We start from the raw sequence: 56163 nt of genomic DNA, 5'->3' as shown, positions 1-56163 counted from the left end.
GCCGAACGTCTGGCCGCCGTAGGAGACCTGGAAATTCTGCGTGCCACCGCTGTTGACGGCGACCAGCACGATGGTGCCATCCGGGTTGCGGAACGCGACGTTCTGGACGCCGCCCTCGCCGTAGCCGGTCGAGTCGACGCGCACCGCGCCGGGTCGCACGAACTTGCTGAGGTGCCCCAGGACGTAGTACTCGGCGTTGTACGTGACGCTGCTGCCGTTCGTCGTCACCACACCCATGCAGTTCGTGCAGCTGCCGATCACCGGGCCGTGGTCGGCGTCGAGCGCCATGTTCCACGTCGTCACCGTCCTGGCCCAGTTGCGGGTGGTGCCGACCGCGAGGTTGATGCCCTGCCACCGCAACGTGTCCCGGAACGTCGCCGCGTCGCTGCCCGACGACGTGCCGGAGCACTCGGTGAAGAAGATGTCCTTGTCCGGCTGGGCGTTGTGCACCACCGACTGACCACTCGGGTTGCCGCCGTAGCAGTGCCACGCCGAGCCGGCCACGTTGCCGCCCGCGCTGGTGTTGACCTGCTGCGCGTAGCTGGTGTTGTCCCAGTTGTGGTCCCAGCCGAGCAGCCTGGTGCCCAGCCCGGCCGCGCGCAGCTTCGGCACCAGGTTGTTGATGACGGTCGACTGCTGGCTCGCCGGCATCAGCATGCCCGGGTAGCCGGGCGGGGAGAAGTTCGGCTCGTTCTGCACGCTCATGTAGTCGATCGGCGCGCCCGCCGCCCCGTACGCCTGGGCGAACTTGACGAGGTAGTCGGCGTACACCCCGATCTGGCTGTCGGACAGCGATCCGCCGATGAGGTTGTTGTTGGTCTTCATCCACGCGGGCGCGCTCCACGGCGAGGCCATGATGGTCAGCTCGGGGTTCAGCGACCGCGCCTGCCGGACCAGCGGCAGGATGTACGGGTCGTCGTGGGCGATGGAGAACCGCGACAGCGTCGGGTCGGGTGCGCCGTCGTCGTAGGTGTAGAAGTCGCGGGAGAAGTCCGTGGCGCCGATCGGCTGCCGCAGCCAGTTGAGGCCCACGCCGGTGCTGGGGCTGAACAGCGCGTGCATGATCTCGTCGCGGCGTGGTGAGTTGAACACGTTCCACGCGGCGGCGTCGGTGAACGAGGCGCCGAAGCCCACCATCGACTGGTACGTGGCGTTCGGGTTCACGGTGATCACCGGGCCGCTGCCGCCGGACCCGAACTCGACGCTCGCCTGCTGGCGCAACAGGTTCGCCCGGTCGCCGGTGGTGAGCCAGACGTTGACGGTCGGCGCCGCGACCGCCGGTGCGGCCGGAATGGCGAGCAGTGCTCCGACGGTGGCCGCCACTGCCGTCACGACGACGGCCCGCCGCCGTGTTCTCGATGTGGACATGACGCTCCTTGCAGGGTTGGGAGCAATCGCCGCACCTCCGTGTGCGGCGAAGTCAGTCGTAGAGGCGCAGGTCGGCGATGCTCCACCAGTTGCCCGCCGCGGCGGTGGCGGTGATGCGCAGGTACCGTGCGCTGGTGCGGCGGACGTCGACGTTCGTGAGCTGCCCGACGCCGGTGCCGGTCGCGAGGGTGCGCCAGGTCGTGCCGTCGCCGCTCGCGGACAGCTGCCAGCCACGCGCGTAGTCGCCCAGGTTGCCGCCACTGTCGATCGCGACCCGGCGGAAGTGCTTGCGGGCGCCCAGATCCACCTGGACGTACTGGCCGGGTGCCTGCCCTGTCTCACTGGACCAGCGGGTCGAGGCGTCGTCGTCCACAACGGAGTCCGCGCCGTTGCCGTGCGAGGCGGTGGCGCTCGCCCCTGCCAACGACACGAGGTCCAGCTTGCTGTCGTGGCCGCGGGGCCAGGTGAACGTGGCCAGCGCACCGCCCGGCAGTGTGTACTCGAAGGTCCGGTCCCCGACGGTGACCGCGAACGACCGAGGGTCGTCGTTCTCGTTGTGCACCACCAGCGCGATCGAGCCGTCCGGGTTGCGGAACGCCACGTCCATGATCTGGCCGTTCCAGCCCGTGGTGCCGAAGGACGTGCTGGCGATCCGGCGGGCACCCGGCCGCACGAACTTCGACAGGTGCCCGATCGTGTAGTACTCGGCGTCGGTCCGCACCGAGCCGTCCGGCAGGACCGTGACCAGCCCGGTGCACGTCCCGCAGCCGCCGTTGTGCGGCCCGCCGGTGCTGTCCAGCGCGATGTTCCAGGTGACCGCGCTGCGCGCCCAGTCGCGGGTGGTGCCGATGACGACGTTGCGGGCGTGCCAGGTCAGGGTGTCGCGGAAGACCTTCTCCGGCGGGTCGGTGGCGCCGCGCGAGCCGGAGCACTCGGTGAACCAGATCCCCTTACGGGGGAAGGCGTTGTGGAGCGCGGTCTGTGCGCTGGGGTCGCCGTAGTAGCAGTGGTAGGCGATGCCGGCGAGCCAGCGGGCCGCCGGGTCGCGCAGGAGCCGGTACGGGTAGTCGCTCTCCTGGTCGCCGTCGTTCGGGTGCGTCGCCCAGTTGTGGTCGTAGCCGAGGATCTTCGTGTGCGGGCTGGCGGCACGCAGCTTCGGGCCGAGGGCCGCGATCACCTTCACCTGCTGGGCGACCGGCATGTCGGTGCCCGGGTAGGCGTCCGGGGTGCGGTTCTGCGGCTCGTTCTGCACCGACAGGTAGTCGATCGGGATCCCCGCCCTCGTGTAGGCCTGGACGAACTTCACCAGGTAGCGGGCGTAGGCGTCGTAGATCGCCGGGTCGTCCTTCAGCCTGCCGCCGACGAGCGAGTCGCCGGTCTTCATCCACGCGGGCGGGCTCCACGGCGTCGCCATGACGCTCAGATGCGGGTTCAGCCGCTTCGCTTCACGCAACAGCGGCAGGATCCGCGCCTCGTCGTGGGCGATGCTGAAGTGCCGCAAGGCGAAGTCGGTCTCACCGGGCGGGACGTCGTCGTAGGTGTAGTGCTCGGCCGCCGCGGTGAAGTCGGACGAACCGACCGGCTGCCGCAGGAAGCTCACGCCGATGCCGCGTACCGGGTCGAACAGCGCACGCATGGTGTCGGCCCGGACGGCGGGGGAGAGCCCGGCGAGCACGGCGGCCGACGAGTCGGTGATCGACGCGCCGAACCCGTCGACGGTCTGGTAGGCGCGGTCGGGATCGACCACGATCGTCGGGTGGACCGAGGCGGTCGTGCCGAACGGGACGGGTGGTCGCTCGGTCATCACCTCCGCGCGGTCCGGCGTGGTCACCCACACCCGGGCCGGTGGCGCGTCCCGCCCGGCCTCGGCGGGCACGGCGACGAGGCCGAGGAGCAGGGTGGCGGTCGCGAGTCCACGAACGATCGTTCTCATCAGCATCCTGTAACAAGAATCGCATCACCATGAAACGGGCTTTTGCATGATGAAACACCCGGGCGTTCGGTATCGTCAAGAGCCATGCCAGACCACCCGCGGGCGACCCTCCGCGACATCGCCGCGGAGACCGGTGTCTCCGTCGCCACGGTCTCCCGTGTGCTCAACGACCACGTCAACGTGGCACCCCGAACCCGTGACCTGGTGTTGCGGGCCGTCGAGCGGCGCAGGCTGCCCGCCCCCGCACCCCTCAAGCAGCGCACCGTCTACGTCCGCTGCCCGTACGTGCTCACCGACTACTTCGGCCTGATCGTGTCCTCGATCGCGGAGACGCTGAAGCTCCACGGGCTGCGCCTGCTGCTGGACGCGGGCGAGTCCGGCCAGCGCAGCGACGCGCTCCCCGGCCTGCCCGGCCAGGACGACGTCGACGCGGCGATCCTCATCCTCCCGCCCGAGGACGGCGAGGCGCTGGTCGCCTTGTCCCGCACGGGTTTCCCGTTCGTCGTGGTCGACCCCCGCACCCCGCCACCGCCGGACATCGCCGCCGTCTCCGCCGCGCACTTCTCGGGTGCCCGGGCGGTGGCGAACCACCTCATCGGGCTCGGCCACCGCGACATCGGCGTCATCGCGGGTCCCGAGGAGTGGCTGGCGGGCGACGCCCGGCTCGCGGGCCACCGAGCCGCACTCGCCCAGGCAGGCGTCCTCCTGACCGGCGACCGGTTGCGGCACGTCGAACCCACCACCGCCGCCGGGCGACGGGCGGCCGAGGAACTGCTCGACCGGACCCCGCGGCCCACCGCGATCGTCTGCTTCAACGACAAGGTCGCCGTCGGCACGCTGCAGGCCGCCCGCGACCGCGGCCTGCGTGTCCCCGAGGACCTGTCCATCGCCGGGTTCGACGACATCGACCTCAGCCAGGCGACCGACCCGGCGCTGACCACGGTGCGGCAACCGCTGCAGGAACTGGGCCGCATCGCGGTCTCCCAGCTGATGCGCGTCCTCGACGGGCACCAGCCCGAGGCACTGCACATCGAACTGGCCACGACACTCGTCGTCCGCGACTCCACGGGCCCGGCGACGCGGCGCCGCTGACGCGCCGCCGCGGAAATTGGTTCGCGCGACCGGTCACACGCGCGTATCACTGCGGCATGGCCGACACGTCCCCCGGGGATGACCAGCTCACGATCCGCACCCTCACCGACGCGGACCTGCCCGTGTTCAGCGAAGTCCTGGCGACTGCCTTCCTGATCGACCACAGCGCGGAGTTCCTGGCCGCGGAACGGTCGGCGTTCGAGCCCGCACGCAGCCACGCCGTGTTCGACGGCGAGACCATGATCGGCACCGGTCAGCTCCTGAGCCGCCGCATCGTCGTGCCCGGCGCCGAACCCGTCCCGGTCGGGGCGGTGACGTCCATCGGGGTCGCGCCGGGACATCGCAGGCGGGGAGTGCTGAGCAGGATCATGCGCGGCCAGCTGGAGTTCCTGCACGAGGCCGGGGAGCCACTCGCGATCCTGTGGGCGTCGGAGGGCGGGATCTACGGCCGGTTCGGGTACGGACTCGGCACCCAGCACACGCAGATCACGGTGCCGCGCGGCACCGCCTTCCGCCGGGACGTGGCGGTCGATCCCGACCCGGTGCGCGAACTGCCCCGCGAACAGGCCGTGCCGATCATGCGCGATCTCTACGACAAGCTCTGGCCCAGCCGCACCGGCTACCTGGACCGCACCACCGACGGCACCTGGGAGTACCACCTGTTCGACGACGCCGGCCGCCGCGGCGGCCAGACCGCGATGCGGTTCGCGGTGCACCCGCAGGCCTACGCCGTGTACCGCGCGAAGGAGGACTGGCAGGCCCGCGGCCCCCGGGCGAGGGTGACCGTGCACGAGCTGACCGCCGCCACCCCGGCGGCGTACGCGGCGATGGTGCGCTACCTGCTGGACATGGACCTCGTGGGCGAGGTGGTTCTCCGGGCGGGCACCGACGAGCCACTGGTACACATGCTCGCCGACCCACGCGCGGCACTGCGCACGCTGTTCGACGCACTGTGGGTACGCGTCGTCGACGTGGACCGGGCCCTGACCGCGAGAAGGTACCCGGTCCCCGTGGACCTGGTGCTGGACGTCGACGACGCCGTGTGCCCGTGGAACGCGGGCCGGTGGCGCCTGGTGGCCGGTCCGGACGGCCGTGCCGAGGTCACCCGCACCGACGCCCCAGCCGACCTGGCACTGGACGTGGCGGCCCTGGGCACAGTGTTCTTCGGCGGCACCAGGCTCGCCACGCTGGCGGCTGCGGGCCGGGTCCGCGAGCACAGCCCAGGGGCGCTGGCGACGGCATCACTGGCCTTCCTGCACGACGACGAACCGCGCTGCCTCGAGGCGTTCTGAGCGCGCGGGAAGGTTCACCTGCCCAGCAGCCGGGACACGTCGTGCGGCCGCCGGTCGGCGGGCAGGCCCAGGCTCGTGAGCACGTCGGCGGCCTGTCGTGCCGGCAGGTGGTCGAACCAGCGGGCGGTGAGGTCGTGGACGGCCTGGTCGGTCGGTTCGCCGTACAGCCGGAACCGGCCGATGCCGCCGTCCGGGTGCATCTCCAGGCGGACCTGGGTGGCCGGGCGGTCCGTGCGGAGCCGGAAGCGGTGTGTCGTGTCGGGTTGCAGGGCGGTCTCGGGTAGCAGGGGGAACCACGTCCGGCCGTCGGCCGAGCCGGACAGCGTGATCCGGTCGGGGGAGTTGCCGCGGTAGTGCGTGGTCGCGATCTCGGCGACCTTCGGCACGGCGGGGCACGCCAGCGCCAGTTCCACCCAGTCGTGCCCGCCGTCGCGGCGGCGGGCGGTCTCCCAGCCGTCGGCCATGAAGCGCGACTCGCCCGGCTGGAGCATGTTGGCGGGCGGGGAGAAGAAGCTGTCGCTGCACCGCAGCACCCGGCCGCCGTTCGCGGTGGACACCAGGTCGAAGGGGAGGTCGAACAGGTCGCGGGGGTCGGGCACCGCCTCGCCGTGCACCCGCAACCGCGCGACCCCGCCGTCGGGCAGGATGTGCAGCCGGACGTGCGTCACCCGCAGCTCGGCGTCCACGGTGAACACGTTCGGCCCGCCGCCGGTCAGCTCGCTCTCCGGCACCAGTTCGAACCAGTCGGCGTCGGCCAGTTCGGCGACACCGGGGTACCCGGACACGCCCGTGCCCTCGAGCAGGCAGCGTTCCGGGTAGTTGCCGAGGAAGAACGCCGTGTCCACGTCGACCGTGCGCACGATGCCGGGCACGCCGAGACGGATCAACGCCCAGTCGTGGCCCGCGCCGCGGCGCCGCCGGGTCTCCCACCCGTCGTACTGCTGGCCCTTCGGTGTGAACGTGTGCGGGCGGAACGTCGGCGGCTCTGCGCGGACGAGGTTCTCCTTGTCGGCGAAGAACTCGTCGCTCGCGGCCATCACGGTGCCGCCCAGCGAGGCGACGGCGAGGTCTGGGTGGGTCATGCGTTCCTCTCCCTGCTCAACAGGTTTCCGGTCGGGTCCCCACCCCGCAGCCACGTCCGGCGGACGACACCGGACAGCCGGGCGCCGTCGTACGGGGTGACGGGGTGGCGGTGGCGGAGGCCGGTGGCGTCGACGACGTACTCGTCATCGGGCGCGAACGCGACCAGATCGGCGTCACAGCCCGGCGCGATCCGGCCCTTGCGCGCCAGGCCGACGAGGTCGGCGGGCGCGGACGCCATCCACCGCACCACCTCGGACAGTGCGTGCCCTCGGCGGCGTGCCTCGGTCCACACCGCGGGCAGGCCGAGCTGCAGCGAGGAGATCCCGCCCCACGCCTCGCCGAACCCGCCGCGCTTCAACTCCGGCGGCGACGGCGAGTGGTCGCTCACCACGCAGTCGACCACCCCGGCCGCCAGACCCGCCCACAACCCGTCCCGGTTCGCCTCGCCCCGGATGGGCGGGCAGCACTTGAACTCCGTGGCACCGGCGGGGATCCGCTCCGCCGCGAACGTGAGGTAGTGCGGGCACGTCTCGGCCGTGATCCGCACCCCGGCCGCCCGCGCCTCCGCGACCATCCCCAGCGTGGCCGCCGACGACAGGTGCAGGACGTGCGCCCGCGCGGACCGCGCCGCCACCCGTTCGACGAGCCCCGCCACCGCTCGCTGCTCGGCCGAGTCCGGCCGCGACCCCACGAACTCCGCATAGGACGGTCCAGGTTCGCGCAGCTCACCGGGGTCCTCCGCGTGCACGACGAGCAGCGCGTCCAGTTGGGCCAGCACGTCCAGCACGGCGTCGAGTTCCGCCCATGACAGCGGCGGGAACTCGTCCACCCCGGACGGCGACAGGAAGCACTTGAACCCGAACACCCCCGCCTCGTGCAGCCGTGCCAGCTCCGCCAGGTTTCCTGGCACGGCCCCACCCCAGAACCCGACGTCGACCACGCACTGCCCGGCCGCCGCCGCACGCTTCACGTCGAGCGCGGCCGCGGTCGTGGTCGGCGGCAGGCTGTTCAACGGCATGTCGACGATCGTGGTGACCCCACCGGCCGCCGCGGCCGCCGTCGCCGTGGCGAACCCCTCCCACTCGGTGCGGCCCGGCTCGTTCACGTGTACGTGGGTGTCCACCAGACCGGGCAGCAACGCGAGATCACCGAGGTCGACGTCCTCCCGGGCGATCACAGTGGCCGCACGGGAGACGACATCGGCGATCCGCCCGTCTCGCACGCACACCGCTGCCGGGCGCGGCCCGTCCGGTGTGTACACCGCGTCGGCGCGCAGCACGAGGTCCATCACGGCAGCCACTCCTCGGCGAGCTTCGCCGACACCGCGGTCAGCAACGGCCCGGCCTCGGCGACACAGCGCGCCGGGTCCGGCTCCACGTCGGTCAGCGCGTACACGGCCTCGATGCCCACCTCCCGCAACTGGGTCGTGGACAGCGCGCACTGGCCCGCGACCGCGACCACCGGCACGTCCACCCGCGCCGCCACCCCCGCGGGTGCCTTGCCACGCAACGTCTGCGCGTCCATCCGTCCCTCTCCCGTGACCACCAACCGGGCGCCACGCACGGCGTCGTCGAACCCCAGCAGCTCGGCGAGCACCTCGATCCCCGGCCGCATCGACGCGCCCAGCACGGTCAGCGCGGCGAACCCGACACCGCCCGCCGCACCCGCACCCGCTGCGGCGGGATCGCCCCCGGCGACCTCCGCCCACCGCCGCAGCCCGTCCGCCAGGATCCGCACCGCAGCGGGCCGGGCGCCCTTCTGCGGCCCGTACACCGCAGCCGCGCCCTGCGGCCCGAGCAGCGGGTTGTCCACGTCGGACGCCAGCACGACGGCCACCTCGGACAGGGCGGGATCGAGGCCGGACAGGTCCAGCCGTGCGAGGTCCCGCAACGCGGCACCGCCCGGCGGCAGCTCCGCACCCGACGCGTCGAGCAGCCGGGCGCCGAGCGCCGACAGCAGCCCCGCACCGCCGTCCGTGCAGGCGCTGCCGCCGAGCCCGAGCACCACCCGCCGCGCACCGGCCAGCACCGCCGCCGCGAGCACGTCACCGGTGCCCGCGCTCGACGCGGTCAACGGCGCGGTCACACCGCCGGGCAGGCGCCGCAGCCCCGACGCCTCGGCCAGCTCCACCACCGCGGTCGTCCCCGACAGCGCGAACGAGGCGGTGACCCGCTGCCCGGTCGGCCCGCGCGCGGGCACGTCCACCCGGCTGAACCCGGCCGCCACCGCCGCGGCCACGGTGCCCTCGCCGCCGTCGGCCATCGGCAGCACCCGCACCGGCACGTCCGGCCGGGCGATGCCGATGCCCGCGGCCACGGCGTCCGCGACCTTGGTGGCGGACAGCGACCCCTTGAACTTGTCCGGCGCCACGAGGACGTGCCCACTCACGGGAGCGGCTCGAATTCCCGCACCGCGTCGATCGCCGGGCCGTGCGGGGTGTTCGCCTCCCGCTCGATCATGATCTCGACGAGCACCGGCCGCGAGGTCGCCACGGCCTCCTTGCGCGCCCACTCCAGCGCGTCCTGGATCTCGCCCGGTTCGTGGACGCGCCTGCCCGCGCAGCCGTACGCCTCCATGATCTTGACGTTGTCCGTGCCGTACTCGTCGTAGTGGATGTCGACCTGGTAGTTCATGTCGTAGGGGAGCGAGGCCTGCCGGATCAGCCCGAGGTACTCGTTGTTGATCATGATCAGCACGAACGGCACGTCGTACTGCGCCCCGACCGCCAGCTCCTCCACCATGTACTGGAAGCCGTAGTCGCCGACGATGCCGACGACCTCCGCGTCCGGCTCGGTGTGCTTGAGCGCCTTCTTCACGCCGATCGCCGCCGGGATCTCCCAGCCGAGTGGCCCGGCCTGCCCGCACACCTGGTAGTGCCGCGGCCGGTACGACTTCTGGTGCTGGCCGCCCCAGATCTGGTACAGGCCGATCGCGGTGACGAAGTAGGTCTCCTGGCCGAAGACCTCGTTGATCTCCTTGTAGACCCGCGGCGCCTTGATCGGGACGGTGTCGAAGTCCTCCCGGCGGCCCAGGCTCCGCTTCAGCTCGCCGACCCGGTCGACCCACGCCTGCGGACCGCGCTCGCCGCGCCGCCGTGCCGTGTCGAGCAGCGCGCGCAGGAACAGCTTCGCGTCCGAGACGATGCCGAGGTCGGGCGGGAACACCTTGCCCAGCTGCGTCGGCTCGATGTCGACGTGGATGAACGTCCGGTCCCCGCGGTACACGTCGAGCGTGCCGGTGTGCCGGTCGCCGAACCGCGCACCGACCGCGAGGACGACGTCGGACTCCAGGAACGACGCGTTGCCGTACCGCTGCGAGGTCTGCACCCCGGTCATCCCGGCGAACAGCGGGCTGTCCTCGTCGACCGCGCCCTTGCCCATCAGCGTGACCTGCACCGGGACGTTCAGCACCGACGCCAGCTCGCGCAGTTCGTCGGCCGCGTCCGCGATGATCACGCCACCACCTGCCAGGATGAGCGGGCGTTCCCCGGCGAGCAGCAGGTCCAGTGCCCGTTCGACGCGGGGCTGGTGCGGGCGCACGTCCTCGACGGGCAGCGGCACGTCGATCGCCGGGTCGTACTCGATGATCTCCTTGGCGACGTCCACCGGGATGTCGACCAGCACCGGGCCTGGCCGGCCGGACCGGGCGACCCGGAACGCCTCGCGGAACACCCACGGCGCGGTCGCCGCCTCCTTGACCTGCACCGCCCACTTCGTGACCGGCTTGGCGATCTCGACGATGTCGACGGCCTGGAACGCCTCCTTGTGCAGTGCCGTCGACACGGCCTGGCCGGTGACGCACACGATCGGGATGGAGTCCGCCATCGCCGTGTACAGGCCGGTGATCATGTTCGTCCCGGCCGGGCCGGACGTGCCGATCGCGACGCCGACCTTGCCGCTGGTGCGGGACCAGCCGTCGGCCATGTGCGTCGCGCCCTCCTCGTGCCGCACGGTCAGGTGCTCGATGCCGCCGACCACTTCCATCGCTTTGTACAGCGGGAGGATCGCCGCGCCGGGGCAGCCGAACGCGGTGTCGACCCCCTCCGACCTGAGCACGTGGACGACCGCCTCCATCGCGGGCATGCGTGTCATGTCAGCGCTCCTCCCTGCCGGAGAACCGTTCCGCGACGGCGAGCAGCCCGGAGTGGTCGCGGTCGCCGAGACCCTGCGCCCGCGCCGCCTGCACGTGTGCCGCGACCTGGAACGCGAACGGCAGCGCCACCTCGGCCTGCCGGGCCGCGTCGAGCACGATGCCCATGTCCTTGTGGTGCAGGTCGATCCGGAACCCGGGCGTGTAGTCGCGGGCCAGCATCGACGCCCGCTTCAGCTCCAGGATCCTGCTGCCCGCGAGCCCGCCCGCCAGCACGTCGAGCCCGGCCTCGGCGTCCACACCGGACGCCTCCATCAGCAGGATGGCTTCGGCGACGAGCGCGTACGTGCCGCCGACGACCAGCTGGTTGGCGGCCTTGACGAACTGCCCGGCGCCTGCCGGGCCGACGAGCGCGGCGACCTTGCCGACCGCGTCGAACACCGGCTTCGCGGCGTCGAAGTCCGCCCGCGCGCCACCGACCATGATGGACAGGACGCCGTCGATCGCACCCTGCTGACCACCGGACACCGGCGCGTCCAATACACGGGTGCGGGCCTCGGCGATCTTCTGGGAGGTCTCCGGGCGGATCGTGCTGAAGTCGATCAGCAGCGCGCCCGGTTCGAGGTGCGCCAGCACGCCGTCGTCGCCGAGGACGACCGCCTCGACGTGCTGGTCAGCCGGGAGCATCGTGGCCACGATGTCGGCACCCCGTACGGCGTCGGCGATCGACGCGGCTGGTTTGCCGTCGTCGGCGGCCAGCGCGGCGACCGCGTCCGCGTTGAGGTCGTACCCGGTGACCGCGAACCCGGCCCGGACGAGGTTGCGGGCCATGGGCGCGCCCATGATGCCCAGGCCGATGAAACCGATGGAAGTCACGAGGTCTCCGTTTCCTTGCGCAGCCAGCCGAAGCTGTCCGCGCTCGCGCCGGACGGCGTGTACTCCAGGCCCACGTGGCCCCGGTAGCCGTTCGCGGCGAGCTTGCCGAGATGTGCGAAGAGGTCGAGCGACCCGGTGCCAGGTTCGTGGCGGCCGGGCGCGTCGGCGATCTGCACGTGGCCGATCCGGCCGGTGTGCTCCGCGATCACGGCGTCGAGGTCGTCGCCGTTCACGGTCAGGTGGTAGAGGTCGGCGAGGAGCCGCAGGTTGTCCGCGCCCACGCGGTCGAGCACCGCGAGCGCGTCGGCGGCCGTGCGCAGCGGGTAGCGCGGCGCGCCGCTGAGCGGTTCGACGAGGACCACCCCGTCGAACGCGGCGGCCGCCCCGGCCAGGTTCTCGACGGCCAGCGCGTCCTGTTCCGCGGGGTCGACCCCGTCGACCCGGTTGCCGTACAACGCGTTCAGCGCCGGGCATCCCAGCCGCTCCGCGATGTCCACCGCCACCGGGATGTTCGCCACGAACTCCGCCGACCGCGCGGGCAGGGACAGGACCCCGCGGTCCCCGCCGGGCATGTCCCCGGCGAAGAAGTTCAACCCCACCAGGCGTACCCCGGCGTCCTGGATCGCCGCGACGAACCGGTCGACGTCGGCATCGGCCGGGGTCGCGGTGTCGAACGGCCACCAGAACTCCACCGCGTCGAAACCGGCCTCGGCCGCGGCCGAGGGACGGTCCAGCAGCGGCAGCTCGGTGAACAGGATGGACAGGTTCACATCGAATCGGGTCACGACTTCTCCTTGTACGCACGCCAGTCGCCGAACTCGGTGATGTCGGTGAGCCGGGTGTGCGAGGTGTACGGGCGGCGCAGCAGCATGGCGAACGACGAACTCCCGTCCGCCAGCTCGATCACGCCCAGTTCCAGCTCGTGCGGCTCACCGGGCAGCACCTTGTCGCGCAGCACGTCGAGCGGCAGGTCGTACAGCTCCCCGGCCACCGCCGCGCCGCCGTGGGCGACCGGGTACAGCGCGGGGCACGCGTCGCCGACCGAGTAGAACCGGTACTTCGGCGCGGTGGTGGTCTCCTTCACGAGCGGGGCGCCGTCGAGCAGGTGGTGCAGCGGTTCGCCGCGCATGGCGCCGCCGTTGAGGAACATCAGTGCCACAGCGGTTCCTTTCAGGTGAGCAGGTGCTCGATGCCGGTGACGCCGAAGTAGACGGCGAAGACCGCGGCGAGCGAGGTCAGCAGCCAGCCGGGCCAGCTGCCCTTGCAGATCCGGATGAGCACGTAGGAGATGAGGCCCGCGCCGATCCCGTTGGTGATCGAGTAGGTGAACGGGATGACCGCGATCGTCAGGAACACCGGGATCACGAAGTCCGTGTCCTGCCACGGGATCTTGCGGCACTGGGCCATCATCATCCCGCCGATCACCACCAGCGCCGGTGCCGCGGCCTGGGCGGGGACGACCGCCGCCAGCGGCGTGAACAGCAGCGTGGCCGCGAACAACGCACCGGTCACCACGCTCGCGAGCCCGGTCCGCGCGCCCTCGCCGACACCTGCCGCCGACTCGAGGAACACGGTGTTGGGGGAGGAGCCGCTGACCCCGCCCATGACCGCGCCCGCACCGTCCACGACCAGGATGCGTCCCATTCCGGGCACCTTGCCGTTCCGCGACAGACCGGCCTCGTCCGAGACGCTGGTGATCGTGCCCATCGCGTCGAAGAACCCGGACAGCACCAGCGTGAACAGGAACACCGTCGCCGCGATCGGGCCCGCCGAGACGAACCCGCCGAACAGGTCCACGTCACCGAACAACGCGAAGTCGGGCGCCGCCACCAGGTTGTCGGGCACGGTCGGCTCCACCAGACCCCAGCCGGGCACCTCGAACAGCGCGTTGACCACGATCGCCAGCACGGTCGCCACGCCGATGCTGATCAGGACCGCACCGGGCACCTTCCGCGCGGTCAGCACGGTCATCAGCAGCAACCCGACGCAGAACACCACGACCGGCCAGCCCGACAGGTGCCCGTCCATGCCCAGCCGCATCGGGACGGTCGTGTTCGCCGCGTCCGGCATGCGGGTCACGAACCCGGCGCTCACCAGGCCGACCAGCGCGATGTAGAGGCCGATGCCGACGGTGATCGCGGTCTTGAGCGCCATCGGGATCGCGTTCATGATCCGCTCGCGCACCCCGCTGACCGCCATCAGCACGATGCACACGCCCTCGAGCACCACCAGCCCGAACGCCTGCGCCCACGTCATCGTCGGCGCCATCTGGAACGCGACGATGCCGTTGATGCCCAGCCCCGCCGCGAGCGCGAGCGGCACGTTGCCGACGACGCCCATGAGGACGGTCATGACCGCGGCCGCGAGCGCCGTCGCGGTGGTGATGGCCGCCGTGGACAGGCGAGCGCCGGTGATGTCCGCGGACGCGCCGAGGATCAACGGGTTGAGCAACACGATGTACGCCATCGCGACGAACGTCGTGACCCCGCCACGGACCTCCCGGCCCACGGTCGAGCCGCGGCGGCGGACGGCGAAGAAGCGGTCCACGGCCGAGATGCGCGGGACGGGTGGGAGAGGGGCTTCCGGTGGGGCTTCGGGTCGGGTCTGCGTCATTGCGTACTCCCTTGCCGGTGGGCGTGCGGCACCCGGCCCGCGACTCAGGCGGGCCCTTCTCGGGGTGGCACGGTCAGTGCTTTTGAGGTGCTCCGGTCAGCACCTGGTTGTCAGTACTCGACGCGGGTGGTGTTCTCCAGCCACGCCGTGAACGGGGCGAACCCGTCTACTGTGGACAGCTGGAGCACGGGTACGTGCCAGCTGTCCCTCGGCTTGTCGAAAAGCTCGTAGAAGGCGCGGTCGTCGAAACCGGCCTTGGCGGCGTCGTCGCGGTCGCTCGCGTACACCACCCGGTCCACGCGTGCCCACAGCGCCGACGACAGGCACATCGGGCACGGCTCGCACGACGACACCAGCACGCACCCCTCCAGGGAGAACGTGCCCAGCTCCTGGCAGGCCGCGCGGATCGCGGTCACCTCGGCGTGCGCGGTCGGGTCGAGGTTCGTGGTCACCCGGTTGATGCCGGTCGCCACGACCTCGCTGCCGCGAGCGATCAGCGCGCCGAACGGGCCGCCGCCGTTCGCCACGTTCTCGGTGGCGAGCCGGATGGTCCGGGTCAGCCAGTCGGCTTCGACGTCGGTGTTCACGAACACGGGTGATCTCCTCCGGTGATGTGTTCCGGCTTGACCGGGACGCGGGGCAGTTCGAGGCCGGTCGCCGCGCGGATCGCGTTGGCGATGGCCGGCGTGGCCGAGATGGTGGGTGGTTCGCCGACGCCGCGGACTCCGTACGGGGCGTGCGGGTCGGGTCGTTCGAGCACCTCGACGGTCATCGGCGGCACGTCGAGGATGGTCGGGATGAGGTAGTCGGTGAACGACGGGTTGCGCACCTTCCCGTCCGCCACCTGGATCTCCTCCATCACCGCGAGCCCCAGGCCCTGCGCGGACCCGCCCTGGATCTGGCCGACCACGGCGTCGGGGTTGACCGCCTTGCCGACGTCCTGCGCGCAGTCCAGCGCCACCACCCGGACCAGGCCGAGGTCGAGGTCCACGTCCACCACGGCCCGGTGCGCGGAGAAGCCGTACTGCACGTGCGCGTTGCCCTGTCCCGTTTCCGGGTCCAGCGGGTACGTCTTCCGGTGGTGGTACTCGCGGGTCTCCTCGATGACGTCGTCGCCGAGCAGCTCGACCAGGTCCGCGTGCACCACACCGTCGGCGTCCACGACCTTGCCGCCGTGTATCGACAACCCGGGCTTCCCGACCCGCTCGAACACCCGCTCCGCGACGGCCCGGCTCGCGTCGCGCACCGCACCACCGGTCACGTACGTCTGTCGCGACGCGGAGCTGGACCCGGCGTCACCGACGCTCGTGTCGTTCGGGTGCAGCACGACCCGCTCGACCCCCAGTTCCGTGCGGGCGATCTGCTGCTGCACGGTCACCAGGCCCTGACCGACCTCCGCCGCCGCGGTGTGCACCAGCGCGACCGGCTCGCCGCCGACCACCGCCAGGCGCACCCGCGCGGTCGAGTAGTCGTCGAGGCCCTCCGCGTAGGAGATGTTCTTGATCGTCACCCCGTACCCGACACCGCGGACGACCCCTTCGCCGTGCGTGGTGTTCCCCGCGCCACCGGGCAGTTGGAGAATGTCGCCGGTGTGCTCGCCGGGGAGCGGGAGGTCCCGGACCCTGGCGACCAGTTCGGCCACCGGCGCGGGGAAGTCGACGACCTGCCCGGTGACCGTGGTCGAGCCCTCGCTCATCGCGTTGCGGATCCGCAGCTCCGCCGGGTCCATGCCCAGCGCGGCGGCGAGCTTGTCCATCTGGGACTCGTAGGCGTAGGTCGGCTGCACCGCGCCCAGCCCGCGCATCGCGCCGCACGGCGGGTTGTTGCTGTACACGCCCCAGCCCTCGATGTGCGCGTTCGGCACGTCGTACGGGCCGACCGACAGCGTGGTGCCGTTGCCGACCACCACCGGGGTCTTCGACGCGTACGCGCCACCGTCGAAGTACAGGCGTGCCTTCACATAGACCAGGTCGCCGTCCTTCGTGGCGCCGTGCTCGTAGTACATCCGCGCCGGGTGCCGGTGCACGTGCCCGAAGAACGACTCCTCGCGGTGGTACGACATCTTCACCGGACGGCCCGTGTGCAGCGCCAGCATGCACGCGTGCACCTGCATCGACAGGTCCTCGCGGCCGCCGAACGCGCCGCCGACACCCGAGAGCGTCAACCGCACCTTGTCCAGCGGCAGCCCGAGCGCGTGCGCGGTCTGCTTCTGGTCCACGTGCAGCCACTGCGTCGCGACATACAGGTCCACGCCGCCGTCGCCGTCCGGCACCGCCATCCCGGCCTCCGGACCGAGGAACGCCTGGTCCTGCATGCCGATCTCGTACACCCCGGACACCACGACGTCCGCCGTCGCGTCCGGGTCGCCCTTGACGATCCGCTGGTGGCGCACCACGTTCCCGCCGGGGTGCAGCGCGGGCAGCGCGTCGTCGTGCGCGATCTCCTCCACGTCGAGCAGCGGGCTCAGCACCTCGTACTCCACCCGGATCGCCGTGAGCGCCCGCCGGGCGGTCTCCGGGTGGTCGGCCGCGACCAGCGCCACCGGCTCGCCCTGGTACCGCACCACGTCCTCGGCCAGCACCGGGGTGTCCTGGTGCTTGAGCCCGTAGACGTTCTCGCCGGGCACGTCCTCGTGCGTCAGCACCGCGTACACACCCGGCAGCGCCAGCGCGGGGCCGACGTCGATCGCGTGGATGCGGGCGTACGGGTGCGGGCTGCGCAACGTCGCGCCCCACAGCATGTCCTCGTGCCACAGGTCCGACGCGTACGCGAACTCGCCACGCACCTTCAGGTTGCCGTCCGGCCGGAGCGGACTGTCGCCGATGCCGCCGGAGATGACGTCGTCGAGCTTCGGGACGGTCATCGGGCGGCCCTCCCGCGCTGTGCCGCGAGCCGCACCGCGTCGAGGATCTTCTCGTAACCCGTGCAGCGGCACAGGTTCCCCGCGAGCGCCTCCCGGATCTCCGGATCGGTCGGCTCGTCGTTGCGGGCGATCAGGTCGTGTGCCTGGACGATCAGCCCGGGCGTGCAGAACCCACACTGGACCGCACCGGTCTCGACGAACGCCTCCTGGACCGGGTCGAGCCGGTCACCGTCGGCCAGACCCTCCACCGTGCGCACCTCGCGGCCCTCCGCCTGCCCGGCCGCGACGAGGCACGAGCACACCGGCGCACCGTCCAGGTAGACCGTGCACGACCCGCATTCCCCTTGCTCACAGGCGTTCTTCGACCCGGGGAGGCCGAGCCGCTCCCGCAGCACGTACAGCAGGCTCTCGCCCGGCCACACGTCGTCCGCGGTGCGCCGCTCGCCGTTCACCGTGAATGTCACGCGCATGCCCTGCCTCCGTTCACGTAGTCGGACCACGCCCAGCCGAGCGTGCGGCGCGCCAGCACGGACAACGCGTGCCCGCGGTAGGCGGCGGTGCCCCGGACGTCGTCGATCGGCGACGCGGCCTCGGCGACCAGCGCACCGAAACGGCGCAGCACCGAGTCGGCGATCGCCCGCGGCGAGTCCCAGTTCAGCTCACCGGCGATGAACTCCTCGGCGGCGGTCGCGCGGCGCGGCGTCGGCGCGGCCGACCCGAGTCCCGTGCCGACCCGGCGTTCCGCGGGGTGCAGCGCCAGCCCGAACGCGCACACCGCGATCACCATCGCGTTGCGGGTGCCGATCTTGCTGAACTGCTGCGGGCCAGCCGCCGGTGCCAGGTGCACGGCGGTGATCAGCTCGTCCGGTTCGAGCACGTTCCGCTTGACCCCGGTGTAGAAGTCCTGTGCCGCCACGAAACGCGTGCCGCGCACCGACGCGATCTCCACGTCCGCGCCCGCCGCCAGCAGCGCCGGATGCGAGTCACCGGCGGGAGACGCGGCACCGAGGTTGCCGCCGACGCTGCCCCGGTTGCGGATCTGCGGCGAGCCGACGGTCCGCGCGGCCATCGCGAGCCCGGGCAGGTCCGTGCCCAGTTCCGCGATGATCCGCGCGTACGGCACCGCGGCACCCAGCCGGATCCGGCCGTTCTCCCGGCCGTGCTCGTGCAGCTCGGCGATCCGGTTCAGGTCGAGCAGCGCGGACGGCCTGCGGTGGTCGAAGTTCAGCTCCACCATCACGTCCGTGCCGCCCGCGATGGGCACCGCGTCCGGGTGGGCGGCCTTGGCCTCGAGGGCTTCGGCGAGGGTGCCCGGTCGGATGAAGTCCACTGTGTACTCCTCAGTCCCACGCCGGACCGGCGGGCGGCGCGTCGTCCCGCAGCACGGTGCCCTCGATCAGCCCGTACGGGCGGTCCGCCGCGTAGAACACCTCACCCGGGTTGTCCATGCCGAACGGGGTGAGGTCGGACAGGAAGTGGTGCTTGTTCGGCAGGCTCAGGCGCACCTCGGCGATGCCCGGGTCGTTCGTCAGCACCCGCTCACCCATGGCGTACAGGGTCTGCTGGAGCGAGTAGCTGTAGGTGCCGGAGAACGCGTCGAGCAGGCTCTGCCGCGCGGTGTCGTACGACGTGTCCCAGTCCACCTCGGTCGTGCTGTGCCGCCAGGTCGCGTTCACCGCGGTGGCGAGGATGCGGTCCTTGGTCTCCTGCAACGTCGTGTACGGATCGCGCGGGTAGCCCCAGAACTCCGAATCGGTCGTGTTCAGCACGGTCAGGTCCGCGATCCCGGAGACCACCCACGCCTGCTCGCCGTCGTAGGTGACGACCGCGGTGCGGGTGCCGCCACCCGCGCCCGCGAACGAGTGCGGACCGAGCCGGGTCCACGTGAACCGCTCGATCCGCACGCGTGCCCGGTGGATGCTCGGCTGCGAGTCGACGAAGTGGCGGGCCAGCCGCAGCCCGAAGTCCTCGATGGCCCCGACACCGTCTCGGGCGAACGCGAACACCGTGTTCTTCTGCGTGTCGGTGGCGAGGACCTTGTCGTTCGCCCCGGTCAGGTGGGTGTCGGCCATGTCGCCGGACAGCGAGACGCTGACGTTGAGGTCGGTGATGCCGTGCTCGGCACCCCGGTCGACGCGCACGAGCCGCACCTCGGCCTTGCCGTACCGGTTGTCACCCAGGACGATCGCCATCTCGGGGTTCTCCTTTCTCAGCTGCCGCGGTAGGTCGTGTACGCGAAGGGACTCAGCAACAGCGGGACGTGGTGGTGGGCGTCGGTGTCGGTGATCCGGAAGGTCACCGTGACCTCGGGGAAGAAGGCGTTGCCGCCGGTGTCGAACACGAGCCGGTGCACACCCTCGGCGGGCGCCCAGCCGGTGATCCGGCCGTCTGCGTCCGTGCTGGCCTCGGCGAGGACCGTGCCGTCGGCCCGTTCGAGGCGGACCGGGACACCCCGCGCGGGTCGGCCGGTCGCCGCGTCGAGGACGTGCGTGGACAGGCTCATGACACGACCCGCGCCAGCCGCCGCCGCACGATCCCGCGCAGCTGCTCCCGGACCACCGCACGCTCGGTGTCCTCGTCGTTGCCGAGCCGGGCACGCAGCTCAGCCAGGATCTCGGCGGCGGACCGGCCGGTCGCGTCGACCAGGAACACCCGCCCGAACACCCGCTCGTACTCGGCGTTGGCCTGTGCCAGCGCGGCCGCGTCGCCGTCCGCGGCGGCGGACTGCTCCTGACGCGACCACTCCGCCTCCCGGCCCGTCGCGGCGCCGCGCTCCCCGATGCGGGGGTGCGCGGCGAGCGCCTTGTCGACCTCGGACCAGTCGAGCGCCGCGAGCGCCGCGTCGGCCGCCAGCAGAAGCGCGTCGGTGTCCAGGTACGGGCCGCCGTCGGCGACCGCCGCCGCCCACGTGGGCGACGCGCAGCAGGCGAGCAGCTCGGTGATGGCCGGTTCGTGCATGTGACCCAGTACACAGCCCAGGTCAGGACGTCCGACAGCGGCGGAACCACCGAAAGACCAAGCCCGCGACGCACCCGTTTTTGTGCTTTCCTACAAAGCCGGGAAGGAGACCTGATGCGACTGAGCGCACTGCTGGCGGCCGAACAGCTCGGGCTGACCGTGCTCGTCGGCGAGGACCAGCTCGACCGGAACTTCGAGCGCGTCTTCACCGCCACGCTCCGCGACCCCCGCCGGTACCTGACCGGCGGGGAGCTGGTGCTGAGCGGCATGGAGTGGTGGCCGACCGCGGCCGACTCCGAGGCGTTCGTCGCCGCACTCGCGGAGGCCGACGTCGTCGCGCTCTGTGCCGGTACCGCGGAACGCGGTGGCGGGCCGGTGCCGCAGCACGTCGTCGACGCGTGCAGCCGGCACGGTGTGCCGCTGCTGGGGGTCCCGGTGAACGTCTCGTTCGCGACGGTCAGCGAGCAGGCGGTCCTCTGGCTCGCCGCGGAACGCGCGCAACGCACACCCGGCGCCGGGCAGTTCCTCGACCGCTACCGCAGGCTCGTGACCGCTGTGGCGGAGGGCGGCGGGATCACCTCCCTGCTCGCCGCGGGCGCCCGCGAACTCGGCGCCGACAGCTGGGTGCTGAGCGCCACCGGCCGCGTGGTCGCCGGACCCGGCGAGCCGGAGCGGGCCCTCCTGGCGGGCGAGTTCCTCAAGGCCGACCGGCTGCCGAAGGTCGTCGCCACCGCACACGGGCCCGTCACGCTGCTGTCCGCGGCGGCACGCGCGAGCCACCGGATGGTCAGCTGGTTCCTCGCCGTGGCGGGCGATCACGAGGACTGGGACTCCGTGCGCCGGGAGCTGGCCGCGGAACTCGCGACGCTGGCCGGGCTCGAACGGGCCCGGCTGGACGACGAACGGCGGATCGCGAGCCGTGCGGCGGAACCCGTGCTGCGCCTGGCGCTGGCCGAACACACGACGTCCGCACAGATCGCCGCCCGTCTGTCCGAAGTGGACCTGGCGCCCGCGGACGCGGTCTGCGCGCTGTCCCTGAGCCTGTGCGGCGGCGGGCCCGGGCTCGCGCCCGTGCTGTTGACCGAACTCCTCGCCCCGCTCGGGGACCGCGCGGTGGTCGCGGAGATCGACGGCGAGACGGTCGGCGTCGCGCGGATCCCGCCGGAGACCGGGCTGGGCGCCGTCACCGCGCTCGTCGCGGGCATCCGGGACGCGGTGGACTCCGTGGCGCCCGCGCTCGGCTCGGCACAGCTCTCGGTCGGCGCGAGCCGTGCCTCCGACGCCGTGGCACTGCGGTCCGGTCTGCACGAGGCCCGGCACGCACGCAAGCTCGCCGAGCTGTCGTCCGGCCGCGCCGCGGTGGTGGCGGGCGACGACGTGGCGTCGCATCCGCTGTTGCTCGCCGCGGTGCCCGAGGAACTGCGCCAGTCGTTCCGCTCGCGCGTGCTCGGCCCCGTGCTGGACTACGACGCCGCGCACCGTTCGGAGCTGGTGCGCACTCTGGAGGTCTTCCTGCGCCACTCCGGCTCCTGGTCGCAGGCCGCGGCGGAGCTGCACGTCCACGTGAACACCCTGCGGTACCGCATCGGCCGCGTCGCCGAACTGACCGGCCGGGACCTCTCGTCCTTCCCTGACCGCGTCGACCTCCACCTCGCGTTGAGCCTCCTGCCGTGAGCCCGCCGCCCGTGCCGGTCAAGAACAATTGACTGCCGCATCCGGTCGGGTAATCTCCGTCTTCCGCATGGCGAGCCCCGGCGCCGAACCTTCGCCGGGTTCCCTCGCCGACCCCCGATCTCCCGCGGAGGACGCAGCGTGACGTCCCTGGTTCGACTGACCACCGATCCCGATCTCGCACGCCACTACCGGAGCAACGGTTGGTGGCGGGACACGACCTTCCTCGACGACCTGGCCGAGTCGGCCCGCCTCCGTCCTGACGCACCGGCGATGATCAACGGGCGGACCGCGGACGGCACGGTGCGGGTGGTGTCCTACCGCGACTTCGACCAGCAGGTCCGGCGCATGGCGGGCGGACTGGCCGACCTCGGCGTGCGCACCGGTGACGTGGTCGCCTTCCAGCTCCCCGACTGGTGGGAGACGGCGGCGTTGTTGCTGGCCTGCCTGCGGGTCGGTGCGATCGCGCAGCCGATCGTGCCGCAGCTGCGGGCGCGGGAGATCGAGCGGGTGCTGGCCAGGACGGGCGCGCGGGTGTGCGTCACCGTGGACAGCTGGGCCGGCCACGGGCACGCGCGTGCACTCGCCGAGATGGCGCCGCGGCTGCCGGAGCTGCGGCACCGGGTCGTGCACGGCGACGCCGAGGACACCGGCGCCGTGGACTTCCACGAGTGCTTCGTCGACCGGCCGGACCCCGACCTGTCGTCGTTGTCGCCCGTGGACCCGGACCAGCCGTCGGTCGTGCTGTTCACCTCCGGCAGCACCGGCGAACGCAAGGGCGTGCTGCACACCTGCAACACGATCTACGCGGGCACCAGCGGCTTCACGGCGGAGGCGGTGCGGGGGCCCGGTGCGGACCGGGCGGCCACCACGATGCGGGTGAGCCACATCGCGTGCCCGCTGTGGGCGGTCTTCGGGGTCCTGCTGACCGGCGGCGCCGGTGTGTTCCAGGACGGTACCGACCCCGGCGCGATGCTCGACCTGATGGCTCGGGCGGAGTCGACCCGACTCCTGACCTCCGCGCCCACCCTCGCCGCGCTCATCGCCGCACAGCGTGAGCGGCCCCGCGACCTGACGTCCCTGCGCGCGGTCATGGCGGGCGGCACGACCGTGCCACCCGGCATCGTGGGGCTCGCACGGGAGACGTTCGGTGTGCCGCTGCACGCGGTGTGGGGCATGACCGAGAACGTGGTGGGCACGGCGGTGCGGGCCGACGACCCGCACGACTGGTCGGCCCACAGCGACGGCCGCGCGCTGCCCGGCCTGGAGGTGCGCGTGGTCACCCCGGAGGGCGGCGGCACGACCGGGGCGCTGCAGGTGCGTGGCGCGTCGATGTGTGTCGGCACCATCACCGGCGACATCGCGGACATCCCGGCCACCGGCGCCGGGCACGGCGACTGGTTCGACACCGGCGACATCGCCCGGCCGGACGGGCGGGGCGGCATCCGCATCGAGGGCCGCGTCGCCGACCGCGTCTACGACCCGGAGAACGCGTTGATGATTCCGGTGCGGGACGTGGAGGAGGAACTGCAGCGGCACCCCGGCGTCAAGGACGTGGCGATCATCGGCTGCACGGACGGCCCGCGTGACCAGGTCTGTGCCGTGGTCGTGCCCGGCGGCGAGCCCCTGACCCTGGCTGACCTGCGCGACCACCTGCGCGGCGCGGGCATGACCGAGGCGTACCACCCCGACCGCCTGGAACTCGTCGACGAGCTGCCGCGCGACCCGATGGGCAAGCTCCGCAAGTACGAGCTGCGCGCCCTGTTCGACACCGCGCCGTAACCGCGCGCCGACGACCACGACCGGGTCGCCCGCCGGGAGGTCCTGTTTCACCGTGCGCTCGATCGGGTAGCGCAGTGAGGGGGACGCGACCCGAGAGGGGTTGATCATGATGGCTGTTCAGGTGCGCCGTGTCGTGGGCCGGACCCGCGGGGCGACCGTCGTCGAGGAGCGTGCGGTGCCGCTGCCGCCCGTGGTGGGGGCTGCCGCGTTGGCGGCCGGGGTCGGTGCCGCTGTCGAGTACGTGCTGGACCCCGACCGCGGCCGTGCCCGGCGGGCGAAGGTGCGCGACAAGGCGGTGCACGCCTCCTCGGTGATCGACAACGGCTGCCGCGTCCTGGCCAGGGACATGGCAGGCCGCGGCCGGGGCATGGTCGCGGGTGCCCGCTACCTGGTGGCGGGTCGCCGCGTCGAGGACGACGTGCTGCACGAGCGGGTGCGCGCCGAGCTGGGCAGGCACGTCAGCCACCCGCACGCGGTGCACGTCCACGTCACGGAGGGGGTCGTGACGCTCACCGGTGACGTGCTAGCCGCCGAGGACCAGCGGGCCCGGCGTGCGCTGCGGCGCGTACCGGGGGTCCGGCGGCTCGCCGGGGACTGGACCGCCCACACCGACACCACCGGGGTGTCCGCGCTGCAGGGCAACGGCCGCGCGCGGGTGCCCACCATGGAGCTGATGCAGGAGCAGTGGTCGCCGACCGCGCGTTTCCTGATGGGGACCGCCGCCGTCGGGTCGTGGCTGGTGTCGCGCCGCGCACCCGCGCCGGTGGCCTGGGCGCTGCGCGGCGCCGGGACGGCGGTCGCCGCACGCGTGGCGACCAACCTGCCGATGCGGCGGATCACCGGGCTCGGCGCGGGCCGCCGAGCGGTCCGGCTCCACGCCGCCGTGTGCGTGCCCGCGTCGCCTGGCCGGGTGTGGTCGGTCGTGAGCGACTACAGCGTGTTCCCGATGTTCATGCCGGACGTGCGGCTGGTCAACCGGTCGGAGGACGGCCGGATGTCCCGGTGGGAGATCAGCGGTCCGGGTGGGCTGCCGATCCGGTTCGACGCCGAGGAGACCGAACGGGAGGAGGGTCGCCGGATCTCGTGGCAGACCCGGGAGGGCGAGCTGGTCGCACACAGCGGGACGATGCGCCTCGACCCGCTCGACGACGGCCGCACCCGGGTGCAGGTGGAGCTCACCTACAACCCGGTCGCGGGCGCCATCGGCCACGCCGTCGCGGCGCTGCTCGGCGCGAACCCGGCCCGCAAGCTCCACGACGACCTGCAACGACTGCGGACCGCACTGGACCTCCAGTCGGTGGGCTCATAGGCCCCGGCGCCGCGAGCACCGCCGCGAGCGGCGCTGTCGGAACCGGGACGGCGGGCCCGGTGCCGAGCACGGCCGTCGCGAGCAGGGCGGCGCCCGTGATGACCGACTTCACGGCGGACAACCAGGGCCCCGCGGCGGAGTTCGCCAGGATGGCAGGCGCGGTGACGATGAGGGGGGCGAGGAGGGCGGGCAGTTCCTGGTTCAGGTGCCGCAGGCTCGCCTCGAGGTCCCGGCAGTCCCCGCACCCCCGCAGGTGCGTGGTGATCCGGCGGGTCCGGTACTCGGTGCCGCCGTGCCGGATCCAGTTCGCGAGCTGAGCGGCGATGGTCCGGCACATCCCGCGGTCGCTGTCCGGGATGTGCTCGGACAGGTACGCCTGGCGCAGCCCTTCCCGGGCCCGGTAGGCGAGCGCGGCCACGCTGTTCGGGGTCATCCGCAGTGCCTGCGCGATCTGGCCCGGCGACTCGTTCTCGACCTCGGTGCGCCACAGCACCGCCTGCCAGCGTTCCGGCAGGCTCGCGAAGGCCCGCGCGGCCGTCGAGGCCTGGAGACGGGTGCAGACGGCGTCCTCGGGCCCGGGCGCGGGCGCGACCTCGGGCACGTCCGGGACCGGCCACATGTCGTGGTTGCTCCGCCGCCAGCTGATCAGCGTGTTGCGGACGGTCCGCAGCAGGTAGGGCCGGAAGTCCTCGCCGGGCCCGCCTCCCGCGCGGAGGATCCGCAGCACACGCGTGAACGCCTCGGCCACCAGGTCGTCCCGCTCGGCCCCGGCGATGCCGAGCGACGCGGTGAGCCGCCGGGCCGCGTGGAAGTGGCGGGCGTACAGCAGGCCGTACGCGGCCATGTCCCCGTCGCGGACCGCCGTGGCGAGCGCCGCGTCACTCGGCGTGCCCGCGGCTGTGTCGACCGCTTCCTCCGCCATCACACCTCCCCAGTGACCGTGCAACTGCACGTGCATGCCCGGCATAACGGGTGCGACGGGAGGAGGTTGCGGCTTCAACCAACAATTCGCGGTTCTCACCTGTTTGGAGCAACGGGCCCGGCCACCCGGACGTGTCCACACAGGATGGTCAACTGGGACGAGCCCAACGTCACCGGTCAGCCTTCAACGTCTTCATGGCGAACCGCGACTGGAGCTTGCCGAGACCGGGCAGCGTAGCCAGCCGCTGCGTCATGAACTGCTCGTACGCGGCCACGTCGGCGACGGCGACCAACGCGATGTAGTCAGGCGCACCGAACATCCGGCGCGCCTCGACGACCTCGTCCAGCGCCACCAGCGCACTCTCGAACTCCTCGAACGTGCGCTGGGTCTGGTTGGCCAGTTCGAGTTCGACGTGAACCTCGAACCCGCGCCCGAGCGCGGCGAGGTCCACGCGCGCGTGGTAACCGAGGATCACCCCGTCGTCCTCCAGTCGCCGCACCCGGCGCAGACACGGCGACGGGGTCAGCCCCACACGATCGGCCAGCTCCGTGTTGCTCTGGCGCCCGTCACGGCGCAGCTGGTCGATTATTGCGCGATCAATGCGATCCACGCTCGAATTATGCGCACCACGGCCACCGACCGGCAATGATCGCAATCGCGTGCCGCGCCGACTTTCCTAACCTTGCCCCACCACCGCGAGACAGGGGCAGGACATGACCGACGAGTTCTGGTCGACGGCACGCGACAGACTGATCCGCTACGCCGCCAACGACTTCGTCCCGGCCGTGATCGAACGCGCGGCCGGGGCGGAGGTGTTCGACAGCGACGGCCGCGCCATCCTCGACTTCACCTCCGGGCAGATGAGCGCGTTGCTCGGCCACTCGCACCCGGAGATCGTCGAGACCGTCAGTCGGTCGATCGCCACCCTCGACCACCTCTTCAGCTGGATGCTCAGCCGCCCGGTGGTCGACCTGGCCGAAGCGCTGGTGGCGTCGCTGCCCGCGCCGTTGAGCAAGGTCATGCTGCTCAGCACCGGCGGCGAGTCGAACGAGGCGGCCATCCGGATGGCCAAGCTGTTCACCGGCGGTCACGAGGTCGTCGCGTTCGACCAGTCCTACCACGGCGTCACCCACGCGTCCGGCGCGGCGACCTTCGCCATCCGGCGGGCCGGGTACGGGCCGGTGGCGCCGGGCAACCTCGTCGTCCCGACCCCGAACCCCTACCGGCCGCTGTTCACCCGCGACGGGCGCCACGACTGGCAGGCGGAGCTGGACCACGCCTTCGCGATGGTCGACCGCCAGTCCGTGGGCAGCCTCGCCGCGTTCATCGCCGAGCCCATCCTGAGCACGGGTGGCATCATCGAACCCCCGCCCGGCTACTTCGCCGCCCTCAAACGCAAGTGCGAGGAGCGCGGCATGCTGCTGATCTTCGACGAGGCCCAGACCGGGCTGTGCCGCACCGGCGACTGGTACGCCTTCCAGCGCGACGGCGTGCGCCCGGACATCCTCACGCTGTCCAAGACCCTGGGCGCGGGCATGCCGCTGTCCGCGGTGATCACCACCGACGAGATCGAGCAGGTCTGCCACGAGCGCGGGTTCTACTTCGGCACCACCCACGTCAACGACCCGCTCGCCGCCGCCGTCGGGCTCACCGTCGTCACCGTCCTGGCCCGCGACCGCTACGACGAGACCGCCCGCCGCCTCGGTGGCCGCCTCCGCGACGGCCTGCTCGAACTCCAGACCCGCCACGAGGTCATCGGCGACGTGCGCGGCCGCGGCCTGCTCCAGGGCATCGAACTCGTCACCGACCGGACCAGCAAGCAGCCCGCGGGCGACGTCGGGGCGAAGGTCACCGCCCGGTGCCTCGACCTGGGCCTGCACCTCAACATCGTCCAGTTCCCCGGCAGCAGCAGCATCTTCCGCATGGCGCCGCCGCTGACCATCACCGACGCCGAGCTCGACCGCGGTCTGGCGATCCTCGACCAGGCCCTCACCGACACCGCCCACCAGGCCTGACCGCGAGGCCTCCCTCCAGACGGCCGCCGGGCCGGGTCACCCCCTTCTCCGACCCGGCTCGGCGGCCTTCCCGTCGCTTCCTGCCCGATTTCGGGCAGGAATTGGCCTTTCGGGTGGGTGTGTGTGCATGATGTCCGGCGTGCGGGATGCGGACCTCATCGAACGCGTGGCGTCGTCCACCGGCCTGTCGCCGAACGTCGCCGCGCGTGTGGTCGAGGACGTCCTGGCGTTCTACCGCCTGCCCGCCGAGCAGTACGTCCGGCGCAGGCACGCGGAGCTGCAGGCCGAGGGGAAGAAGAACCCGGAGATCTTCCCCGTGATCGCGGCCGAGCTGCGGGGCAGGCTCGTCGCCGCGCCGGTCCTGTCCGAACGCCAGCTGCGGCGCATCGTCTACGGGTGACGGTCGGTCACCACACCACGGCAAGTGAGGTCACGTCAGCATGTGCGGAATCGTCGGCTACATCGGCGCCCAGAACGCGGTCCCCGTCATCGTCGAGGGGCTGACCAGGCTCGAGTACCGCGGCTACGACTCGGCCGGGCTGGCCGTGGTCGGCGCCAAGGGGAGCGCCCAGGTGCACCGGGTCGTGGGCCGGGTCCGCAACCTCGCGGCCGCGCTGCCGAAGCGGATGACCGGCAAGGCGGGCATCGGGCACACGCGGTGGGCGACGCACGGACCGGCCACTGAGGACAACGCGCACCCGCACACGTCGGAGGACGGCCGGATCCGCGTGGTGCACAACGGCATCATCGACAACGCCGACGCCCTGCGCGCCCACCTCACCGGCGCGGGCGTCACCCTGACGTCCGAGACCGACACCGAGGTGCTGGCCCACCTGATCAGCCGGTCCGGCGCGACGACGCTCGAAGAGGCGGTGGTCGACGCCATGTCCCGGGTCACCGGCACGTACGCGATCGCCGTCCTCGACACCGAGCGGCCCGACCGGCTCGTGGTCGCGCGCAACGGGTCGCCGCTGATCATCGGGGTCGGTGACCGCGAGATGTTCGTCGCGAGCGACCTGGCGGCGCTGGTCCGGCACACGTCGCGGGTCGCGCACCTCGAGGACGGCGAGTTCGCGACGGTCTCCGCGACCGGGTACCGGACCTTCACGGTCGAGGAGAGCGACACCACCAAACCCGCGACCGAGATCGACATCGACGCGGACGACCTCCAGCTCGGTGGCTACCCGCACTACATGTACAAGGAGATCCAGGAGCAGCCCGACTGCGTGGAGCGGGTGATCCGGGGCAGGCTGGACGACCGGTTCGGCGTGTCCCGCCTGGACGGGCTCAACCTCTCTCCCCGGGAGCTGCGCGGGTTCACCCGCGTGAAGATCCTCGGGTGCGGATCGGCCTACTACGCGGGCCAGATCGGCGCGACGATGATCGAGGAGCTGGCCAGGATCCCCGCCGACGCCGAGGCCGCCTCCGAGTTCCGCTACCGCAACCCGATCATCGAGGCGGACACGCTCTACATCGCCGTCAGCCAGTCCGGCGAGACGATGGACACGGCGTTCGCGGTCGAGGAGATCCGGCGCAAGGGCGGCCGGGTGGTGGGCCTGGTGAACGTCGTCGGCTCGACCATCGCCCGCGCCTGTGACGGCGGCGTGTACCTGCACGCGGGTCCGGAGATCGCGGTCGCGTCGACCAAGGCGCTCACCAACATGGCCGTCGGCTTCGCGTTGGTCGCGCTGGCGCTCGGCCGGGTGCGCGATCTGTCCAACGCGGACGGTCAGCGGGTCATCGGCGCCCTCCGCGCGTTGCCGGGACAGGTCAGGGCGATCCTGGACCAGGAGCAGGCGATCGCGGAGCACGCGACGACCGCGGCGGCCGCCACCAGCCTGTTCTTCGTCGGTCGCGTCCGCGGCTACCCGGTGGCCAGGGAGGGCGCGCAGAAGTTCAAGGAGATCTCCTACCGGCACGCCGAGGCGTACCAGACCTCCGAGCTCAAGCACGGCCCGCTGGCGCTGATCGACGAGTCCGTGCCCACGGTCGCGATCGTGCCGTCCGACGAGCTGTCCGGGCGCAACCTCGCCGCCGTGCAGCAGATCAAGGCCCGCGGCGGCCCGGTCCTGGCCGTCACCCACGACGACGTCGACTTCGGCGAGCTGGACGTCCCACGCATCGTGGTGCCCAAGACCGAGCCGGAGCTCGACCCCGTCCTCCTCACCATTCCCCTCCAGCTGCTGGCCTACCACGCGGCGCTCACGCTCGGCTACGACATCGACAAGCCCCGCAACCTGGCCAAGTCCGTCACCGTCGAATGAGCCAGAATCCGGCCATGGCCGAAGAGTTGATCATCGAGACGATGGACCGGCGTCCTGACCTCGCCGACATGCTGTGGCAGCTCGACGACGCGTGGCCCGCGTTCGTCCTGCAGGACCCGATGGCCTCGTTGTACTTCACCCGTGCGCCGCACGACCACCCGGAGCACGCTCTCGTGGCGTACGAGGCGTCGGCGCCCGACGTGGCGGTGGCGCGGGCGTTCTCGGTGCCGTTCGCGTACGGGTTCGGCGGGCGCACCGCCCTGCCGGGGGACGGCTGGGACGCGGTCATCCGGTGGGCGGCGCTGGACCGCGCGGCGGGCCGGGAGCCGAACCTCGTGTCGGCGCTGGAGATCACCATCCGGCCGGACCGCCGGGGCGAGGGGCTCGCGGCGGTGCTGCTCGACGCCATGCGCGCCAACGTCCGCCGCCTCGGGTACGAGGAGTTCGTCGCGCCGGTGCGGCCGTCGGGCAAGCCCGCCGAACCGGACACGCCGATGAGCGAGTACGCCCACCGCACCCGCGCCGACGGGCTGCCCGCCGACCCGTGGCTGCGCACCCACGTCCGCGCGGGCGGCGAGATCGTCGGCGTGTGCCCGCGCGCGATGGTGATCAGCGGCTCACTCGCGGAGTGGCGCACGTGGACGGGTCGGCCGTTCGACCGGACGGGCGACGTGGTCGTGCCCGGTGGGCTCGTGCCGGTGCACTGCAGCGCCGAGCACGACCACGCCGTCTACGTCGAACCGGGCGTGTGGGTCCGGCACCGGCTGGGTTAGGCACGCCACGGACGGGGAAACGTCTCGCCGTCGAGCCGGTCACCCGGGGTGAGGCCGAGTGGGTCGGTGACGACGTGTGGGGTGCCGTCGTACGTCGTCGCAGCGTCCATGTAGATGACGACGTGGGCGATCCTCGCCACGTCGGTCCGGTTGGGCAGCGCCATGTGCCCGGTGTATCCACTGTGGAAGGTGCAGTCGCCCGCGCGGAGCGGCACGGTGACGCGTGGGACCCAGCGCAACTCGGGGTCCGCCGCGAACAGGTCGTCCTCGTCGTGCAGGTCCTGCGGGCGCAGGCCGGCGCGGTGCTGCGTGCCGGGCAGGAACGTCATGCAGCCGCGCTCCGGAGGGACGTCGACCAGCGCGATCCACGCCGACAGCGGGAGCCGGTCGCCGGCGTGCGGCCAGTACGGGCGGTCCTGGTGGAACTCCGTGGCGAGGTTGTTGCGCGGTTCCTTGACCAGCAGCTGGTCGTGCCAGAGCCGCAGGGGGAACCCGGCGAGCTGTTCGGCGACGCGGCCGAGTCGCGGGTCGAACGTGAGCGCGCGCAGGTTCTCGTCCTGTCGCCAGACGTTGACCAGCTGGCTGAACGTTCCCCGCTGCTCCAGGCTGTCCGCCCGGTGCGCCGTCAGGAACGCCTCCGCGTGGGCCCGGAGGCGCTCGACCCGGTCTGGCTCGAGCACGCCACGGACTCGGACGAACCCGTGTTCGCGGTACGCGTCGACGAGTTCCTCCGGTACCCGGCCGTCGCCGTCGACCTCGCTCGCCGCTGTCTGATCGGTCGTGAACATGCTGTCCTCCACAGGTTTCGGTCACCACCCAGTGTCAGCGCGAGCTGACGTCATGCCTAGTCCGATCCCGGCCGGTACTCGTACGATCCCGACATGACGACGACGCTGCACGAGCACGCGCTGTTCGCGCACGGACCCATCTGGGGCGGCGTCCACCGCCTGAACGCGGACGTCGAGGCACACGCGCACGACTTCGTCGAGATAGCCGTGATCGGGTCCGGCCGGGGCAGGCACGTCACCAGTCACGGCGAGCACGACGTGCGGCGCGGGCAGGTCGTGGTCCTGCGCCCCGGCGCCTGGCACGGGTTCCGCGACTGCGCCGGCCTCACGGTCGCCAACTGCTGCCTGTCGGCCCAGGCGCTGCGGACCGAACTGGCCGCGTTGCACGACTTCCCGGCGCTGCGCAGGCCACTGTGGACCGAACCGATGGCGGCGGGCACCCACGGCGTCGCGGTCGTCACGGTCGACGAGGACGCCGCCGACGAGGCCATCGCGGAGATCGGCGGGCTCGAACGGGACCTCACGGCGGCCAGGCCCGGGCGCCTGCTTGGCCGGCTGGTCGCCGTGCTGGGCATCCTCGCCGACGGCCGCGGCGCCGACGAGGAGGCGCCCGCGAGCCACCCCGCGGTCGCGGCCGTCCTCGCCCGGCTGGAGGCGGCACCGGAACGGCGGTGGCGACTCGACGCACTGGCGAGCGTGGTCAACCTCGACCCCGCCTACCTCGGCCGCCTGTTCGTGCGGCACGTGGGGGTGACGCCCATGGCGTTCCTGGCGCGGGTGCGGGCGGAGCGCGCCGCCACGTTGCTGACGCACTCGGACCTGCCCGCCGCCCAGGTCGGCGCCGCCGTCGGCTGGGACGACCCGACGTACTTCGCCCGCCGGTTCCGCGCCCTGGTCGGGCTCACGCCGCGTGACTACCGGAGACACAGTCGGGCGACAGGGGCGACTATAAGTTGATTTGTTCCAGATAAGCGTTAGGGTCGAGGTGTGACGTCCGACTTCGAGTCGCAGCTCCGGGCGGTCTCGTTGCGCGTGACCCGGCCCCGGTTGGCGGTGCTCGCCGCGCTGCGCGACAACCCGCACATCGACACGCAGACGGTCATCGAACTCGTGCGTGCCGATCTCCCCGCGGTGTCCCACCAGGCGATCTACGACGTGCTTCAGGCACTCACCGACGCCGGTCTCGTGCGGCGCATCCAGCCCGCCGGCGCGACCGCGCGCTACGAGTCCCGTGTGGGGGACAACCACCACCACGTCGTGTGCCGCTCCTGCGGCGCGATCGCGGACGTCGAGTGCGCGGTCGGCCACGCGCCGTGCCTCACCGCCTCCGTCGACCACGGGTTCGTGGTCGACGAGGCCGAGGTCGTCTACTGGGGCACCTGCCCCGACTGCGCGGCCACGCGCACCGCCACATGAAACGCCACATCGGAAGGAAGTAGATGAGCTCCACCCAGGACAACGGCCCCTCCAGCGCGCAGGGTGTGGACGAGAACGCGGCGGCCGGGTGCCCGGTCGCGCACGACTCCGTGACGGCGCACGGCAGCGAGAGCGAGAACCCGGCGATCGACTCGCCGACCTCGAAGACGGGGCGGCGTCCGAGGACCAACCGGGACTGGTGGCCCAACCAGCTCGACCTGTCGGTGCTGCACGCCCACTCGTCCAAGGGCAACCCGCTGGGGGAGAGCTTCAGCTACGCCAAGGAGTTCGCCAAGCTCGACGTCGACGCCCTCAAGAAGGACATCGTCGAGGTGCTCACCACCTCGCAGGACTGGTGGCCGGCCGACTTCGGCCACTACGGCGGGCTCATGATCCGCATGAGCTGGCACTCGGCGGGGACCTACCGCATCCACGACGGCCGCGGCGGCGCGGGCGACGGCGGTCAGCGGTTCGCCCCGCTCAACAGCTGGCCCGACAACGCCAACCTCGACAAGGCACGCAGGCTGCTGTGGCCGGTCAAGCAGAAGTACGGCCAGAAGGTCTCGTGGGCCGACCTGCTCGTGCTCGCGGGCAACGTCGCGCTGGAGTCGATGGGTTTCACGACCTTCGGCTTCGGCTTCGGCCGCGAGGACGTGTGGGAGCCCGAGGAGATCTTCTGGGGCCCCGAGGACGCCTGGCTCGGCGACGAGCGCTACGCCAGTGACACGGAGATGGTGCCCGAGCTCGGCGCGACCGAGATGGGGCTCATCTACGTCAACCCGGAGGGCCCGCGCGGCAACGCGAACCCGGCCGAGGCGGCGCACTTCATCCGGGAGACGTTCGCCCGGATGGCGATGAACGACGAGGAGACCGTCGCCCTGATCGCGGGCGGCCACACCTTCGGCAAGACCCACGGCGCGGGTGTCGCCGACGACCACGTCGGCCCGGAGCCCGAGGCCGCCCCGCTGGAGGCGCAGGGCCTCGGCTGGCTCTCCACCCACGGCAGCGGCGCGGGCGCCGACACGATCACCAGCGGGCTCGAGGTGACGTGGACCGACAAGCCGACGCAGTGGAGCAACCGCTTCTTCGAGATCCTCTTCGGCTACGAGTGGGAGCTGACCACCAGCCCGGGCGGCGGCAAGCAGTACGTCGCCAAGGACGGCCCGGAGATCATCCCGGACGCCCACGACCCGGACCGGAAGCACCGGCCGACGATGCTCACGACCGACGTCGCGCTGCGCGTCGACCCGGCGTACGAGAAGATCTCGCGCCGGTTCCTGGAGCACCCGGACGAGTTCGCGCTGGCGTTCGCCAAGGCCTGGTACAAGCTGCTGCACCGCGACATGGGCCCGGTCAGCCGATTCCTCGGGCCGTGGGTCGCCGAGCCGCAGCTGTGGCAGGACCCGGTGCCCGCCGTCGAGGGCGACCTCGTGGGTGACGCCGACATCGCCGCCCTCAAGGCGAAGGTCCTCGAGTCGGGCCTCACGACCGCCCAGCTGGTCAGCACGGCGTGGGCGTCCGCGGCGAGCTTCCGGTCCACGGACAAGCGCGGCGGTGCCAACGGCGCGCGGATCCGCCTGGAGCCGCAGCGCGGCTGGGAGGTCAACCAGCCCGAGCAGCTCGCGACGGTCCTGCCGGTCCTCGAGGGCATCCAGCGGGAGTTCAACGACGCGGGCGGCGCGACGATCTCGCTCGCCGACCTGATCGTGCTGGCCGGCTCGGCCGCCGTCGAGAAGGCGGCGCGTGACGCGGGCGTCGAGGTGACCGTGCCGTTCCACCCCGGCCGCACCGACGCGACCCAGGAGCAGACCGACGCCGACTCGTTCGCGGTGCTCGAACCGCGTGCCGACGGGTTCCGCAACTACCTGCGGGCGGGCGAGAAGCTCCAGCCGGAGGTGCTGCTCGTCGACCGCGCGTACATGCTCGACCTGACCGCGCCGGAGATGACCGTCCTCGTCGGCGGCCTGCGTTCCCTCGGCGCCAACGTCGGCGGTACCCGGCACGGCGTGCTCACCGACCGGCCGGGCGTGCTCACGAACGACTTCTTCGCCAACCTGCTCTCGCCGGGCACGCGGTGGAAGGCGTCGGAGTCCGAGGAGAACGTGTACGAGGTCCGTGACGTGGCGACCGACGAGGTGAAGTGGACCGCCACCGCGGTCGACCTCATCTTCGGCGCCAACTCGCAGCTGCGTGCCCTCGCCGAGGTCTACGCCGGCCAGGACGCGCGCGAGAAGTTCGTCGCCGACTTCGTCGCGGCGTGGACGAAGGTCATGGAACTCGACCGGTTCGACCTGGCCTGATCCCAGCGCGACCCACGGGCCCGGCCGATCAGGACGATCGGCCGGGCCCGTCCGCGAGTGCCTCCGCGAGCGTGTCGTACGTCGACAGGAACTGGTGGAGCCCGGTCCGCCGCAGCGACTGCCCGACGGGGGAGCCGCCGACGACGATCCGCAGCGCGTGGTGCGCCCGCCTGCCCCGGTGGTGTTCGACCAGCACGGCGAGGCCCGCCGACGTCATGAACGAGACGCTCGTCATGTCGAGCACGACGGGCCGGGTCGACGAGGCGTCCAGACCCGCCCTGCCCAGTTCGGCGGCGAGCTGGGGAGCGGTGAGGTGGTCCACCTCGCCGACGGCGTGGACCAGGACCGCGCGGTCGGTGACCTCGCTGGTCATGCTCAGGAGGTCGACGTCCGGTGCCTTCTCGTCCACATGTCCCCTCTCGGGTCAGGCCTCGGCGTCGACTGTGTCACGAGATCACCGGCCGGGTCCACGTTTCCGGCGCAGGTCCGGTCCTCGCCGATTCAGTCTCGCGGTGCGCTCCTCACGTCAGCGTGACGACGACCTTCACGTCGTCCTCGCGGGTGTCGAAGGCGTCGGCCGCGGCGGACAGCGGCACCCGGCGGGTGATCATCCGGTCCAGCCACGCGAGGTCGGCCTCGGCGAGTGCGTCGGCGGCCTGCCGGTAGTGCCGGAGGTTCGCGTTCACCGAGCCGATGACGACGTCGTTCTCCAGGACCAGTTCGCGGTTCACGGCACCCGCGTCGACGCTGATGCCGCGGCCCGCCGCCGACACGCCGGTGAGGCAGACGATGCCGTAGGCGGCGTTGTTCGCCAGCACGTCGACCACGACCTGGCCCGCGCCGGTCGCCTCGATCACGATGTCGGGCTGGAGCCGCGCGGCGACCTCGCTCGCCGGTTCGTGGTGGTACGTCGCGCCGAGCGCGGTGACGAGCCCGGGCTTGGGGCCCTCGGTCACCCGGTCGAGCACGTGCACGTCCAGGCCGCGCCGCGCACCGAGCAGCGCCGCCAGCAGCCCGATGGGACCGGCGCCGGTGACGAGCACACGCCGCGGTTCGAACCACGACCGCGCGCCGACCCGTTCCACCTGCTCCCACGCCTTCGCCACCACCGTCGTGGGTTCCAGCAACGTCCCGACCGGTTCGAGACGTGGGTCCAGCCGCACCGCGTAGTCCGGCTCGACCCGCCACCGCTCGCTGGCGAACCCGTCCAGTTCCTTGATCCCGCGCTCGGTGTACCGGCCGTTGCGGCACATGTCGAACTCGCCGTGCGCGCACGCGCCGCACGGCTCCGGGTCCGGTCTGCGCACCACCCCGACGACCAGGTCACCGGGGGCGAACCCGCTGCCGTCGGGCGCCTCCCGCACCCGGCCGAGGGACTCGTGCCCGAGCACGAGCCGCTCCGCGCCGGGCGGCGCCCACCCGTACTCACCGTTCGCGATCTCCTTGTCCGTGCCGCACACCCCGACCGCCAGGCCGTCCACCAGCACGGCCCCCGCCTCCGGACCCGGTTCCGGCACGTCCCCGACCTCGAGCGAGCCCGCCCGCCCCGGTTTCACTGTCAACGCACGCATGACAGCCGGTTTACCCCAGCGCGTGGTGATCCGCACGGGCAGGGGTCTGCCTGCACGGACCCGCCGAGTGGCGCAACCACGCGCGGTGTGCTGGGCGGAGTACGCGTCGAGGGGCGACACTTGAGGCATGCGCTTCCGAGACCGCGCCGACGCGGGACGGGCGCTCGCCGCGCGCCTTCACCACCTTCGCACCGCCGCCCCGGTGGTCGTCGGACTGCCGCGCGGCGGGGTGCCGGTCGCCGCGGAGATCGCGACCGCGCTCGGTGCGCAGCTGGACGTCGTGCTGGTGCGCAAGATCGGCGCGCCGGACCGGGAGGAACTGGCCGTCGGCGCGATCGGGGAGGACGGGGTCACCGTCCGCAACGAAGCCGTGCTGCGGGAGTTGGGCATATCGTGGGACGACCTCACCGACCGGATCGAGCACGAACGCGCCGAGATCCGCCGCCGCGCCGCCGTGCTGCGGCCCGGCACCCGGCCGGACCTGCGGGACCGCACGGTGATCCTCGTCGACGACGGGATCGCCACCGGAGCCACCGTGGTCGCCGCGTTGCGGGTGCTGCGTGGTTTCGGCGCGGCGCACGTCGTGCTGGCCGTGCCCGTCGCGCCGCCGGACTCGCTCGCGGCACTCGCCCCGCTCGCCGACGAGATCGTGTGCCCGGTGACGCCGAAGCGGTTCGCCGCGGTGGGCCAGTGGTACGACGACTTCACGCAGGTGCCGGACGACCGGGTGCGTGCGCTGCTGCGGTGACTACGCTGATCACGTGGCACCCCTCGGCGCGGACCTCCGCCTCCTCGAGAACGGCCCGGTGACGCTCTACCACCGGCACGCGGTGCTCGACGACACCGTCGCGACGCTCGCGGGGCTGGGCTACCTGATCCACCGGCTCGACGCACGTGCCTGGGGCACGCGGGACGCGTTCGCGGCCGCGGTCAAGGAGGAGCTGGACTTCCCGGACTACTTCGGCGGCAACCTCGACGCGTTCAACGACTGCATGCGGGACGTCGCCGCGTACGCCTACGGCGCGGACCGCGCGGCCGCGGGCACCGCGTTCGTGGTCACCGGCTACGACGCCTTCGCCGCCGCCGACGCCCGGGCCGCGCAGGTCGTCCTCGACATCCTGGCCGACAACGCGCGGATCGGGTTGCTCCACGGCCACCGCATGATCTGCCTCGTCCAGCCCGATGACCCGGACCTCCGGTTCGACCCGGTAGGCGCGACCCCGGTCGGGTGGAACCGCACCGAGTCCCGGCACTAGGGGCCTCGCCGGGGACTTCGTGCGCCGACCTCAGAGCTGGCCCGCGTCCAGGACCTTCACCGCCGCCGCGCCGATCTCGTCCGACTCCGCCAGGTCGACCTCGGCCACGATGCCCCAGTCGCCGTCGCCTTCCGGGTCGTCGAAGATCTGCCTGACCTCCCACCGGTCGTCGTGCTCGGTGATCATCAGGAACTTCGGGCCGCGGGCGTCCGGGCCCGTGCGGATCTCGTCGTGCTCCTCGAAGTAGGGCGCCAGCGCGTCCATCCACGCCTCGGTGTCCCAGCCGGCGTCTGAGTCGAGGGCGCCGAGATCGGCGTAGCGGCGGGCGGCGGCGAGCTGCACCCGGTGGAACAACGCGTTGCGCACCAGCACCCGGAACGCACGCACGTTGCGGGTCACCGCCGGGGCCCGCTCGTCGGCGTCCGCCGACACCGTGTCGTCGTCTGGGTTGGTGAGCTTCTCCCACTCGTCGAGCAGGCTGGAGTCGACCTGCCGCACCAGCTCACCGAGCCACTCGATGAGATCCGACAGCTCCTCGGTCTTGGCCTCGTCGGGCACGGTCTGCCGCAACGCCTTGTACGCGTCGGCGAGGTAGCGCAGCACGATGCCCTCGCTGCGGGACAGCTGGTAGAAGGCGACGTACTCGGTGAACGTCATGGACCGCTCGAACATGTCGCGTGCGACGGACTTCGGCCGCAGCTGGTAGTCCGCGACCCACGGGTGCCCCCGGCGGTAGGTCTCGAACGCCCCGTACAGCAGCTCCTCCGCGAGCGGCTTCGGGTAGGTGATGTTCTCGAGCAGCGTCATCCGCTCCTCGTACTCGACGCCGTCGGCCTTCATGGCCGCCACCGCCTCGCCGCGTGCCTTGTGCTCCTGCGCGGACAGGATCTGGCGCGGGTCCTCCAGCGTGGACTCGATGACCGACAGCACGTCCAGCGCGTAGGACGGCGACTCCATGTCCAGCAGTTCGACGGCGGCGAGCGCGAACGGCGACAGCGGCTGGTTCAGCGCGAAGTCCATCTGCAGGTCCACGGTCACCCGGACCGAGCGGCCCTGTTCGTCCGGTTCGGACAGTCGCTCGACCACGCCCGCGGACAGCAGTGCCCGGTAGGTGGCGATGGCGCGGCGGATGTGCCTGCGCTGCGCGGGCCGGTCCTCGTGGTTGTCCTCCAGCAGCTTGCGCATCGCGGTGAACGCGTCGCCAGGACGGCCGATCACGTTCAGCAGCATCGAGTGCGACACCGCGAAACTGGACGTCAGCGGCTCCGGTTCGGCCTCGACGAGCCGCTGGAACGTCGGCTCGCCCCAGCCGATCGAACCCTCGGGCGGCTTCTTCTTCACCACCTTGCGGCGCTTCTTCGGGTCGTCGCCGGCCTTCGCGAGCGCCTTCTCGTTCTCGATCACGTGCTCGGGCGCCTGCACGACCACGTTGCCGACGGTGTCGTAGCCCGCCCGGCCGGCCCGGCCCGCGATCTGGTGGAACTCGCGTGCCTTGAGCAGCCGCACCTTCTGACCGTCGTACTTGGACAGTGCGGTGAACACGACCGTGCGGATCGGCACGTTGATGCCGACGCCGAGCGTGTCGGTGCCGCACACGACCTTCATCAGCCCGGCCTGCGCGAGCCGCTCCACGAGCCGCCGGTACTTGGGCAGCATGCCCGCGTGGTGCACCCCGATGCCGTGGCGCACCAGCCGCGAGAGCGTCTTGCCGAAGCCCGCGGTGAACCGGAAGTTTCCGATCAGCTTGGCGATCTGGTCCTTCTCCTCGCGGGTGCAGACGTTGATGCTCATCAGGTTCTGCGCGCGTTCCAGAGCCGCGGCCTGCGTGAAGTGCACGACGTAGACCGGCGCCTGGTTGGTGGCGAGCAGTTCCTCGATCGTCTCGTGCAGCGGGGTGAGGCGGAACGAGTAGAACAGCGGCACGGGCCGTTCGGCCGACGTGACGACCGCGGTCGGCTTGCCGGTGCGCCGGGTCAGGTCCTCCTGGAACCGGGTGACGTCACCGAGCGTGGCGGACATGAGCAGGAACTGGGAGTCGTTGAGCTCCAGCAGCGGCACCTGCCACGCCCAGCCGCGGTCGGGCTCGGAGTAGAAGTGGAACTCGTCCATGATCACGACGCCGACATCGGCCGACGAGCCCTCGCGCAGCGCGATGTTGGCGAGGATCTCCGCGGTGCAGCAGATGATCGGCGCAGCCGAGTTCACGCTGGAGTCACCGGTGATCATGCCGACGTTCTCGGCGCCGAAGACCTCGCACAGCGCGAAGAACTTCTCCGACACCAGCGCCTTGATCGGCGCGGTGTAGAAGCTGCGCTGCCCGTTCGCCATGGCGGCGAAGTGCGCGCCCATGGCGACCATGCTCTTGCCCGAGCCGGTCGGCGTGGCGAGGATGACGTTCGCCCCGGAGACGATCTCGATCATCGCCTCCTGCTGCGCCGGGTACAGCGAGAGGCCCTGCTCCTCGGCCCAGGTGGAGAAGGCGTCGAAGAGGGCGTCGGGATCGGCCGCGGAGTCGGTCCTCGGGGGGAACACGTCGGTGAGAGTCATGATGCCAACAGTGTTGCATCCCCGCGCTCCGCTCCTCCGCTAGCACGCCGTCTTCCCTCGTCGCGTGCTCGGCGCTAGCGCCCCGCCCACCTCCCCTTCCCCCTTCACCGCGCTCCTCAGTCCAGACGGCGTCCGCTCCGTCGCTCTCGCGCAGGCTCGTGCCATGCCCCTCGGCCATGAGGTGCGCCGACTACGAGGTGCGCCGGTCGATCCGTTCCCGCCGGTCGCTCGCGTCGTAGGAGTTCTGGCGCGGCACGGACGCGCCGACCGATGGCGGCTGAGCGTCGCGCCACCAGCGCAGTGCGGGCGGCACCGGCCAGGGCGGCATGAGGTCCGCGATCTCCTCGTGCACCGACAGCGCCTGCTCGCACTGCGCACGCCACGCCCCGGTCATGGCCGTGAGGTCGCGCCGCGCGGACAGCAGCCGGTCGCCGAGCGCCAGCTGGGCGTGCAGCGAGTGCCGGTAGATCCCGTCGGGCGACAGGTCGCCGGGCACACCGCCGCCGCACTCCGGGCAGCCGCACGGCCACAGGTCCGCGAGCCCGGGCGTCCGCTCGACGATCCGCGCGAGCACCGCGGGCCGGTGGTGACCGAGCAGCGCGGGCACGAACAGTCCCGACGTGGTGGCGAGCGCGCCCGCGTGCGCGCCGTGGCAGACCGCGCCGAGCGCGCCGATGTCCGACCGCAGCAGCACGACCGGCACGGTCACGGTCAGCAACCGGACCAGGCCGCGCGTGACGTAGCGGGTGGCGAAGGACTCGCCGACCACCGCGACCGCGACCGGCAGGCGCGCGTTGTTCAGCGTGGCGACGAGCCGGTCGATCCAGGCGGGCACCGCGAACCAGCCCGCGCCCAGCGGCAGCGTCACGAGCAGTGGTGGTGGGTGGCCTCGCGCGTCGGCCAGCAGCCGGTGCAGTCCCGGCCAGTCGCCGGGGGAGAGGTATCCGGAGTCGGTGAGGGCGACGAGGCCGAGGTCGTGCTGTTCCGCTGTCCACGCGCCGCGTAGACCGGCACCCGCGCGAAGCGGGTGGCTACCGCTGTAGCGACCGGCGTCGCAGAGGATCGGGCCTGCGTAGCCGGTGCGGCGTAAGTGGCGGACCGTGTGGCGCGGCTTGGGACCGGTCACCACGAGCCCGGAGCGGTAGCCGGTGGCGATGTCGGCGGCCGTGACCGCCTGCTCCGGCGCGCACTGGACGAGTAGTCGGCGTAATAGGTCGTCGACCCTGGGCTGGGCCATGTCCTACACCGTGCACTGTCCGCTGCCTGTTTGTCACGCTTTGTCATGCCACTGCGTGACAAAAACCCGCCGGATGGCCGCCCCGCATTACCCGACGTGCTCGAACGGATGCGCTAAAGCAACGAGGATCTTGACGAGTGGGTCGCGGACTGGTGTCATCGGCGTGAAACTTATTCACGTTTGTGGCCGGTCGGGAGGCCCGTGATGTCCCTGCTCAAGCGTTACCTCGTGGCGGTCACCGCGGTTGTCACGGTGGCCGTCACGGCCGCCGGCGCGGTGGTGCTGCCCGCGTCGGCGGCGGAACCAGCCGCCCTGCCCACCGCCCTGCCGACGGCCGCCGTCGCACTCGGCGACAGCTTCATCTCCGGCGAGGGTGGCGGTGACTACTCCGCCGTCACCGACGTCAACGGGGTCTCGCAAGGGTTCCCCGGCTGGTCGGCGGCCAACGACAACGCCTACTTCTGCCACCGGTCGCCGAACGCGTCGCTGTTCCGCGCGACCCTGCCGGGCATCCAGGACCGGTTCAACCTCGCCTGCTCCGGCGGTCAGCCGCACGACATCACCAGCCCGTCGGCGAACCGGGACAAGGGCCGCATGGTCGCCGCGCAGCTCGACCAACTCCGCGGCGTGGCGCGGACCCACGACATCGACCTCGTCCTGGTCGGGCTCGGCTCGAACAACAGCTCGTTCACCTTCGGCGACGCCGCCTCGGTGTGCGCCAACCGGTTCATCGCCGACGCCTGGACCGGCTGGTGGGAGTTCTGGGCCGGCGACCCGCCCCAGGAACCCTGCACGATCGGCGACCTCGCGACCGACGCCGAGGTGGCCGCGGCGACCACGGAGACCACGAACGCCCTGCGCGCCCTGCTGACCACTGTGGACCAGGTGGACGCCGACGGGCAGCACCGCGTGGTGTTCCAGGACTACACGAACCCGCTGCCGCAGGACTACGCGCAGCGCTACCACGAGGAGGACGGCCGCGCGGACGACCGCGACAAGTTCCGCGCGCTGGGTGCCGAACGGTACGCGGCGGGCTGCCCGGCCCACCGGGCGAGCCTCGCGGCGGGACACCTGTTCTCCCAGGCACTGGGCCGGATCGTGCAGTCCGCGCACAGCACGCTGTCGGCCGAGTTCCCCGCCGCCGACCTCGTGTACCTGAACGTGCAGGGCGCGTTCAACGGGGCGCGCCTGTGCGAACGGGACGGGAGCCCGGGCAACGCGCTCGCCACCCCGATCCGGTTGATGGACGGCCCGAGCGGGACGTTCGTGACGGACCTCGCGGGCAAGGACAAGATCGCCATCCAGCGGATCGCGGGCACCTGCGTGGACTACTTCCAGACGTGCCAGGAGTCGTGGCACCCGAACGCGGGCGGGTACGGCGTGCTCGGCCAGTGCCTGTCCGGCGCGGCAACGACGGGTAGCAGGCAGGTGTCATGCGTCCGTCAGGGTGACGGGAGCGTGTCCGTCGGGTAACCCACTGCTCCGTTCACGTGGGAAACTGGCAACGTTAAGGCCCGTCGGGTGGATTCCCGACGGGCCGTCCACATCGGATCATGGGCGCGAAACCCTGCATCCCTGTGGAGGTAACAGTGCGGTTCCCACGATCCGTTCTCCGCTCCGCTCTGGTCACCGCCGTCGCCGCGGCGACAGCGATCGGGCTGGCGGCGCCCGCGTCGGCCGCGACCGGCCGGTACGTCGCGCTCGGTGACTCCTACTCGTCCGGCACGGGCGCCGGCAGCTACGGCAGCAGCGGTAGCTGCAAGCGCAGTGCGAACTCCTACCCGCAGCTGTGGGCGAACGCGAACGCGCCGTCGTCGTTCGCGTTCGTCGCCTGCTCCGGCGCGCAGACCAGCAACGTGCTCAACAGCCAGATCTCGGCGGTCACGTCGAGCACCGCGCTGGTGACCATCTCGATCGGCGGCAACGACGCCGGCTTCGCCGACGTCATGATCACCTGCAACACCAGCTCGGACGCCGAATGCGTCCGGCGCAACCAGGAAGCGCAGGACTTCGCGCGCACCACCCTGCCGGGCCGGCTGAACAACGTCTACACCCAGATCCGCAGCCGCGCGCCGTACGCACGGGTGGTCGTGCTCGGCTACCCGCACATCTACCACCTCAACGGTTACTGCTGGGGCGGCCTGAGCGAGACCAAGCGGGCCGCGATCAACCAGTCGTCCGACGTGCTCGCGTCGGTGATCTCCGGCCGCGCCGGCGCGTACGGGTTCACCTACATCGACGCGCGCAGGACGTTCGACGGACACGAGATCTGCGCGGCCGGCACGCGCTGGATCAACAGCGTCACCTGGCCGATGGACGAGTCGTACCACCCGAACGCGTCCGGCCAGCGGGGCGGTTACTACAACCCGCTGGAGGCGGTGGCCTGACCCCGTCGGCGGCCCGGCCACCCCAGGACGGCCGGGCCGCCAGCCAGGCACCACACCGCGATCACGGGGTCGCAGATCGCGCAGCCCAGCGAGCTGTGGTCGGCGAACGGGACGATCGGCTCGCCGCGCACGTGGTGGACGACGTCCCACGCGGTGTGCAGCAGCCAGCCGATCCCGATGAAGGTCCACGACTCGAGGCCGCGGTACGCGACGTACGTGACGACGGCGGTGAACACGAACTCCCAGATGCCCAGCCCGCCACCCGACAGGTAGGCGGCGCCCGCGCCGCCGACCATGAGGGCGTTGAACCGGCGGCGCGTCTCGTCGGACCGGATCAGCGAGTTGAGGCACACGTACACGACGCCGACGAGCACGGCGGCAACGATCATCATGCCGCCGAACGTAGGCCGTCGTCCGTGCTCCGAACACCGGCGACAGTGCCGGGTACCGACGGATTCTCGCCAGCTACGCCTGCTTCGGCGCCGCCTGCTGGACGACCTCGAACGACCACGCCTCAGAGCCCGTCGCGGCCGGGTTGCCGCCGCCGTGGCCCTGCCGCATCGAGCCTTCCATCCACGCGCGGAAGTCCTCCTCGCTGCGCCAGCGCGTGTAGACCAGGTACTTGTCGGTGCCGTCGATCGGCCGCAGCAGTTCGAACCACTCGAAGCCGTCGGAGCTTTCCACCATGCCCGCACGCGACGAGAACCGCTGTTCGAGGGTCTCGCGCATGTCCTCGGGAACCGTCAGCGCGTTGATCTTCACGATGCTCATGTGCCCATCCTGGCGCATCGGTGGGCTTCGAGCGCGGCTTCCGGTGTGCTGAAGGACCCCTTCGGCGCGTGGTCACGCCCGGCGCAGCGTGATCAGCGTCCACGCGCCGAGGTACACGCGGTCGCCCTCCGCGAGCGGCCTCGGTGTGTTGGGGCGCAACGGGTTCGGCTCGTCGTTGACGACGGTGCCGTTCGCCGAGTCCAGGTCCACAATGGACCACGCGCCGTCCTCGCCCGCCAGCAGCACGGCGTGCAGGTGGGACACGCCAGGGTCCTCCGGCGGCCCGATGAGATCGATGTCGGGCTGGATACCGCGGCTTCGGCTCTGCCTGCCGATGCTGACCTGCTCGCCCGCCAGCGGGAAGTGCCGGTCCGGGCAGTACGGCGGGAACGCGATCCCCGCCGCGTCCGGGCCGTCCACCGCCATCACCGAGTCGTAGTACGCGCGGTCCGCGGTGACCGTCGCCGTCCACGTCGTCGCCTCGGGGAGACGGTCGGCCGGGACGGGCGGCACCGGCGCCGCCGGGGCAGGGGCCGGGGCCATCGAGTCGTGCCCGCACGCCTCGCAGAACCTGCCCGCCAGCTCCGCGCCGCACACCTTGCACACCGCACCCGCGGCGGGCAGGTCCGGCTCGGCCACCGCGGGCGCGTCCGGGACCGCGGCCGCCTGCGTGCCGCCGATCTCGCGGCCGCAGACGTCGCAGAACTCCTCGTCGGCCGACGCGTGGCCCTGCGGGCAGGTCGCCATCAGGCCCCCTCTGACTCCGGCAGAGCGTCCGGCTGCTTCTTGCGCACCCGCATCGTCTTCGACGACCGGGTGTCCAGCGTCATCTCGTCGACCGCCTCGACCTTGCGCTTGAGCCGCACGGTGCCGGTCCGCGCGTCCTCCACGTCCACGACCTTCGCGAGCAGCTTCGCGGTGTCCGAGTGGCCGGTCTCCGTCGCGAGCTGCACGGCCCGGCCCAGCTTCGCGGTCGCCGTCTCCACGTCACCGGCCTTGCGCGCCTCCAGCCCCTCCTGGATCGCCTCCGCCAGCTCCGCCTGCCCGGTGTAGTGCGCGACCTCGCGGTTGATGCGGGTCGACAGCGCTGTGTCGTCGGTCCACACCGCGAGGATGCGGCCCTTGCCGAGCACCTGGTCCGGGTTGCCGCCGGTGCCGGGGACGACCAGGCTCACCCGGCCCGCCATCATCTTCTCGCCGGTCGCCGCGACGGGGACCTGCACGCAGACGTGGTAGTCGCGGGTCTCCGACCCCCACGAACCGGTCGGGTAGTCGCCCTCGCGCGGTGAGGTGTCGGTGCGGCGGCCGGTGAGGTCGGTGAGCGTGGGCTCCACCTGCTTGACGAACTTCACGGTCGCGCCCTGCGGGGTCCACAGCCGCAACGACACGTCCGCGACCGCCTTGTCCATGGCCCCGGCTGCCATCGCGCGGAAGTCGGCCTCCAGGTCCTCCGGCTGCGCCACGATGTCGACGGTGCCGAGCAGCGTGTCGGCGATCGTCCGCAGCTCCTTGACCTCCCAGTCGGTGCCGACACCTCGGCAGTCGCACACGAAGTGGCCGGTCACCTGCTGCAGCACCGACGCGAGCTGGCGCGGCGTCTCGTGCATGTTCTGGCCGTCGGTCAGCAGGATCGCGTGCCGCATCGGCGCCCGCGACGTGGCGAACAGCGAGTCGGCGAGCGCGAGCCACTTGCCGATCGCGGTGCCGCCGTTCGCGGCGAGCTGCGTGACCGCCTGCTTGGCCTCGGCACGGGTCTGCGGCGACGCCACGACCATGCCGTGCTGGTACGGGTACACCAGCCGCGCCTCGTCGGTGCCCGCCACGACCGCGAACTCGACACCGTCGCGGAGCGTGTCGATGGCGGCGGCGGTGGCCTGCTTCGCCGACGACAGCTTCGTGCGCGGCACGTGCATCGACCCGGAGCAGTCGACGATGACCACCTCGGCGGCGCCGCCGGAGGTGGCGGGCCCGGTGGGCGCGCCGCTCGCCGTCACGGTGACGATCGCGTTGACCTCGGTCGTGCCCGACGCCAGGTACTCGTTCTGGTAGACCTCGACCGCGAAGTCCGGTTGTGTCACGCTTCATTCCCTTCCGTCGGGGGGAACGGCACGAGGACCGTCGTGATGTTGTCGTGGCCGCCGAGGTCCAGCGCGAGCCTGGTCAGCCCGGCGGCCGCGGTCATGCCGCCCTCCGGCGGCATCGCCTCGGCCAGCGCACCCGCGTCCGGCACGTAGTTCCACAGCCCGTCGCTGCACAGCAGCACATGCCCCGGCCCGCCCGGCTCGACGGTGACCACCCTCGGCTCGATCTCGCCCGCGTCCGCGCCGATCCACTTGGACAGCGCGTGCGCCTGGTGCACCGAGTTGGCCTCCTCCTCGCTCATGCCCTCGGCGATCAGCTCGGCGGCGACCGTGTCGTCCGCGGTCAGCAGGGCCGAGGGCATCGCTTCTGAGCGGGGCTCGCGGAGCGAATCGTCAGGCGCTGCGTCCCGCGCGGCGAGCCAGTAGACGCGGCTGTCGCCGACGGACCCGACCGTGACCTTCTCCGGTGTGACGACGGCCGACACGAACGTGCAGGACGGTGCCGTGCCCGGCACCGACGGGTCGGCCAGCTCCGAGACCACCTCGATCGCCCGCGCCACCGCCGTCCTCGTCGCCACCTCCGGGTCGGCGTTCTCCAGCACGGCGTCCAGCAGCACGCCGACGGCCTCGTCCACGGCGCGCTGCGACGCGCTGTCCGCGCGGTCGGACGTGGCGACGCCGTCGCACACCACGGCGACGACGGTCGGCGGGCCGTCCGCGCCGACCACGGCGCCGTACGCCATCGAGTCCTCGTTGCGCGCCCGCCTGCGTCCCTTGTCACTGACGCCGGCGACCATGCCGAGGTCGCTCTCCATCCGGTCCCGGCCGGACGGCTGCGCACGCCCGCAGTCGGCGCAGAACCCGTCGGCGTCGAGGTTCTCCCCGCCGCACGCCACGCACGCGGCACCGTCGCGTGCGCTCATCGGCCCACCGACCGGGGTCCTGCGCACGAGCAGGCTCTGCCCGCAGCTCTCGCAGAACCGGTCCTTCTCGCCGACGGCCTCGCCGCACCCCGGGCAGCTCGTCACGGTCGCACCCACGTCAGATCCACGTCCGGGGCCGGATCTGGTTTGCGCTGTCCACCAATGCGATGCGCTCCCTCGTGTTGTCGGCGTGCCGCGCGAGCGTCCGGTAGCAGCCCTCCAGCGCGACCCGCAGGTCGTTCTCCCTCATGGGGCAGCCAAGCACAGTGCCACCGGAGCGCCCGCCCTGGGTGACCCACTCGAACGCGGCGGTCAACAGGCGCTCGCTCGCCCTGGCCCTGGGCTCGGCGGGCAGCTCCAACGCGGACAGCAGCGCACTCGCGGAGGTTAGGTGTTCCTCGGTCAGCTGTGCGGGAGGAACGTTCCGCACCAGGATGTCCGCGGCGGCGAGCCGGGCCGCGGTGTGGTGGTTCGACGTCTCCGGCACCGAGCACAGCACGTCGTAGGCCTCCAGCCGCTCCCCGCGTGCCAGCAACGCCCTGGCCAGGCCGAACGCGGCGCTCACGTACGCGCGGTCGGTGCGCCACACCAGGCGGTAGAACCGGTCGGCGGTCGCGTGGTCGCCCAGCGCCTCCGCACAGACCGCGAGCGCGAGCTTCGGCGCGGCCTCGCCGGGCACCGCCGAGTAGACCCGGTCGAGGAACTGGCTCGCGCCCCGCGCGTTGGCCGCGGCGAGCGCGGCCATGCCGCGGTACCAGTCGATGAGCCACTGCCGCTCGAGGTCGAGCGCGTCGCGGGCCAGGTCGTCGAGCCGCTCGGTCGCGGTCGTTACGTCACCCGCCTCCAGGTGCGCGCGGGCGATCCGCAACCGGACCTCGACGCTAGCCGTCGGAGCGTGGCGCAGTTCGTCGATCAGCGCGCCGGGCTCGGTCGCGGTGACGGTCGCGAGGAACGCCGCCGCCGCGTCGGTGCCGTCGACCTTCGGCATCGGCAGCGCCCGCACCAGCGACGGCAGCGCCGGTTCGGCCGCGAAGCCGGTGTCGATGCCGAACGACCGGCGCTCCGGGGTGAACTCGGCCGACACACCGGGCCTCGGCATGCCGTCCTCGGTGGCGAGCACCTCCCGCAGCACCCCGGTGAGCTGGTCCTTCATCTCCTCGGCGGAGGTGAACCGCGCGGCCGGGCTGCTCGCGGTCGCCCGCAGCAGGAACCGGTGGTAGGAGTCGTGTGCCGCGAGGAGCGGCTCCTCCGCCGGGTTCGGCAGCCGGTCGACGTGGCCGCGCTGGAAGTCGAACGGGAACGTCATCACCGCGAGCGTGCGGCCGAGGGTGTAGAGGTCCGACGCGATCGACGGACCCGTGGCCGCGATCTCCGGCGCCTGGTAGCCGATCGTGCCGTAGACGGCGCTGTCCTCGTCGTCCATGTGCCGGACCGCGCCGAGGTCGATCAGCTTCAGCTGCTCCTCGGTCTGGATCACGTTGTCCGGCTTGAAGTCGCAGAACAGCAGGTTCAGCGAGTGCAGGTAGCCGATGGGCGGCAGCATCTCCAGCGTGTACGCGATCGCCCGGGACAGCGGCAGGCACGCCTCGGCGCCCTGGACGGCGCGGACGTCCTTGAGCATCTCCTTGATGGACTGACCGCCGACGTACTCCATCACGATGTAGCCGACGTGCGCGCCGGTTTCGGCGTCGGGGTGCTGCACGAAGTTGTGGATCTTGACGATGTTGGGGTGCTCGACCTCGGCGAGGAACCGCCGCTCGGCCACCGCGGCGGCCATCGCGTCGGCGTCCCCGCTGTCGAGGAGGCCCTTCAACACGACCCAGCGGCCGGCGACCGCATGGTCGAGCGCGAGGTAGATCCAGCCAAGACCGCCGTGGGCGAGGCAGCCCAGCACCTCGTACTGGTCGTGCAGCACGTCGCCGGGGGACAGCTTGGGGGAGAAGGAGAAGCGGTTGCGGCAGGAGGTGCAGAAACCCTCCGTGCGGCCGGGCTTCCCGTCGCGGCCACGGCCCACCTTGGCGCCGCAGTTGCTGCAGAACCGCTTGTTCTCCGGCACCATCGGGTCGGCGAGGACGGCCGACTTCGGGTCGCGGTAGGGGACGCGCGGCACCTCGACCAGACCGGCGCCGAGCAGGCCGCGGCTCGACGAGCGGGACGACCCGCGGCGCGAGCCGCTCGTGACGGCCCCGGTCGACGCGGTCCACCCGGTGGACACCGAGCCGGTGCGGGTGCTGACCGTGCGCTCGCTGCCGGGGTCGGGGTCGACGGCGGCAGCGACGCCCTCCGGCGCCTCCAGACCGCACGTGTCACAGAACCGGTCCTCGTCGAGCGTGCCGTCGCAGCCGGGCCGCGGGCACCCGTTGTCCGCGGCCGTCACCGGCGCGGCCGGAGCCGGTGCGCTCGGGGGAGTCGTCGCGGCCGGGGCTTCCAGGCCGCAGGTGTCGCAGAAACGGTCCTCGTCGAGGGTGCCGCCGCAACCGGGACGGGGGCACTGGGTCATTCGGCTCTCTCCTCGCGGGGCTGCGTCCGGTCCTGGATCGCCTGGCGGTAGCGGTTGAGCGCGCGCGTCGCCGCGGCCAGGTCGCACGGTGCGGTGAACAGGATCCGGTGGGCTTCGTCGTGCAGCCGGGACAGCTCGCCGTCCTCGGCGTGCCCGAGCCGGGCGGCCTTCACCTGGTAGGCCTCCAGCCGGCCACGCAGCTCGGCGCGCCGGTCGAGCAGGCCGGTGATGGCACGCAACGCGGTGCGCGCGCCGTCGAGCGCGGTCGTGGCGAACCGCTCCAGGTCGTCGGCCTCGCGGGCCAGCACGTCCCAGCCCTCGCTGCCCTGGCGGGCACGGAGCCGCCGGAGCCGGGCACGCACGGCCGACGACGCGTGCTCACCCGGCACCGGCAGACCGGGCGACGCGATCTTCTCGACCATCGCGGCATGGGTCTGGCGGGCCGTCGCCTCGACGGCCTCGATGTCGGACAGCACGGCCTCGAACGCGACGAGCCGGGCGGTGAACTCGTCCCGCACCCGCGCGAGCCGCGGCAGCCGCGTCTCCAGGTCGGCGATCCGCCGTTCGACGTCGGGCAGCGCGTCGGTGGCGTGCACCGTGAGCACGTCGGTGAGCACCAGCTCGCGCGCCCGGTCGAGGTCGCGGCGGATCGCGGCCACCTCGCCCACCGCCGCGCCGACCGACTCGGCCTGCACCGAGACGGCGTGCAACCGCCGGTCGAGCGGGTCGAACCGGCCGATCGCGGCCGACCACGCCGACTCCGCGGCCGCGAGCACCGCCGTGACCGTGTCGAAGGCCTGCCGCATCCGCGTGAGCAGCTCGGCGAGGGTGATCCGTTCGGTCACCTGCGCCGGCCCGGTCAGCCCGCGCCGTTCGATCGGGACCGCCTCGGAGTCCAGCTCGACGACCCGCCCGTGGAGGAGGTCGGTCAGCTCGGCCAGTTCCTCGTCACCCGGCCGCGACCGGCGGGCCCGGACCTCCTGCGCCCGCGCCACCATGTCCCGGTAGGTCGCGAACTGCTCCCACAGCGTCGCCATCGCGGTGCGGGCCTGCGCCCACCGCCGCGCCGTCAGCCCGGTGAGCGCGGCGTCCTTGAGCAGCTTGTGACCCGGGTGCGCGTCCATCTCGACGAGCGACTCGGCGATGCGGTCGCTGTCGCCCCGCACGGCCGCGAGCGCGCGGTCGACCTCGTCCCGGCTGAGCACGACGTCCATCGCCTCAGTCCCGGTAGGTGGCGCGTGGCGGCGAACCCGGCGTCTCGAGCAGGGCCAGCAGCCAACGGTCGTAGATCTGTTCCCACCGGCCGCTGGTCCGCAGGTCCTCGATGACGGCGTTCACGAACCGGGTGAACTCGGGGGCGTCCTTGGCCATCGCCATGCCGTACGGCTCCTGGGACAGCGAGTCGTCGAGCAGGGTCGTGAACGGGTCCTGCGCCCGGAGCCCGGCGAGGATCGTGTCGTCCGTGGACACCGCGTCGACCTGGTTCTGCTGCAACATCACGAGACAGTCGGTCCACGAGTCCACCCCGACGCCGACCGGCTTGGGGTCGACCTCTAGGTTGACGATCCTGGCGATCGACGTCGAACCGTGGGCCGCGCACACCCTCTTCCCGCCGAGCGACTCCACACCCTCGATGTCGGCGCCGTTCTTGACGAGCACCCGCTGCCGCGCCATGTAGTAGACGGACGAGAACTCGACGTCCCTGCGCCGTTCACAGTTGATCGTCATGGTTTCCACGACCAGGTCGACGTCGCCGTTCTTCACCGCGGGGACCCGCTGCGCCGACGTCAGCACCTTCAGCTGCAGCTTGCCTTCCGCGGTGCCGAAGATGGCCTTGGCGATCTCCTTCGCCATGTCGATGTCGAAGCCCTCGACCGCGCCGGTGAACGGGTTGCGGTAGCCGAACTGGTAGGTGTTCTGGTCCACGCCGACGATCAGCTTGCCGCGTGCCCGGATCTCCGCCATGGCCGAACCCGCCGGGAAAGCGCCCGGTGCGGGCGGCGGACCTGCCGGCCGCAGGCTCGCGGTGGGGTCGCCGCAACTCCGGTCCGTCGACGCGGACGGCAGGTCGGACACCTCACCGGCTCCCTTGGGCATCGGCGCCCCGCCCGCGGGCCGCCGCGGTTCGCCGACCCCTTCGCTGGACGTGCAGCCGACGACCGCCACCGCGACCGCCGCGAGCAGGGCGGCCACCCTGGCCCTCTTCATCGGTACTCCTTGAGCCGCTGCCAGATCCCGGTCGCCGCACCCGCGGCCGCGATCAGCGCCAGCACGATCACGCCGATCACCGTGCCCGTCAGTGCGTTGCTCGCCTGCGACACCTCGTCGTCGAAGGTGGCCTGGGTGCTGGCGATGGCCTCGCGCAGCGAGTTGTCGACCGCGTCGAACTGCTTCGCGGCGCCGTCGTCGTCCGGCGCGATGGCGAGCCGGACCGCGGTCAGGTAGTCGCCGTTGTCGTCCGCCGTCCGGATCTTGGTGTGCACGGCGTGCCACGCCTCCTGCGCGCCGATGGCGGCGCCGACCCGGTCGCGCACCCCGTCGTCGGTCGCGAGTGCCTGCGCGGTGCCGAGCAGACCGCGTTCGCCGGTCAGGTCGCCGAGCACCGTCCCGTAGTGCTCCTCGAACTCCTGGCCGCTGCCGCGGGCGACGAGCGTGAGTGTCTCGTCGCCACGCGCGGCGAGTGCCGCGATCCTGGCGCGCGCGAGCACGTCGGTCTGCTCGGAACCGTTCTCCTGGCTCGCGTTCACGTTCCCCAGCACGCCGATCGTCGCGATCAGCACCCACGCCAGCGACACGACCGCGGCACCGGTGGCCACGAGGAGACCCACGTTGAGCCGCCTGCGGGTGCGGCGCCGCACGTAGCGCTGCGCGACGAAGAGCAGGACCAGCAGGGCCGCGCCGAGGAGGACCTCCACGTACGGGATCCCCGCCGCGCGGTCCTGGTCGTCGCGCAGCGTGGCCGTCTCGTCGGTGTAGAGCCGCTGTGCCGCGGGCAGCAGCTCGTCGCGCATCAGCGTCGACGCCTCGCGCTGGTAGGCGGCGCCGACCGGGAGCCCCTGGCGGTTGTTGGCACGTGCGGTCTCGACGAGGCCGGTGTAGACCGACAGCTCGCGGGACAGCACGGCGAGCGGGCTGTCCGGGTCGGCGAGGTCGGCGGGTTCACGCGCGGCGACCGCGGTGGCGAGCGCGGTCTCGGCCTGCGCGATGTCGGCCTCGTACCTGGCGCGCACGTCGGCGCGCTCCAGCCCGCCGGACAGGAAGGCACTGTTCGCGGTCGCGTCGGCGTCGGAGAGGGAGCGGTAGAGGTCCTGCGCGGCGATCGACAGCGGGCCGCTCCTGGCCGCGAGGTCGTCGAGCGCCTGCGCACGGCTCTGGACGCGCACCGCGGTGAACAGGCCGACGAGGACGCTCACCAGCACGAGCGCGACCGTGAAGACGATCAGCGCGCCCGGTGTGGTCTTCGCCAGTTCGCGCAGCTCACCGGCCCTGCCGGTGCGTGCTGGTGCGGGGGCGGGCGCGCTCGTGGCGGGCGGGGGAGCGGTGGGCGCACTCACGGCACAGACCCCCGACAGACAGTGATCGACACCAACTACTACCCCTTCGCGCCAGCCCCCGACGGTGATCGTCAGGGTAGCCGCGGATCCCCTGGTGGCGTGGCCGTTTCGCCGCAATCGGCCGTCGGTCTTGACAACGGTTTCATGTACCTCCACTATTTCCCTACTTCATTAGTGAAAGGGTGTTTCTCGTGATCGACTTTCGCCTGGACCGAGGTTCCGGCGTCGCCACGTACCTGCAGCTCGTGCACCAGGTCAAACACGCGCTGCGGCTGGGGGTCCTGCGGCCGGGCGACCGGCTGCCGACCGCGAAGGAGGTCGTCGACAGGTTGGCCATCAACCCGAACACCGTGCTCAAGGCGTACCGCGAGCTGGAGCGGGAGGGGCTCGTGGCGGGCAAGCCGGGGCTCGGCACGTTCGTGCAGCGCTCGCTGGGTGGCGCGTCGGTGACCGACCACGCCCGGCTGCGGGACTCGCTGTCGGGCTGGGTCGCCGAGGCCCGTGCGGCAGGCCTCGACCCGGAGGACATCGAGGCGCTGTTCGCGTCCGTGGTACTGGATTCGTTTCGCGTAGGGGAGGACACGGCATGAACGCGCTCACGACCACCGGTCTGGGCAAGAAGTACCGGCGCAAGTGGGCGTTGAAGGACTGTTCCGTGGCGGTTCCCGAAGGACGGGTCGTCGCGCTCGTCGGCCCGAACGGGGCAGGCAAGACCACGCTGCTGCACCTGCTCGTCGGCCTGCTCGCACCGGACCAGGGCAGCGTGACCGTGCTCGACGCGCCCGCGGGCACCGCGCAAACCCTGCCCCGCGTCGCGTTCCTGCCGCAGGACAAACCGCTCTACGACGGCTTCTCCGTCGCGGAGATGCTGCGTTTCGGCGCCCGGATGAACCCGAGGTGGGACCAGGACCTGGCCGTCCACAGGCTCGCGTCGCTGGACATCCCGCTCGACCGCAGGGTCGGCAGGCTCTCCGGCGGTCAGCAGGCGCAGGTCGCGCTGACGGTCGCGCTCGCGAAGCGGCCCGACCTGCTCGTGCTGGACGAACCGCTCGCGAACCTCGACCCGCTGGCCCGCCACGAGGTGATGCGCGGGCTGATGGCCGCGGTGGCCGAGGGTGCGATGACCGTCGTGCTGTCCTCGCACGTGGTGTCGGACCTGGTCGACACGTGCGACTGGCTGGTCGTGCTCAACGGCGGGCGTGTGCAGGTCTCGGGGGACATCGAGGAACTGCTCGCGGGTCACCGCCTGCTGACCGGGCCCGTCGAGCTGGCCGACGGGGTGGCCGCGCGCACGACCGTCGTCGACGACGACCGGACCGACCGGCAGGCCACGTTGCTCGTCCGGACCGGGCCGCAGCGTCCGGTGCTCGACCCGCGGTGGCACGACCGGGGCGTCAGCCTCGAGGAACTGGTCCTCGCCTACCTGCGCCGCCCGGAGAACGCGGCCCTGCCGAAACCCGCGCTCGCGCGGGCCTGATCTTCTTCAGCGGCCCGGCTGGGGGTCGGGCCCGCTGACCCATGACTGAGGGGAGAACGACGATGGTGTGGTTGACGTGGCGTCAGCACCGCGCGCAGATCCTGGTGACCGCCGGTTTTCTGGTGGTGGTCGGGGCCGTGCTGCTCGTGCACGGGCTGGCGGCCTCCGGGTTGCCGGACGACGCGCGCGGCGCGCGTTACGACGAACTGTCCCTCTATGTGAGCTGGCTGCCGGTGGTGCCGCTCGGGGTGGGCATGTTCTGGGGTGCGCCACTGCTGGCGCGCGAGCTGGAACGCGGCACGCACCGGCTCGCGTGGACGCAGTCGGTGAGCAGGCCGCGGTGGCTCGCCGTGAAGCTCGGTGTCCTCGGGCTCGCGGTGACCGGGGCGGGGCTCGCGCTCGGCGGGATGGTCAGCGCGTGGCTGTCCGTCTTCGAGAGCACCGGCCTCGCC

General features: G+C 72.1%; 51 protein-coding genes and 1 pseudogene (2 of these 52 running past the window's edge). 19 read left to right on the top strand and 33 right to left on the bottom strand.

Annotation, left to right across the window (positions count from 1 at the left end):
• Positions 1 to 1368 carry the 5' portion of a ricin-type beta-trefoil lectin domain protein gene (locus tag ACIBVP_RS08865; RefSeq protein ID WP_396105454.1) on the bottom strand. The gene continues 453 nt to the left of window position 1, outside the view, so 1368 of the gene's 1821 nt are visible here — the first part of the coding sequence; it begins with the start codon at positions 1366 to 1368; the stop codon falls past the left edge of the window.
• A gap of 52 nt (positions 1369 to 1420) precedes the next feature.
• A complete protein-coding gene (locus tag ACIBVP_RS08860) occupies positions 1421 to 3301 on the bottom strand; it encodes a discoidin domain-containing protein (protein WP_396105453.1) in 1881 nt (626 codons plus the stop codon).
• Between the two features lie 84 nt (positions 3302 to 3385).
• Here ACIBVP_RS08860 and ACIBVP_RS08855 point away from each other — a divergent pair, with 84 nt between their 5' ends.
• Positions 3386 to 4393 carry a LacI family DNA-binding transcriptional regulator gene (locus tag ACIBVP_RS08855; RefSeq protein WP_396105452.1) on the top strand — a complete coding sequence of 336 codons (1008 nt, stop codon included), beginning with the start codon at positions 3386 to 3388 and terminating at the stop codon, positions 4391 to 4393.
• A 56-nt stretch (positions 4394 to 4449) separates the two neighbouring features.
• On the top strand, positions 4450 to 5685 hold the full coding sequence (locus ACIBVP_RS08850) for a GNAT family N-acetyltransferase (RefSeq protein WP_396105451.1): 1236 nt from the start codon (positions 4450 to 4452) through the stop codon (positions 5683 to 5685).
• Between the two features lie 14 nt (positions 5686 to 5699).
• Here the strand turns inward: ACIBVP_RS08850 and alc are convergent, their stop codons facing one another.
• From alc to uraD, 15 genes are all read right to left on the bottom strand, one after another.
• Complete coding sequence (alc, locus tag ACIBVP_RS08845) at positions 5700 to 6767, bottom strand: allantoicase (protein WP_396105450.1); 1068 nt, start codon at positions 6765 to 6767, stop codon at positions 5700 to 5702.
• Complete coding sequence (gene allB, locus ACIBVP_RS08840) at positions 6764 to 8056, bottom strand: allantoinase AllB (protein ID WP_396105852.1); 1293 nt, start codon at positions 8054 to 8056, stop codon at positions 6764 to 6766. Before allB ends, alc begins: the two co-directional genes overlap by 4 nt.
• Positions 8056 to 9156 carry a glycerate kinase gene (locus ACIBVP_RS08835; protein ID WP_396105449.1) on the bottom strand — a complete coding sequence of 367 codons (1101 nt, stop codon included), beginning with the start codon at positions 9154 to 9156 and terminating at the stop codon, positions 8056 to 8058. The genes allB and ACIBVP_RS08835 overlap by 1 nt, the downstream gene beginning before the upstream one ends.
• Positions 9153 to 10859, bottom strand: coding sequence for a glyoxylate carboligase (gene gcl / locus ACIBVP_RS08830; RefSeq protein WP_396105448.1), 1707 nt, complete (start codon positions 10857 to 10859; stop codon positions 9153 to 9155). The genes ACIBVP_RS08835 and gcl overlap by 4 nt, the downstream gene beginning before the upstream one ends.
• Before the next feature lies 1 nt (position 10860).
• Positions 10861 to 11733 (bottom strand): NAD(P)-dependent oxidoreductase, encoded by an 873-nt coding sequence (locus tag ACIBVP_RS08825; RefSeq protein ID WP_396105447.1) that lies wholly within the window; start codon positions 11731 to 11733, stop codon positions 10861 to 10863.
• Positions 11730 to 12518 (bottom strand): hydroxypyruvate isomerase family protein, encoded by a 789-nt coding sequence (locus ACIBVP_RS08820; protein WP_396105446.1) that lies wholly within the window; start codon positions 12516 to 12518, stop codon positions 11730 to 11732. Before ACIBVP_RS08820 ends, ACIBVP_RS08825 begins: the two co-directional genes overlap by 4 nt.
• The gene (locus tag ACIBVP_RS08815; RefSeq protein WP_396105444.1) at positions 12515 to 12892 is read right to left on the bottom strand and encodes a gamma-glutamylcyclotransferase; all 378 of its coding nucleotides are present in this window, start codon (positions 12890 to 12892) and stop codon (positions 12515 to 12517) included. Before ACIBVP_RS08815 ends, ACIBVP_RS08820 begins: the two co-directional genes overlap by 4 nt.
• Before the next feature lie 11 nt (positions 12893 to 12903).
• On the bottom strand, positions 12904 to 14346 hold the full coding sequence (locus tag ACIBVP_RS08810) for an NCS2 family permease (RefSeq protein ID WP_396105443.1): 1443 nt from the start codon (positions 14344 to 14346) through the stop codon (positions 12904 to 12906).
• Between the two features lie 110 nt (positions 14347 to 14456).
• Positions 14457 to 14939: a nucleoside deaminase gene (locus ACIBVP_RS08805; RefSeq protein WP_396105441.1), complete on the bottom strand. Its 483-nt coding sequence runs from the start codon at positions 14937 to 14939 to the stop codon at positions 14457 to 14459.
• Positions 14930 to 17209: a xanthine dehydrogenase subunit D gene (pucD, locus tag ACIBVP_RS08800; protein ID WP_396105440.1), complete on the bottom strand. Its 2280-nt coding sequence runs from the start codon at positions 17207 to 17209 to the stop codon at positions 14930 to 14932. Before pucD ends, ACIBVP_RS08805 begins: the two co-directional genes overlap by 10 nt.
• Positions 17206 to 17679: a (2Fe-2S)-binding protein gene (locus ACIBVP_RS08795; RefSeq protein WP_396105439.1), complete on the bottom strand. Its 474-nt coding sequence runs from the start codon at positions 17677 to 17679 to the stop codon at positions 17206 to 17208. Before ACIBVP_RS08795 ends, pucD begins: the two co-directional genes overlap by 4 nt.
• Positions 17670 to 18539: an FAD binding domain-containing protein gene (locus ACIBVP_RS08790; protein WP_396105438.1), complete on the bottom strand. Its 870-nt coding sequence runs from the start codon at positions 18537 to 18539 to the stop codon at positions 17670 to 17672. Before ACIBVP_RS08790 ends, ACIBVP_RS08795 begins: the two co-directional genes overlap by 10 nt.
• Positions 18540 to 18549: 10 nt before the next feature.
• The gene (gene pucL, locus ACIBVP_RS08785; protein WP_396105437.1) at positions 18550 to 19401 is read right to left on the bottom strand and encodes a factor-independent urate hydroxylase; all 852 of its coding nucleotides are present in this window, start codon (positions 19399 to 19401) and stop codon (positions 18550 to 18552) included.
• A gap of 17 nt (positions 19402 to 19418) precedes the next feature.
• Positions 19419 to 19712, bottom strand: a complete 294-nt coding sequence (uraH, locus tag ACIBVP_RS08780; protein WP_396105436.1) for a hydroxyisourate hydrolase — start codon at positions 19710 to 19712, stop codon at positions 19419 to 19421.
• Positions 19709 to 20167: a 2-oxo-4-hydroxy-4-carboxy-5-ureidoimidazoline decarboxylase gene (uraD, locus tag ACIBVP_RS08775; protein ID WP_396105435.1), complete on the bottom strand. Its 459-nt coding sequence runs from the start codon at positions 20165 to 20167 to the stop codon at positions 19709 to 19711. The genes uraH and uraD overlap by 4 nt, the downstream gene beginning before the upstream one ends.
• Positions 20168 to 20281: 114 nt before the next feature.
• Between uraD and ACIBVP_RS08770 the strand changes: the two genes are divergently transcribed.
• From ACIBVP_RS08770 to ACIBVP_RS08760, 3 genes are all read left to right on the top strand, one after another.
• Entirely contained in the window at positions 20282 to 21841 is a 1560-nt protein-coding gene (locus ACIBVP_RS08770; RefSeq protein WP_396105434.1) for a PucR family transcriptional regulator, read from the top strand.
• A 138-nt stretch (positions 21842 to 21979) separates the two neighbouring features.
• Positions 21980 to 23620 carry an AMP-binding protein gene (locus ACIBVP_RS08765; protein WP_396105433.1) on the top strand — a complete coding sequence of 547 codons (1641 nt, stop codon included), beginning with the start codon at positions 21980 to 21982 and terminating at the stop codon, positions 23618 to 23620.
• Positions 23621 to 23726: 106 nt separating this feature from the next.
• Complete coding sequence (locus tag ACIBVP_RS08760) at positions 23727 to 24929, top strand: SRPBCC family protein (protein WP_396105432.1); 1203 nt, start codon at positions 23727 to 23729, stop codon at positions 24927 to 24929.
• Positions 24930 to 25314: 385 nt separating this feature from the next.
• Here ACIBVP_RS08760 and ACIBVP_RS08755 read toward each other — a convergent pair.
• Together ACIBVP_RS08755 and ACIBVP_RS08750 are read right to left on the bottom strand one after the other, a co-directional pair.
• Positions 25315 to 25773 (bottom strand): annotated as a pseudogene (locus tag ACIBVP_RS08755) (RNA polymerase sigma factor); the annotation flags it as partial.
• Between the two features lie 247 nt (positions 25774 to 26020).
• Complete coding sequence (locus ACIBVP_RS08750; RefSeq protein WP_396105431.1) at positions 26021 to 26461, bottom strand: Lrp/AsnC family transcriptional regulator; 441 nt, start codon at positions 26459 to 26461, stop codon at positions 26021 to 26023.
• Positions 26462 to 26564: 103 nt separating this feature from the next.
• Here ACIBVP_RS08750 and ACIBVP_RS08745 point away from each other — a divergent pair, with 103 nt between their 5' ends.
• The 4 genes from ACIBVP_RS08745 to ACIBVP_RS08730 all read left to right on the top strand — a co-directional run bounded on the left by ACIBVP_RS08745 (position 26565) and on the right by ACIBVP_RS08730 (position 30903).
• Positions 26565 to 27866: an aspartate aminotransferase family protein gene (locus tag ACIBVP_RS08745; RefSeq protein WP_396105430.1), complete on the top strand. Its 1302-nt coding sequence runs from the start codon at positions 26565 to 26567 to the stop codon at positions 27864 to 27866.
• A 127-nt stretch (positions 27867 to 27993) separates the two neighbouring features.
• A complete protein-coding gene (locus ACIBVP_RS08740) occupies positions 27994 to 28266 on the top strand; it encodes a hypothetical protein (protein ID WP_396105429.1) in 273 nt (90 codons plus the stop codon).
• A 40-nt stretch (positions 28267 to 28306) separates the two neighbouring features.
• The gene (glmS, locus tag ACIBVP_RS08735) at positions 28307 to 30130 is read left to right on the top strand and encodes a glutamine--fructose-6-phosphate transaminase (isomerizing) (protein ID WP_396105428.1); all 1824 of its coding nucleotides are present in this window, start codon (positions 28307 to 28309) and stop codon (positions 30128 to 30130) included.
• Positions 30131 to 30144: 14 nt separating this feature from the next.
• The gene (locus ACIBVP_RS08730; protein ID WP_396105427.1) at positions 30145 to 30903 is read left to right on the top strand and encodes an N-acetyltransferase; all 759 of its coding nucleotides are present in this window, start codon (positions 30145 to 30147) and stop codon (positions 30901 to 30903) included.
• Here the strand turns inward: ACIBVP_RS08730 and ACIBVP_RS08725 are convergent.
• Positions 30900 to 31691 carry a phytanoyl-CoA dioxygenase family protein gene (locus ACIBVP_RS08725; RefSeq protein ID WP_396105426.1) on the bottom strand — a complete coding sequence of 264 codons (792 nt, stop codon included), beginning with the start codon at positions 31689 to 31691 and terminating at the stop codon, positions 30900 to 30902. The genes ACIBVP_RS08730 and ACIBVP_RS08725 overlap by 4 nt on opposite strands.
• 93 nt (positions 31692 to 31784) lie before the next feature.
• Between ACIBVP_RS08725 and ACIBVP_RS08720 the strand changes: the two genes are divergently transcribed.
• The 3 genes from ACIBVP_RS08720 to katG are packed head-to-tail and all read left to right on the top strand — an operon-like array spanning position 31785 to position 35407.
• Positions 31785 to 32648: an AraC family transcriptional regulator gene (locus ACIBVP_RS08720; RefSeq protein ID WP_396105425.1), complete on the top strand. Its 864-nt coding sequence runs from the start codon at positions 31785 to 31787 to the stop codon at positions 32646 to 32648.
• Positions 32649 to 32678: 30 nt separating this feature from the next.
• Positions 32679 to 33107, top strand: coding sequence for a Fur family transcriptional regulator (locus ACIBVP_RS08715; protein WP_396105424.1), 429 nt, complete (start codon positions 32679 to 32681; stop codon positions 33105 to 33107).
• A gap of 23 nt (positions 33108 to 33130) precedes the next feature.
• Positions 33131 to 35407: a catalase/peroxidase HPI gene (katG, locus tag ACIBVP_RS08710; protein WP_396105423.1), complete on the top strand. Its 2277-nt coding sequence runs from the start codon at positions 33131 to 33133 to the stop codon at positions 35405 to 35407.
• Positions 35408 to 35435: 28 nt separating this feature from the next.
• On the opposite strand, the gene ACIBVP_RS08705 is transcribed toward katG, so the two are convergent.
• On the bottom strand, positions 35436 to 35816 hold the full coding sequence (locus ACIBVP_RS08705) for an STAS domain-containing protein (protein WP_396105422.1): 381 nt from the start codon (positions 35814 to 35816) through the stop codon (positions 35436 to 35438).
• A gap of 112 nt (positions 35817 to 35928) precedes the next feature.
• The gene (locus tag ACIBVP_RS08700) at positions 35929 to 36978 is read right to left on the bottom strand and encodes a glucose 1-dehydrogenase (RefSeq protein WP_396105421.1); all 1050 of its coding nucleotides are present in this window, start codon (positions 36976 to 36978) and stop codon (positions 35929 to 35931) included.
• Positions 36979 to 37105: 127 nt separating this feature from the next.
• On the opposite strand from ACIBVP_RS08700, the gene ACIBVP_RS08695 reads away from it, so the two are divergent.
• Together ACIBVP_RS08695 and ACIBVP_RS08690 are read left to right on the top strand one after the other, a co-directional pair.
• Positions 37106 to 37726 (top strand): phosphoribosyltransferase, encoded by a 621-nt coding sequence (locus ACIBVP_RS08695; RefSeq protein WP_396105420.1) that lies wholly within the window; start codon positions 37106 to 37108, stop codon positions 37724 to 37726.
• A 13-nt stretch (positions 37727 to 37739) separates the two neighbouring features.
• On the top strand, positions 37740 to 38234 hold the full coding sequence (locus tag ACIBVP_RS08690; RefSeq protein ID WP_396105419.1) for a barstar family protein: 495 nt from the start codon (positions 37740 to 37742) through the stop codon (positions 38232 to 38234).
• A gap of 30 nt (positions 38235 to 38264) precedes the next feature.
• On the opposite strand, the gene ACIBVP_RS08685 is transcribed toward ACIBVP_RS08690, so the two are convergent.
• Together ACIBVP_RS08685 and ACIBVP_RS08680 are read right to left on the bottom strand one after the other, a co-directional pair.
• The gene (locus tag ACIBVP_RS08685) at positions 38265 to 40781 is read right to left on the bottom strand and encodes a DEAD/DEAH box helicase (protein WP_396105418.1); all 2517 of its coding nucleotides are present in this window, start codon (positions 40779 to 40781) and stop codon (positions 38265 to 38267) included.
• A 190-nt stretch (positions 40782 to 40971) separates the two neighbouring features.
• On the bottom strand, positions 40972 to 42018 hold the full coding sequence (locus tag ACIBVP_RS08680; RefSeq protein ID WP_396105417.1) for a hypothetical protein: 1047 nt from the start codon (positions 42016 to 42018) through the stop codon (positions 40972 to 40974).
• Between the two features lie 204 nt (positions 42019 to 42222).
• Here ACIBVP_RS08680 and ACIBVP_RS08675 point away from each other — a divergent pair, with 204 nt between their 5' ends.
• The gene (locus ACIBVP_RS08675) at positions 42223 to 43491 is read left to right on the top strand and encodes a hypothetical protein (RefSeq protein ID WP_396105416.1); all 1269 of its coding nucleotides are present in this window, start codon (positions 42223 to 42225) and stop codon (positions 43489 to 43491) included.
• Between the two features lie 80 nt (positions 43492 to 43571).
• Positions 43572 to 44405, top strand: a complete 834-nt coding sequence (locus ACIBVP_RS08670; protein ID WP_396105415.1) for an SGNH/GDSL hydrolase family protein — start codon at positions 43572 to 43574, stop codon at positions 44403 to 44405.
• Here ACIBVP_RS08670 and ACIBVP_RS08665 read toward each other — a convergent pair.
• The 9 genes from ACIBVP_RS08665 to ACIBVP_RS08625 all read right to left on the bottom strand — a co-directional run bounded on the left by ACIBVP_RS08665 (position 44378) and on the right by ACIBVP_RS08625 (position 54234).
• The gene (locus ACIBVP_RS08665; RefSeq protein WP_396105414.1) at positions 44378 to 44797 is read right to left on the bottom strand and encodes a DUF6010 family protein; all 420 of its coding nucleotides are present in this window, start codon (positions 44795 to 44797) and stop codon (positions 44378 to 44380) included. The genes ACIBVP_RS08670 and ACIBVP_RS08665 overlap by 28 nt on opposite strands.
• A 73-nt stretch (positions 44798 to 44870) precedes the next feature.
• On the bottom strand, positions 44871 to 45176 hold the full coding sequence (locus ACIBVP_RS08660; RefSeq protein WP_396105413.1) for an antibiotic biosynthesis monooxygenase family protein: 306 nt from the start codon (positions 45174 to 45176) through the stop codon (positions 44871 to 44873).
• Positions 45177 to 45248: 72 nt separating this feature from the next.
• The gene (locus tag ACIBVP_RS08655; protein WP_396105412.1) at positions 45249 to 45923 is read right to left on the bottom strand and encodes an FHA domain-containing protein; all 675 of its coding nucleotides are present in this window, start codon (positions 45921 to 45923) and stop codon (positions 45249 to 45251) included.
• A complete protein-coding gene (locus ACIBVP_RS08650) occupies positions 45923 to 47254 on the bottom strand; it encodes a VWA domain-containing protein (RefSeq protein WP_396105411.1) in 1332 nt (443 codons plus the stop codon). The genes ACIBVP_RS08655 and ACIBVP_RS08650 overlap by 1 nt, the downstream gene beginning before the upstream one ends.
• Complete coding sequence (locus ACIBVP_RS08645; RefSeq protein ID WP_396105410.1) at positions 47251 to 48297, bottom strand: protein phosphatase 2C domain-containing protein; 1047 nt, start codon at positions 48295 to 48297, stop codon at positions 47251 to 47253. The genes ACIBVP_RS08650 and ACIBVP_RS08645 overlap by 4 nt, the downstream gene beginning before the upstream one ends.
• A 1-nt stretch (position 48298) precedes the next feature.
• A complete protein-coding gene (locus ACIBVP_RS08640) occupies positions 48299 to 50680 on the bottom strand; it encodes a tetratricopeptide repeat protein (protein ID WP_396105409.1) in 2382 nt (793 codons plus the stop codon).
• Positions 50677 to 51894, bottom strand: coding sequence for a hypothetical protein (locus ACIBVP_RS08635; RefSeq protein ID WP_396105408.1), 1218 nt, complete (start codon positions 51892 to 51894; stop codon positions 50677 to 50679). The genes ACIBVP_RS08640 and ACIBVP_RS08635 overlap by 4 nt, the downstream gene beginning before the upstream one ends.
• 4 nt (positions 51895 to 51898) lie before the next feature.
• Positions 51899 to 52888, bottom strand: coding sequence for a glutamate ABC transporter substrate-binding protein (locus tag ACIBVP_RS08630; protein ID WP_396105407.1), 990 nt, complete (start codon positions 52886 to 52888; stop codon positions 51899 to 51901).
• The gene (locus ACIBVP_RS08625) at positions 52885 to 54234 is read right to left on the bottom strand and encodes a hypothetical protein (RefSeq protein WP_396105406.1); all 1350 of its coding nucleotides are present in this window, start codon (positions 54232 to 54234) and stop codon (positions 52885 to 52887) included. The genes ACIBVP_RS08630 and ACIBVP_RS08625 overlap by 4 nt, the downstream gene beginning before the upstream one ends.
• A gap of 191 nt (positions 54235 to 54425) precedes the next feature.
• On the opposite strand from ACIBVP_RS08625, the gene ACIBVP_RS08620 reads away from it, so the two are divergent.
• The 3 genes from ACIBVP_RS08620 to ACIBVP_RS08610 form a co-directional block, all read left to right on the top strand.
• Positions 54426 to 54824 (top strand): GntR family transcriptional regulator, encoded by a 399-nt coding sequence (locus ACIBVP_RS08620; RefSeq protein WP_396105405.1) that lies wholly within the window; start codon positions 54426 to 54428, stop codon positions 54822 to 54824.
• Positions 54821 to 55711, top strand: a complete 891-nt coding sequence (locus tag ACIBVP_RS08615; protein ID WP_396105404.1) for an ABC transporter ATP-binding protein — start codon at positions 54821 to 54823, stop codon at positions 55709 to 55711. Before ACIBVP_RS08620 ends, ACIBVP_RS08615 begins: the two co-directional genes overlap by 4 nt.
• Before the next feature lie 62 nt (positions 55712 to 55773).
• Positions 55774 to 56163: the beginning of an ABC transporter permease gene (locus tag ACIBVP_RS08610; RefSeq protein ID WP_396105403.1), read on the top strand. Its footprint extends 483 nt past the window's final position; the window shows 390 of its 873 coding nt (coding positions 1-390); it begins with the start codon at positions 55774 to 55776; its stop codon lies beyond the right edge, outside the window.

Source organism: Actinophytocola sp. NPDC049390, from assembly GCF_044466355.1.
Taxonomy (GTDB): Bacteria; Actinomycetota; Actinomycetes; order Mycobacteriales; family Pseudonocardiaceae; genus Actinophytocola.
This window is presented reverse-complemented; position numbering and strand designations above follow the sequence as displayed.

What these genes read in the sequence shown, in the direction of transcription:
- ACIBVP_RS08860 (WP_396105453.1), bottom strand. Translation starts at nt 3,301, where the DNA reads ATGAGAACGATCGTTCGTGGACTCGCGACCGCCACCCTGCTCCTCGGC.
- ACIBVP_RS08855 (WP_396105452.1), top strand. Translation starts at nt 3,386, where the DNA reads ATGCCAGACCACCCGCGGGCGACCCTCCGCGACATCGCCGCGGAGACC.
- ACIBVP_RS08850 (WP_396105451.1), top strand. Translation starts at nt 4,450, where the DNA reads ATGGCCGACACGTCCCCCGGGGATGACCAGCTCACGATCCGCACCCTC.
- alc (WP_396105450.1), bottom strand. Translation starts at nt 6,767, where the DNA reads ATGACCCACCCAGACCTCGCCGTCGCCTCGCTGGGCGGCACCGTGATG.
- allB (WP_396105852.1), bottom strand. Translation starts at nt 8,056, where the DNA reads ATGGACCTCGTGCTGCGCGCCGACGCGGTGTACACACCGGACGGGCCG.
- gcl (WP_396105448.1), bottom strand. Translation starts at nt 10,859, where the DNA reads ATGACACGCATGCCCGCGATGGAGGCGGTCGTCCACGTGCTCAGGTCG.
- ACIBVP_RS08810 (WP_396105443.1), bottom strand. Translation starts at nt 14,346, where the DNA reads ATGACGCAGACCCGACCCGAAGCCCCACCGGAAGCCCCTCTCCCACCC.
- pucD (WP_396105440.1), bottom strand. Translation starts at nt 17,209, where the DNA reads ATGACCGTCCCGAAGCTCGACGACGTCATCTCCGGCGGCATCGGCGAC.
- ACIBVP_RS08795 (WP_396105439.1), bottom strand. Translation starts at nt 17,679, where the DNA reads ATGCGCGTGACATTCACGGTGAACGGCGAGCGGCGCACCGCGGACGAC.
- pucL (WP_396105437.1), bottom strand. Translation starts at nt 19,401, where the DNA reads ATGGCGATCGTCCTGGGTGACAACCGGTACGGCAAGGCCGAGGTGCGG.
- uraH (WP_396105436.1), bottom strand. Translation starts at nt 19,712, where the DNA reads ATGAGCCTGTCCACGCACGTCCTCGACGCGGCGACCGGCCGACCCGCG.
- uraD (WP_396105435.1), bottom strand. Translation starts at nt 20,167, where the DNA reads ATGCACGAACCGGCCATCACCGAGCTGCTCGCCTGCTGCGCGTCGCCC.
- ACIBVP_RS08770 (WP_396105434.1), top strand. Translation starts at nt 20,282, where the DNA reads ATGCGACTGAGCGCACTGCTGGCGGCCGAACAGCTCGGGCTGACCGTG.
- ACIBVP_RS08760 (WP_396105432.1), top strand. Translation starts at nt 23,727, where the DNA reads ATGATGGCTGTTCAGGTGCGCCGTGTCGTGGGCCGGACCCGCGGGGCG.
- ACIBVP_RS08745 (WP_396105430.1), top strand. Translation starts at nt 26,565, where the DNA reads ATGACCGACGAGTTCTGGTCGACGGCACGCGACAGACTGATCCGCTAC.
- ACIBVP_RS08740 (WP_396105429.1), top strand. Translation starts at nt 27,994, where the DNA reads ATGATGTCCGGCGTGCGGGATGCGGACCTCATCGAACGCGTGGCGTCG.
- glmS (WP_396105428.1), top strand. Translation starts at nt 28,307, where the DNA reads ATGTGCGGAATCGTCGGCTACATCGGCGCCCAGAACGCGGTCCCCGTC.
- ACIBVP_RS08730 (WP_396105427.1), top strand. Translation starts at nt 30,145, where the DNA reads ATGGCCGAAGAGTTGATCATCGAGACGATGGACCGGCGTCCTGACCTC.
- ACIBVP_RS08725 (WP_396105426.1), bottom strand. Translation starts at nt 31,691, where the DNA reads ATGTTCACGACCGATCAGACAGCGGCGAGCGAGGTCGACGGCGACGGC.
- ACIBVP_RS08720 (WP_396105425.1), top strand. Translation starts at nt 31,785, where the DNA reads ATGACGACGACGCTGCACGAGCACGCGCTGTTCGCGCACGGACCCATC.
- katG (WP_396105423.1), top strand. Translation starts at nt 33,131, where the DNA reads ATGAGCTCCACCCAGGACAACGGCCCCTCCAGCGCGCAGGGTGTGGAC.
- ACIBVP_RS08700 (WP_396105421.1), bottom strand. Translation starts at nt 36,978, where the DNA reads ATGCGTGCGTTGACAGTGAAACCGGGGCGGGCGGGCTCGCTCGAGGTC.
- ACIBVP_RS08695 (WP_396105420.1), top strand. Translation starts at nt 37,106, where the DNA reads ATGCGCTTCCGAGACCGCGCCGACGCGGGACGGGCGCTCGCCGCGCGC.
- ACIBVP_RS08685 (WP_396105418.1), bottom strand. Translation starts at nt 40,781, where the DNA reads ATGACTCTCACCGACGTGTTCCCCCCGAGGACCGACTCCGCGGCCGAT.
- ACIBVP_RS08680 (WP_396105417.1), bottom strand. Translation starts at nt 42,018, where the DNA reads ATGGCCCAGCCCAGGGTCGACGACCTATTACGCCGACTACTCGTCCAG.
- ACIBVP_RS08675 (WP_396105416.1), top strand. Translation starts at nt 42,223, where the DNA reads ATGTCCCTGCTCAAGCGTTACCTCGTGGCGGTCACCGCGGTTGTCACG.
- ACIBVP_RS08670 (WP_396105415.1), top strand. Translation starts at nt 43,572, where the DNA reads ATGGGCGCGAAACCCTGCATCCCTGTGGAGGTAACAGTGCGGTTCCCA.
- ACIBVP_RS08665 (WP_396105414.1), bottom strand. Translation starts at nt 44,797, where the DNA reads ATGATGATCGTTGCCGCCGTGCTCGTCGGCGTCGTGTACGTGTGCCTC.
- ACIBVP_RS08660 (WP_396105413.1), bottom strand. Translation starts at nt 45,176, where the DNA reads ATGAGCATCGTGAAGATCAACGCGCTGACGGTTCCCGAGGACATGCGC.
- ACIBVP_RS08655 (WP_396105412.1), bottom strand. Translation starts at nt 45,923, where the DNA reads ATGGCGACCTGCCCGCAGGGCCACGCGTCGGCCGACGAGGAGTTCTGC.
- ACIBVP_RS08640 (WP_396105409.1), bottom strand. Translation starts at nt 50,680, where the DNA reads ATGACCCAGTGCCCCCGTCCCGGTTGCGGCGGCACCCTCGACGAGGAC.
- ACIBVP_RS08635 (WP_396105408.1), bottom strand. Translation starts at nt 51,894, where the DNA reads ATGGACGTCGTGCTCAGCCGGGACGAGGTCGACCGCGCGCTCGCGGCC.
- ACIBVP_RS08630 (WP_396105407.1), bottom strand. Translation starts at nt 52,888, where the DNA reads ATGAAGAGGGCCAGGGTGGCCGCCCTGCTCGCGGCGGTCGCGGTGGCG.
- ACIBVP_RS08615 (WP_396105404.1), top strand. Translation starts at nt 54,821, where the DNA reads ATGAACGCGCTCACGACCACCGGTCTGGGCAAGAAGTACCGGCGCAAG.